The following is a 57,671-nucleotide window of genomic DNA, read 5'->3' on the forward strand; positions in this document are numbered from 1 at the left end:
TAATAAAATCAGAAAAGGTCGTTCCTCATCAGTGGGGAACGGCCTTTTCTGATTTTATTAGCTCTGACCTGCAATGGGAGATGCTGTTTTACAACAGCGTGCCACGCAGCACCATAGTAGCCACTGAGAAGTAGATAATCAGCCCCGTCACGTCCACGAGCGTAGCAACAAAGGGAGCCGAGGCCGTGGCCGGGTCGAGGCCTAAGCGCTTGAGCAGCATAGGCAGCATGGCGCCCGACAACGCACCCCACAGTACAATCCCCAATAGCGAGAAGCCTACCGTTATGGCAATCAGCTGCCAGTACTGCCCGAAATAACCCGGGTCAATGACGGTAGCCCACAGCACGATGCGCAACGAGCCAACCACCCCTAGGATAGTACCTAAGAGCAGCCCCGACAAAATTTCCCGACGCAGCACCATCCACCAGTCGCCAAGCGAAAACTCGCCCAAGCTCATGGCCCGGATAATGAGGGAAGTAGCCTGCGAGCCAGCATTGCCACCGGCCGAAATAATAAGCGGAATAAATAAGCCCAGCACCGCCGCCTTCTGCAAGTCGTCTTCGAAGTGGTGCATGGCCGAAGTGGTCAGCATTTCTCCTATTAGCAGGATAACGAGCCAACCGGCCCGCTTCTTGACCATACTCCAGATAGAGGTAGCCAGATAGGGTTCGTCGAGGGCTTCCGAACCGCCCAGCTTCTGGATGTCTTCGGTGTCTTCCTCTTCCCGAATGTCGAGGATGTCATCAATGGTAACGATGCCAAACAGCACCCCCTCGTCATTCACGACGGGCAACGCTATCCGGTCGTTGCGCCGGAACACGTCAATGGCTTCCTCTTGGTCCTGCATGGCCCTGAGCGACACGTAGCGGTGGTCCATAAGGTCGCGCACCTGCTTTTGCGGTTCTGCCAGCAGAAACTCCCGAATGCGAATGTCGTCGATAAGTACCCCCCGGTTGTCGGTCACGTAAAGCACGCTCAGCGTTTCCGACTGCCCGCCGTGGCGCCGGATGTAGTCGAGCACCTGCTGCACGGTCCAGTTCTCGCGAATGGCGATGTAGTCAGGCGTCATGAGGCGGCCCACTGAATATTCGGGGTAGCCTAGCAGCTCCAGCGTCACCTTGCGCTCCGGCTCCGACAGCGTCTGAATCAGCTCCTTCACGAAATCATCGGGCAGAAACTCGAGCAGCGCCGTCCGGTCGTCGGGCGACATTTCGTTGAGAATGTTGGTGATTTTCTCCTGCGTCAGGTTGGTCAGGAAGTGTTTTTGCACTTCCAGGTCCAGGTACTCAAATACCTGCGTGGCCAAACTGAGGGGCAACAGCCGGAAAATAATCAGCTGTTCCCGTTCTTCTTCTTCCTCAATCAGCTCCACCAGCTCGGCCGGTTCATAGTGTTTGAGGAGCTCTTTGAGTTTAAAAAACTCGCCCTCCTGAATCAGGGACGTGATGTGTTCGGTGGTCGGGTGCTGATTCATGAATGATAGAAGGGCAGTGTCTCGCTAGGCAGATAGGATTAGTGACCAAAAGGCGCGCAAAAATAGCCGGATTCCGCGGCTCAACAGCACTGTATCAGAAAAATAGTGGCATTGCGCGAAGCCACCGCTTCACGCACGAGCAAAGCAACTTCCTGCGCTGCAAGGCTGCCAGCACAGCATCTGCTGCTCTTCGCTACTCCCCATTCAAGCCGGTTATAGCGCCGAAAGCTACCGATAGGCAGACTTGTAGTTTTCGACGCTCACGCTGCCCGTCGGCAAGCCAGCTAACAGGCACCAGAATCGGTGGAAAAGAGCAGCTAGTTTTTCTTCTTGCAGGGGCATGTTGCGAGCTGTCGACTAGCCAACTTGCTCGTGCACGAAGCGTAAACCCCGATGTACAACGGATTTAGCAACCCAGATAGTTTCAGCGCTATCAGGCTGATAGAAAGCGGCCCGATTATTTATTCGTTACCAGATAATTCTGTTTCCAGCCAAAATTTCAAGCGGCCCGTACATTTGATCCGTCCACTTCGTGCTGCCCATGCCCCAATCGACGCCTGTTGCTATGCCACTCGGCACACTCGTTGCCCTCGGCGGTGGCGACGATGATGCCCTGCTTGCGCTGCTCTGCGACATGCTGCCCTCCCTCGATACGCCGGTTGAAATTCTAACCACGGCCTCACACGACCATGCCCGAACGGCCGCGGCCTACGAAAAAGCCTTTCAGGAGCTTGGCTGTACGGCGGCGCGCCACTTGCCCGTCAACGAGCGGCACCCCGCCGATGCCCCCTCCACCTTGCGTCGCCTTGCTCGCGCAGGCCTAATATTCTTCACCGGCGGCGACCAGGAACGCATTACCGATTTCATTCGTGGCACCGAGTTTTTGAACCAGCTAAAGCACCGCTTCCGCACCGAGCCCACCTTTATAGTGGCGGGTACTAGTGCCGGCGCCGCCGCGCTGCCCGACCATATGCTCGTGGAAGGTTATGGGTGGCGGGCCCTGCGCAAAGGCGGTATCCAAACCGTGCGCGGCCTTGGCCTTCTACCCAATCTATTTATCGACCAACATTTTGTGGAGCGGGGCCGCTTTGGCCGCCTCATGCACGCCTTGCTTACTCACCCGCTCTGTTTAGGCTTAGGCTTGTCGGAAGAAACTGGTATTATCGTCCGGGGAGGCACAGTAGCCGAAGTATTTGGCGACGGCGTGGTAATGACGATTGATGGCCGCCATTTGCGCGGCAACAACGTGGGGCGGGCCGGCCGGGGTGAGCCCGTAAGTGGGCAAGACCTGCGGGTGCACATGTTAGTAGCCGGCCAGCAGCTCGATCTGCGCACAAGGCAGGTTACCAACAACGTGCAAGACTGAACAATTGCAAAGAAGTCGGCGGCAATTCTCTCAGCAGTGCTAATATTGCCAATAAATAGCCTGCTGATGGTTTGGTGCGTGCTTGCTGAGCTTGTTATTCGTTTACGCAGAGTTTTCTGTGGCGCACCTCGTGTGTTTTTATTTATATAAACTCCACTTTAAAATTGTTAGGCAAGCCTACTATCCCTGATTTTTTTCAGCTACATTTAAAGCCATAATCCCAACTCCTCACCCACATTTCTTTTTGTATGAACTTCAAATTTTTACTCCTCGCAGGGGGGGCGCTGCTCTCGAGCACGGCGGCTTCGGCGGGCGGTTACCAAGTAACGCTAGCCGGGCAGAAAAATAACGGTATGGGCGGTGTTGGCGTGGGCTTGTCCCTCGACCAAGCTGCCATGTTCTACAATCCTGGGGCCTTGGCTATGGTGAAGGACAGAGGCGTGCAGCTTGGCGTGAATGCCACGCTGGCCCGCAATGCTTTCGTAGCCGAAGGTGGAAGCCAGCAGCGCCAACTCCGCAACAGCACCGTAACGCCATTCAACCTCTACGCAGGTTTTGGGCCCGCCGAAGGTAAGTTCCGGGCGGGCATTGCCGTTTATACGCCTTTTGGCAGCAAGCTGCAGTACGCCAATGGGTGGGAAGGCCGCACCTCCCTTACGGATATCACACTGGAGTCGATTTATGTTCAGCCAACGTTCAGCTACGCCATTACCGACCAGTTGAGCATCGGGGCGGGTCTGATGATTTTGGCCTATGGTTCCGTGAACCTGCAGCGCGACATTCCGCTGCCCGATTCTTTCGGCCACATCGAGCTAGATGGCAAAGCCGAAAACAAGATTGGTTTCAACGCTGGTGTGTTCTTCAAGCCTTCCGATAAGTTGAGCGTGGGCATTAGCTACCGTTCCAAGATTGATGCGCAAGTGAAAGACGGTGACGTAACTTTCACGAATGTGTCGCCAAGTTTCGCTTCGCGCTTTGAAGCCACCAAGTTTGGTGCTACGCTGCCGCTGCCTGCTACTACCAGCATCGGTATCGGCATAATGCCCAGCGAGAACCTGACCATTGGGTTGGACGTCAACTTTGTGGAGTGGAGCAAGTATCGTGTGTTACGCTTCGACTTCGACAAGCAAGTAAACGGTAACACCTTCAGCGAGTCAAAGCGCTTCTACGAAGATGCCCTCACCTTCCGTGTGGGCGGACAATACAAGCTTACCAGTGGCCTAACTGTGCGTGCCGGCGGCTCCTACGACATGACCCCGGTGAAGGATGGCTATGTAACGCCCGAAACGCCCGACAACGACCGGATCAGCGGTACTCTGGGGGCTTCGTACTCGTTCGGCAAATTTGGAGTCGACTTGTCTGCACAATACGTTGGCATTCAGAAGCGGACGCAAACCCAGCAAGACCTGCTCAACAACGGTACCACCGACCGAATTGCCGGTACTTACAAAACCAATATTGTTATTCCGGGCCTGGGCCTGAACTACAACTTCTAATTGCGCCTCGCTTCCCACCACATGACTACTTCTTTATTTCGCAAGTGCGCCCCGGTTGTGGCGCTGATGGGTTTGGGGCTCACCGCCTGCCAGCCCGACCTGGAAGACGATTTTACGCCTAGCGCCGGCACCGTTGATTTCTCCCGTTACATTGCCGTTGGTAATTCTCTCACAGCTGGCTACTCTGATGGGGGCTTGTATTTGGAAGGACAGCAAAGTTCCTACCCTAACCTACTAGCGGGTCAGTTTAGAGCCGTTGGCGGTGGTGACTTTGTGCAACCGCTATTTCAAACCGGTCAGGAGAATGGCTCAGGCTATTTGCGTTTGACGGGTATCGTCAACGGCTCTCCTGTTACGGCTCCCGTAACTACGAATTTGGCTTTGCGGGCGGGCGCTACCGCTGCTCGTCCACTGTACACGAAGTACACCGAGCCGGTAAATAACTTGGCTGTGCCCGGTATCCGCCTTTCGGATATTGAAACCGCAGGATTTGGCAACACGCAAACATCACCCTCAAATGCCACTACGTTCAACTCGTATTTTGAGCGTATTACACCCGATGGCAACAACCAAACGTATTTGGCCCGGGTAGCGGCTTCTAATCCTACCTTCTTTACCAACTGGCTTGGCAATAATGATGTGCTTGGTTTTGCTACAGCGGGCGGAGCAGCTAACTCTTTGACGCCTACCGCAACCTTCACGGACAAGAACAACAAGATTGTTGATGCTCTGACAGCCAATGGGGCGAAAGGCTTGGTAGCAACCATTCCTAATGTAACCAACATCCCTTTCTTCACAACTGTCGGCCCGGCATTTAAAACAACGTTGACAGCAGCCAACGTACCTGGTCTGGTAATTCAAACGGGTGCTGCATTAGGCGGACCGGCTTCGGGTAACCGGAAACAGATTACTACCGCCGATATTCGTGATGCTAGTGGTAATGGCCGGCAGCTGTTTACACTCATCTCTTCTCCATATTTAGCCTTGCTTAATCAGCGTTCAGGCCGGGCTTGGCGTTACGTGTACAGCCAGAGCGGGCAGCCAGCCGCTGGTTTTCCGTTATTTTTAGCTGCTTATGGCATCGACACTACTGCTACATTTGGCACCAGCGCAGGCAATCCAATACCTAGCTTGTTTGTGCTTGATGATGTAGAGCAGGGGCAAGTACTTGCGGCTACTACGGCTTTCAACGCTGCTATTACAGCTAAAGCCAACGAGAAAGGATTAGCTATTTTCGATGCTAACGCGTTCTTCTCACGCATTGCTGCACCGGGGAGCGCAGGCATCATTGCGAATGGGGTTTCTAATAATGCTAACTTCATCACTGGCAACTTATTCTCGCTCGATGGAGTGCATCCTACGCCTCGTGGTTACGCCTTCGTAGCCAATGAGATGATTAAAGCCATTAACACCACGTATGGCTCTAAGATCTCGCAAGTAAATCCAAACGACTACCGCGGAGTTAAATTCCCTCAGTAGCCTTCAACAACACAAGAAAAGCCCGCCTCCAGCATCTGGAGACGGGCTTTTTTATTTATGATTAGCAGTTAGATAGCTACGACTGAGGAGTGAGCTGCACGGGTTGTAATACCTCTGGCAAAGCTGGGGCAGGCTGGCCTGCCAGATGCGCTGCAATTACTTGAGCATGGTAGCGGCCATTCTCGATAAACCAGCGACTGGTATTAAGGCCGCCGCACACGGTGCCTGCTAGGTATACGCCGGTGCGGTTGGTTTCTAGAGTTTCGGCGTCGTGGGTGGGGGTTTGGGCGGCGTCGAGCTGGCAGGTGATGCCGAGGGCAGCCAGGAAGCTGAAATCAGGGTGGTAGCCGGTGAGGGCGTATACGTAGTGGGCTGGCACAGTGAGCGGACCTTCGGGCGTGTTAATCTTCACGGTATCGGTAAGAATACGCTCGATGGTAGCGTTGAAGTGCACCTTGATGCGGCCTTCCTTGATGCGGTTAAGCAGGTCGGGACGGATCCAGTATTTCACGGAGTTGCTGATTTCCGCGCCCCGCACGATCATCGTTACGCGGGCGCCGGCCCGCAGTAGCTGCAGCGCCGCTTTCGCCGATGAGTTTTTGGCACCAACCACCACCACGTCTTGGTGGGCGTGGGCGTACGGTTCCTTGTAGTAGTGGCTGACGTGGGGCAGGTCTTCGCCGGGCACGTTGAGGTAGTTGGGAACGTCGTAGAAGCCGGTGGCCACAATAACGTAGCGGCAGTTGATGCGCTCTTTCTCGGTCACGACTTCGTAGTTACCGGGCTCGCCTTCCAATCCCGTTACTCGCTCGTAAAGGCGCAGGTTCAGGTTTTCGGTTTGGGCTACGCGGCGGTAATAGTCGATGCCATCTTCTCGCAACGGCTTGTAGCTACTGACCGGGAACGGGTGGCCTCCTATTTCTAGGAGCTCAGGAGTCGAGAAGAACTCCATATTGGTAGGGTAGCCGATAATAGAATTTACCAGTGCGCCCTTATCAACCACTACGGCTGTGAGCCCAACCCGCTGTACTTCTAGCGCGCAAGCCAAGCCTACTGGGCCAGCCCCTATTACAACTACATCAATCATATTCAACCTTCCGTAAACAAATCCAGACGTCTGCTGGCGTCTTGCAAATCAAAGTAAAGCCAATCCTTACCTGAGTAAGGTTAGCATCAGGGGGTAGCCTGGTTGCCGAGTTGCTCTAAGGCAATGGCAGCACGCTAGCTCTTAGTAAACAGGCAAAGCATACCCCCGGGTTTCGCGGATAAGTGCGAACTTGCCACTTAGTTTGATTTCAAGACTATGCGCACTTGCGACTTATGCGGGCACACGGCGTTTCGGCCGCGCCCTTTCTTCTATATTTTGGAGGGCCAGCGCCTACAGGGCATGCAGTGCCAAAACTGTGAGTTGGTGTTTCTGGACCCGCAGCCAACCCCGGCTCAATTGGAACGGCTCTACGGGAAAGAGTACTTCACCGAGCGTCCCAACTACGACCGCACCGCTCAGGACCGCAAGTTTATTGAAGAAGGCGCCAAGCTCGACCTCAGCCAGCCCCGCGCCGACAAGTTTACCGATTATATGATGCGGCACTACCCCGGCCGGCGCTTCCGGTACTTGGAGGTAGGATGCGGACCGGGCTACACGCTCAAAAGCTTGCAGAGCTTGGGTTGGGAAACCCACGGCCTGGAAATATCAGCCCACGCCGCTGATTTTGCCCGTCGTGAGCTAGGGCTGCCCGTCGTGACGGGCAACATCGAAACCACGGAAGATTTCCAGGAAAACCAGTTCGACCTGGCGTACCTCGGCGACGTGCTCGAACACTTGCTGTCGCCGTCGGCGGCAGTAGCCAAGTTCGGTCGTATTCTGGCGCCGGGCGGCTTGTTGGTATTGGCGTTGCCAAGCGTACTCAACCTGCCTAGTATGCGGGCCGGCTTTGCGCTCTATAGCGCCCTAGGCCGCCAGCGCCGCATGGATATCCCGCCTTACCACCTCTACGAATTTACCCCTACCACTATTCGCAAGCTGCTGGACAAGCACAAGTTCGAGGTCGTTGACTTGCTGAACCCCGTGAAGAAACCGCAGCAAATTCGACTAGGGGGTAACCCAGTAGAGCAAGCGGGCAAGTTGCTCGGGCAGTATCCTACCTATTGGCTCAACCAACTCACTGGCCGTTTCGGCGACCGAATGTTTGTAGTAGCAAAAAATGGAAAATAGCTGCTGTTAGCCAACTCTTAAGGAGCAACAACAAGCGTACTGGCTAATCCTGCTTGATAGCTAATAGTGCGGGCTCGTTCTGTTGGGACAGTGCCTACTTTTTCTGAGTGATAATTAAGCAATTTGAAGTATGATTATACCTGATAGGAAATAAAACTGTATATCTATTTTGGCAGAAGAATACATTTATTATGCTGCTGACTAACAATAAGTTAAACAAAAGTTCTGTTTTAATATAGGTGCTTTGTAGGCTTGGTGTTGCTATAAACAAAACATACTTATTCTAATATAATTTACCTTTGTGCTATTGACTGTATTGTGCGAGGTTTCGCTCTGGATTCCTCCTTATTAGCAGTGATTTATTATCTACATTCTTACCGTATTATGAAACGAGTGTTACCGCTTACCTCGCTGGCTTTAGCCAGCGTTTTAGCTTCCTGCGCCAACGATAAAAAGGAAGACCCATCGCCTCGAACTGCTGCTCAAATGCTGACTTCCAAGACATGGAAGCAAACTGCCGAGACAGAAGCTATAGGCGACGCGGAGCCAGTTGCTAAGTATTTCCGATATGCTGCCAGCGCGAACAACACCGTAAAGTTCTTAGCGGACTACAGTCTCCGAATGGAGGATGGCGCCACAGAAGATAGCTACAACAGCCCACAGACCGTTTCGGGAGAATGGACGCTCAGTGGCAAAACACTGACGATAGTAGTGGCCCCTTTCACTCGTCAGTGCACCATTCAAGAACTCACTGGCAATAAGCTGGTGGTCAAAGTTGCCGAAGCACTAGACGGAGCCCAGAAAGTAACTCGTTATACGTACGAGGCGCAGTAAATAAGCATACGCCACAACCAAAAGGGCGGGTCGTATTATACGACCCGCCCTTTTGGTTGTGGCTTGGTAAACACTATCCGTTGCTATGCCATTAGTGTGCTTGGAGCCAGTTGCTGCCGGTGCCAACCTCCACTTCCAAGGGTACGCCGTGGGGGAGGAGAAGGGCAGTGGTCATCAGTTCTTTCACTTTGGGCGTGATGTAGTCGATTTCCTCTTTCACGGCATCGAAGACAAGTTCGTCGTGCACCTGTAGAATCATGCGGGTAGCCAGTTTCTCGTCGCGCAGCCAGTCGTGAATATTAATCATGGCCTTTTTAATAATATCGGCGGCGGTGCCTTGGATGGGGGCATTGATGGCGTTGCGCTCAGTATAGCCGCGTAGAGTGGCGTTGCGTGAGTTGATGTCGCGCAGGTAGCGGCGACGGCCGAGCAGGGTAGTAGCATATTCCAGCTCACGCGCCTTATTGATGCTCTCGTCCATGAACTTCTTCACGGCACTGAATTCCTCGAAATACGTTTCGATAATTTCGGTGGCTTCCTTGCGCGAGATGCCAATGCGCTGGGCCAAGCCAAACGACGATATACCGTAGATAATGCCGAAGTTGACGGTTTTGGCTTTGCGGCGCATTTCTCCATCCACTTGGTCCAAGGGTACGTGGAAAACCTTGCTGGCCGTGCTGGTATGAATGTCTTGGCCTAAGCGGAAAGCTTCAATCATGGTTTTGTCGCCCGAAAAGTCGGCCATGATGCGTAGTTCCACTTGGGAGTAGTCGGCGGCAAGCAGCACGTGGTTTTCGTCGCGGGGCACAAAGGCTTTGCGGATTTCCCGGCCCTTCTCGGTGCGAATTGGAATGTTCTGCAGGTTGGGGTTGGTGCTGCTCAGGCGACCGGTGGCCGTAACGGCTTGGTTGAAGCTGGTGTGTACCCGCCCATCTAAATCACACACCAGTTGAGGTAGGGCTTCTACGTAAGTGGAACGCAGCTTGGTGAGCTGACGGTGCTCCAGAATCAGGCCCGCCACGGGATTGTCGGCAGCTAATACGCTCAACACTTCCTCGCCGGTGGCGTACTGCCCGGTTTTGGTTTTCTTGATTTTGCCGCCACCCAAGCCAAGCTTATCGAACAGGATTTCACCTAGCTGCTTCGGCGAGCCAATATTGAACTCCTGGCCGGCGGCCGTGAAAATTTGCTGCTCTATTTCCTGAATGTAGCCCTGCAGCTCGGCCGAGTACTCGCCCATGGCGCTAGAATCAATCTTCACGCCTTCGTACTCAATAGCTGATAGCACCGGCACCAGCGGGTTTTCAACCTCGTTCAGCAAATCCAGCAAGCCCACTTCTTTGAGCATCGGCTCGAATACGTGCTTGAGTTGCAAGGTTACATCGGCATCCTCGCAAGCGTAGTCCGCTATTTCGGCCGGCGGGAGGTCGGCCATGGTTTTCTGGTTTTTGCCTTTGTTGCCGATGAGCGAGGTAATAGCTACCGGCGTGTAGTGCAGGTAGGTTTCGGCCAGCACGTCCATGTTGTGGCGCATATCCGGCTCCAGCAGGTAGTGCGCTAGCATGGTATCGAAGAGCGGCCCTTGAATCTCTACACCGTAGTGCCGCAGGATGGTGAGGTCGTACTTGATGTTTTGACCGATTTTGAGGATGCCTGTCGCGTCGAAGAACGGCCGGAACTCGTCTACCAGCGCCTGCGCGGCAGCGTGGTCGTCTTGGGGAACAGGCACGTAGTAAGCTTCGCCCGGCAGCCAGCAAAACGAGAGTCCCACAAGCCGGGCCGTCATCGTATCGAGGCCAGTGGTTTCGGTATCGAAGCTGACTTCACTTTGCTGAAGCAAGAAGCTGAGCAGCGACTGGCGCAGCTCCGGCGTGTCGATAAGATGGTACTGGTGCGGTACGTCGGCAAGCGTGAGGCGCGGGCCAGCAGGCGCCCCGAAGCTGCCTGTTTCACCTTCTTCAGCGCCAATAGCTACGGCCGCATCGGAACTGTTGCCAAACAAGCTGGCTTGCCCAGCAGGCACTTTCGGGCGCCGCGAGCTTGACCGGGGATTGGCGCGGTCGGCGGCAGTTGCTGGTGCAGCAGCCTTTTCACCGCCACCCAAAATACGAGCGGCTAGTTGGCGGAACTCCAACTCGTCGAACAAGGTGCGGAGTTGGGTTTCGTCGGGACTATCGAGCACCAGCTTCTCAGCCTCGAAGTCGATGGGGACATTGACGTGGATGGTGGCCAGTTCCTTGCTCATCAGGCCCTGCTCGGCGAAGTTGCGCACGTTTTCCTGCTGCTTGCCCTTGAGTTGGTCGGAGTTGGCAATCAAATTCTCCACCGAGCCGAACTGCTGAATCAGGCTTTTGGCGGTCTTCTCGCCGATGCCCGGAATACCAGGAATGTTGTCGGAGGCGTCGCCTTGCAAGCCTAGAATATCAATTACCTGCTCGACACGCTCAATCTCGAAACGTTGGAGTACGTGGGCCACATCGAGCACTTCGGCCGCATTCCCCATAAAGGCTGGCCGGTAAATCTTAATCTTATCGGTTACGAGTTGGCAGTAGTCCTTGTCGGGCGTCATCATGAACACCTCAAAGCCCTGCGCTTCGGCCCGCTGCGCCAGCGTGCCTATCACGTCGTCGGCCTCGAACCCGTCCACCATCAGGATAGGGATGTGAAAGGCCTGAATGATTTTCTTGATGTAGGGGATAGCCGTGCCAATGTCCTCGGGCATGGCCTGGCGTTGCGCCTTATAGTCGGCAAAACTATCGTGGCGGAACGTTTTTTTCTGCGCATCAAACGCCACCCCAATGTGGGTTGGCTTTTCCTTTTGCAGCACTTCCACCAGCGTATTGGTGAAGCCAAGAATAGCACCCGTGTTAAGGCCCTTGGAATTGACGCGCGGATTCTTGCTGAACGCAAAGTGGGCGCGGTAAATCAGGGCAAAGGCGTCGAGCAGAAAGAGCTTTTTGGCGGGTTGGGAAGAGTCAGTCATAGGAGGGCGAAGGTAAGAAACAGCTATTGCTACCTGGCACGGAAATACGGCTAGCTTTACTTGTCTATTCTTCTAAGCACAACAAACAGGCGCGGAAAAACATTGGTGGGCATAGCTTTATTTATGGTCGCAGCTAAGGTCAATAGGCAGCAATTCGGCAGGAAGTAACTACCAGAACAAATCTTTACGCAGGTAAACGGCAGCCCGGCCGTGGGGTTGACCTGCCTCAAGCTTACCAGCAGGCTACCCCGGCCTGTATGAATAGCTTCTTATAAAACCAGCAAGGGCCCCAAGAAGTACTTGAGGCCCTTGCTGGTTACGATCCATACACTATACGATTGTCAACAGTGTTTACACGGTTACAGCGCCTGCTTCACTTCAAGCGTGAAACTGCTGCTGCCTGCAGCTCCTTTAGGAGAGAGGCCTTGCACTACTACCAGGTAGCGCCCGGCTTGGTCGCCAGTGAAGAATTCCAGCTTGCTAGGTTCGGTGCTGGTAGTTGTAATGGCTGGATTCCAATACAGCAGGTTGCGCATGTCGGGCAGGCGGCCTTGCTTCTGCTCGGGCGTATCGTAGCGAGGTGAGTAGAACTCCCGCTGGCTTTGTACGCCTTCATACTGTTGGATTAGTGCCCGCGAACTGAGGTTAAAGCCTTCTAGGTCGCCTTTGTAGGTAGTGAAGCTTACTATCCCGCTGTATAAAGACACGCCCTGGAAATAGTGGCTATCAACCACTTCCAACTTCCGGATTTTCAGCGGGTCCATGGCCATTATCTTATTGATGTTGAAAATGGGCACTCCATCTAGCAACACCAAGGGGTTTTCGGTGAATACGGTTTTATTGACTTTATCAACTACTAGGAAGTGAAAGCCGTCTTTCCGAATTCTAACTATCACGCCCGGTACGTACTCGCGCATTACCTCTTCCAATACTTTGAAGCGGGTGTACTTGTCTAAGTAGTAGAGCTCGTCGGGCTTACCATAAAAGGCCGTGCTATCGGCGGGCGGTATGTTGTAGCGGTTCTCGTACTTTTTAGAGTAGATGGCTTGTACCTGCGTCTGGAAATGCCGCTTGGTGTAATCCTGCTGGAAACGAGTGAGCGGGACGAAGGGCGTGGTAGGCGTAGTGGCGTACTGCTGAGAGAACGGATTGAGAATTTCTATGCGGTGGGTGCTGTCTTGCTGCGGATCAATTTGAACGACAATCTCTTTGGGCCGATCAAAGTCGTTTATCTCGAAGTGTACCAAGCCATCGTCGTTGCTTTTGTCGTTGGCGAGCCGGGTAATGCGGCTTGGACTTGCCAGATAGGCTACAGCCCCTTTTACTGGTCGGTTGGTGCCGGCCTGCGTTATCCGTCCCTGGATGATGTGCCCCTGCAGTTCAGGCGAGTAAGAAAAAGTGGCAGGATTGGTAGCAAGGGCATCTTCCCACCGAAACCGGCTCCAGCCCTGGGTCAGCATCAGGTTGTCGGCGGCTTCAACGGTTTCGGGGCTGGCGTCGGTCACGTAATACTCGGGGTGCTCGACGCGGCCTTTCAGGTCCGAGGTCAGCCATAGGTAGCTATTGATATCGGCCGTGGGAGCGGTGGTGAGTGAGTCGAGGCGGTAAACGGCCATCGAGAGGTTGGCGCCCGTACGCTGCGCATCTTGCGTAGCGGTGGCCAACTCAACCGCTACTTTGTCGCGGATGGTGTACTGGTTTTTGTCGGGCCGAACCGTTATGGAAAGCTTTTTCTTGGGCTGCTGAAAGTACAGCCGCTCGCACAACGGTTTCTGCTGCGCATCGAACACCGTGAAATGCGAGATGCCGTCCAGTAACTGATCTTTGTTGATACTGAAAGTGGCTTGTCCGTTAACCAGTTGCCCTTGGGCTGCCACCGCAACTTTTTGGCGCGAATGAGCCAACAGAGAAATACTGCTCGGCTGCGAGCTGGTTGAGCGCACGGTCAAGGTTAGGGGGCCTGTGCCGTTGTTTTCCAGGTGCATCACATAGCCTTGCTCGAACACGCGCGGCAAGCTGCGCCGCATCACCTGCTTGCCTACGGTAATGAGGACAGTGTAAGAGGCACCTGCTTCTGGAGCAAACGTGAAATTCCCCATTCCGTAGCGCAGCGTTTTGAACGTGGCCACCACAGTGCCGCTCTGGTTGAGGAGCTTGCCTTGAGCAGCCACGCCAGTGCCCGTTTTAGCAGTGACTTTGAAGGCTACTTTGCTGCTGAGCCCTTGCACCAGGTTTCCGCCCTCAGGGAAGAACTGCACATCGTACGCTGCCGAATCCTTCGCTGCTGCTGAACCAGATGCCACCAACGGGTTGATTACCGTAACGGTATTTTGGAAGTAATATTCCGGCCCGAAATTCTTCATCCAGTTGGTGTACGCCCTGACGGTGTAAGTGCCGGAAGGCAACGAGGACGAGAGCGGTAAGGAGCCTTGGCCAGTAGCCTGCTTCAACGGAATCTTAGCTTGTGCTACCGGCCGCTTCTCTTTGTCGAGCACTTCAACATAGGCCACTGTGCTTAGCGGCAGCGGCCGCGAGTACGTACCCTCTACCGCATAAATCTTGAACCACAGCATCTCTCCGCTCAAGTACAGCGGACGGTCGAGGTGGAGGAAAAGCTTCTCGGGTAAAGCAGTCTGCTGATAACGGCTGAATCTGCTGGCTACACCATCAGCAGCTTCCCCTTGGCCATACGCCGTTCCAGTAGTGGCCAGTACTACCCCTAGCAACCCAACGTAGATGCCCTTTCCTACCGCCGCCCAGGCCTTACATATACTCATCTTATTGCAGCGCATGTGTTTCAACAGAGAATATTAAGGCCAGAAGCTAGGTTTAACTGCCGTGCCGCGCGTGCGACAATCAATACAATCCCGCGACTTTGCCAGATAGCCCGTTATGGTACCATTCTCAAAATATGGTTGAATAGGTAGATAATTAGGCGTGTTGAAATAAGTCTGCAGCGTTTGAGCGATAGGCGGTGGCGGGGCAGGTTTGAAAAGAAAAACGGTATCAGGAGGCAAGCAATTTTCGTATCCGGTTCGCACGAACCAAGTCCGGGGCAATTCCGTCCGACGGATGAAAATACGCTTTTCCGCCACGGAATGCACTCCTACAAACCCAAGCGCTAATTCGGTATCGTCGTTGAGGCAATGGACATTGCCCGTGAGCTGCGCAGGAAGCGGGTCAAACAGCGTACCGATATTCTCGGTGTTCTTCTTCAGCAACTCCCAATACATGTACTCGTCGGCAGTTTGGGCGTGTTGCCTCACCAGAATGCTGTAGGCGGTGTTGAATTGGGAGGCAGTAGTAGGAAAGGAGCGGAGCAAGAAGTTGGAAACCACATCCTGACTCAAGCGAGTCGTGCTGCTTATTTTGATATCGGTAGATTTTGCAATGCCCCAGCAGATTACCGGGTAGGGAACCGTAATATCCTGTATCCTGCCGTTCTTATATTCAATGCCAACAGAATAAGGTGGGGTTATCTCCCAGGTTTCTTCGTAATCCCATCGGTAATACTGCGTTGCATTCGTGTCATCGTGGCTATCAACATAAATATTCAACCCACTGTCAGCTGCTTTCCAAGCGACTTTGTCGATAGGAGGCGTAACTTTAACTGAGGCGAAATCAGAAGTGTACTCTTTGCCTGTCGCTGTATTTATGTGAAGCCGATATCTTTTGGTTGGATTAAGAACTAGATTATTTGAGGTATAAGTGCCTTGACTAGTTTCCCGGAGCGAGTTGCGTGCCCCGTTTTCCTCTTCTATAAATACCGTTGCTTTAATTTCCTTGGGTGGTGCCGTAGCAGCGCTAATGTCATAAGTGCGCGAGAGAGTAATTGTCGTAATACCATTGCTGTTTATAAATCCATCTACCACCAAATAATTAGTTTTAGAGCTAATAGCTTCAGGTATATAAGAGTCAATGCAACTAGATAATACTATGCTTATAAGGCTTATGAAGCCAATTCGAATACAGAGCAAGGCGTGCATCTAGAATTTGAAATTGTAGGTGATAGTAGGAATAGGCTGGCCGAAAATAGAAAGCTTGTAGCCTTTGATTTGGCCATTTTCTGATTTGAAATACACGGAGTAGGGGTTCCGACGGCCCGTCAGGTTGTACACGCCGAGCGTCCAGGAGCTATGCGCGAGTTTCTTCACTTTGTGGTTGCCTTCTATGTTCAAGGCAAAATCGGCGCGGTAGTAGTCGGGTACTCGGTAGGCGTTTCGGTCTGAGTAGTATACCCGTAACGAATTGGCCACGTAGTATTTCGCCAGCGGTAACGTGATGGGGCGACCGGTGCTGTAAGTGAAGTTGAGTGAGCTGCTGAAGCGCCGACTGAAACGGTAGTTGCCAATCATGGTGAAATCGTGCGGCTTGTCGAAGTTGCTGGGGTAGTAGCTGCCCCCGTTGATCATGTCGGAGGTGGTACCCGAGTTCACCCGCACCAAGGAGCGCGAGTAGGTGTAGCTTACCCACCCGTTGATTTTGCCGGTCAGCTTCTTCACCATTACTTCCACCCCGTAGGCCTTGCCCAGAGCATTTACAATGTCCGTCTCGATGTGGTGGTTCAGGATGAGCGTGGCACCACTCTTATAATCCACAAAGTCACGCAGCGACTTGTAGTAAGTCTCTATGGACGTTTCGATGGTGTTGGACTTGAAGTTGCGGTAGTAGCCCACCGATACTTGGTCGCCAACTTGCGGGCGGATGTTTGCGTCGCTGAGCTTCCAGATGTCGGCCGGCGACACGGAAGCGGTGTTGGAAAGCTGATGAATGTACTGGCGCGTGCGGTTGTAACTGAGCTTCACCGACGAGTTGTCGGACAATGAGTACCGCGCCGACAATCGGTACTCGGGACCGTGGTAGGTGGCGAGTACTTTGCCAGAGCCGTACGCAACGGTATCCACAATGGAGCTCTCTGTGCGAGATAATCCCGGCGCGTACTGATACACGTCGCGCGGGCCTAGTGCATTGAAGAGCGAGTACCGCAGCCCGATGGAAATAGAAAGCCGTTGGGTAAGATCAATTCGGTCGGAAACATAGAAGGCACTTTCCAGCGCTCGTTCCCGGGCCAACACGTCGGTTGCTATCAGGGAGCTGTCGCCGTTGGGGGTTAGACTACCCGGCGAGATATTGTAGAGCAACGAGCTGATGCCGAAATCTATGGTGTGCTTGGAGTTCGGGAAATAGCTGAAATCAAGCTGGGCGTTGGTTTGATTGATGCCATACTTGAGGCTCGACGCATTAACCGCGTTTTCCACGCTGGTGATGTCGTAGCCGTAGTGGCTGTAGGCACCCGTGACCACGCTGTAGAGCTTATTGTTGAAGTTGTGCTGCCACTTCACGCCAACATTCTGGTTGACGTATTGATACGACGTGTCGCTGGCCAAGCGAAACTTGTCGGCGCTGAGGTAGCCGGTAGCATACACCGAGTTCTTCTCGTCGAACTGGTAGTTGACGTGGGCGCTGATATCATAGAAAGAAGCGGAACTCTGCCGAAACGAACTGTTAGAGAGTCGCCGCAGAATCCAGTCGGAATAGCTGGTGCGGCCGCTGATGATAAAGGCGCTTTTGTCTTTCACGATGGGCCCTTCCAGCGTGAGGCGGCTGGTGAGCGGGCCGATACCGCCCGAACCCGAAAACTTCTTTTTGTTGCCTTCCCGGGTTTTGATTTCCAGCACCGAGGACAAGCGCCCGCCGTACTTCGCTGGAATGGCGCTTTTGTAGAGCTCCACCGTTTGCAGAATGTCGGGGTTGAAGGCCGAGAAAAAACCGAATAAGTGCGAAGGGTTGTAGATAGTCGTGCCATTGAACAGAATCAGGTTCTGGTCGGTGGCGCCGCCGCGCACATTTAGGCCCGTGTTGCCTTCGCCCACCGATTTCACGCCCGGCAGGGTAAGCACCACGCGCAGAATATCAGTTTCGCCGAAGGCCGTGGGTACTTGGCGCATGGTCTTGATGTCGAGCTTCTCCAGGCCCATCTGCATGCCCGAAACGTTCTTGTCTTTCTCGGCTTCAATCACCACTTCTTTCAGCGGTGTAATGTCTTCTTCCACTTCAATTTCCAGCTTGGCATTCCCGCGCAAAATCACTTGACGCTTGGTGTTTTTGATGCCAATGCCCCGGATTTTTATGTCGTAGCGCCCCACGGGGAGGGTGAGGGAGTAGTAGCCAAACTGGTCGGTGCTGGTACCCACGGCGGGGTTATCGGTGTAGATAGTTGCCCCAATGGTCGGCTCCCCGGACTTTAAATCCCGAATATGGCCGGCCAGCGTGGCCTTGCTGCCCGCGGCGCCGCCCGAACCTAAGTCATACACTTTGAACTCCGCCTCCCGCACATACCGCGACCGAACTGCGGCGCTCGGACGAGCATCGCTCTGGCTGACCCGCGCCGAAGCCGCCACCGTTCCCGTAGCTTCGGGCCGAAAGAAATCTTCCGACAAAGTAGATTCGATGGTAGCGCCCGAGGTTACAAAAACGCGGTTTTCATCGTCGATGGCGAACCGAAAAGGGGTGTTCTGCAGGGCCTGCTCCAGCACGGTGCGTACGGGCTGCTCTTGCACTTGCAGCGTAACGTAAAGACTATCGACGGCTGCCGGATCGAAGTAGAAATGAAAAGCGGTTTGCTGTTCTAGCTGCGTAACAAATTGCTCGAACGGCAGATGATTGAAATTGCCGCTAACCTTTTTTTCGGTTGGCTGCTGTCCGTAGGCTGTGAGACTGGTTAGGGTAAGTAGAAAAATAAATAGGCGGTAAAGGTGTTTCATGAGAAGCTTTAAATAACTCGAAAGGGAATAACGCGCTACGCAAGTAAGAAAATCACTGCGCTGCCAGACTGCTGTAATATTGTACCAATTGTACTATGGAAGATTCGCGGCTAGCTTTTTTAAATTTTAGCTTCTTAGAACTGCTGAATTTCTTTAATTCTTCGCCTCGGTCAGATAATATCTTCAGTACCGAGTTCTTTTTATAAATGCTGTGATAAACGTTGTCTTTTTTAATAAATAGTCTATCGGCAAGTATAAATTCTGCATTTATATTGTTGCCCTCTATTTTCTCCTGCATTTGTTTCGAGCGGTTCGCCAATAGCTGTACTTTGCCATCAACCAAAACTTCGTAAAAGCCCGTGCGAAGAACCTTGCTCGATAAACTATCAATTACAAGGCGCTTGAAGTGGTGGCCTCCAAGAGTGAAATAATTAACTCGCTCATTAAGAAGCCGGAGCTGGAGCGGGGTGGTAGGATGCAGTAATACAATCTGCTGGCGTACTACATCGTAAGTGAATTGCAAGCCAGTGAAGTATTGGTTGTTGTAATAAATACTTCCGTCTTGCTTTTCGGCAACGCTAAAAAATTGGTGCCCGGTAAGCTGGAAATAGCGTTTGGAATAGTCTACGTACTCGGGGCCGTTATACAGATGCGCGTGAATAGGATAGATAGCGCTATACTGCTTCTCGAATTGGGCAACCGCAGACGTTACAAGCGTTGTGTCATCGGGCGAGGATTGCGCGAAAGTAGATTGGCTGAACAGGAGTAGAAATAAGAAAAAGAAAGTACTGGTTGCTTTCATAGAGAGCAATAGAGAAGTGCTGTGACTGGCGTGTCAAGCACCTGCGGGTAAAAAGATAAGTAAGGGAGCTAGGAGTGCTAGAATCAGCCTAGCAGCAATGCTGTTAGTGATGCTCGCTAAATATAAGCATAGCAATCAGTAATATGACAGATCAGAGAAATTCGTGTTAGAAATATAAGAAGAAGCCAGTATGCTGCTAATAGGCAGACAAGAGCCTAGTATTGTGAAAGAGGGAAAGTAGCTTTGGCGAGTAATTGCCAACCGACGACACGAATTCTTTACTCTATGCGGCTTTTTATCTCTCAGTTTTTATTGGTCGTAATGGCCCTCTCTACTACAGGACGGGCCCAGACGGTGGCATCGGCTGTTGTGCCTTCGAAAGAAGAGCATGCAAAACGAGTGGCAACGTTTCAGGCAGAACTGAATGCCGAGTATAAAGATCCGGCCCGCTCACCATTGCCTGCGCCAGCGCGGAGCAGCTTCACTAGCTTGCCTTTCTTTCCAGTCAATTATGCGGCGTGCGTGGAAACCCGGTTTGTGCGGGATTCCTCGCAGGCTCCATTTGAAATGCAAACCAGCAATGGCCGCAAGCCGTTGTACCGCAAATACGGCGAGGTACATTTCCGCTACAACGGCCAGCCGCAACACCTGACCGTTTACCAAAGTCTGGACTTGCTGCGCACGAAGGAATACAAAGACTACCTCGTGGTACCCTTCACCGACCAAACCAACGGGCACAGCAGCTACGGCGGCGGCCGCTACATCGACCTACGCATAGGCCAAATCAAAAACGGCCAGTTAGTACTTGATTTCAATTGCGCCTACAACCCGTTTTGTGCGTACAGCTCGGCTTATTCGTGTCCTATACCGCCCGCCGAAAACCGCCTGCAAGTAGCTATTGAGGCAGGCGTAAAGAGTGACCATTAGGAAGCGGCAAATCAGTAGATCAGTAAGCCCGACGGGCGTCGTACGTAGTAGCGGAGGTTATGCGCTCCATCTAGCTACTCACGACCCCCGTCGGGCTTACTGATCTGTTTGTTTACTTTAAGGTTTCGGCAGCGTGGCGAATAGGTCGGGATAATCGGTGATGATGCCGTCTACTTGCAACTGTATAAGGCGCTGTATGCCCTCGGCGTCGTTTACCGTCCAAGGGATAATCTGGAGGCCTTCTTTATGGCAAGCCTGTACCAAGTCGGCGTTTACGAGCTGGGAATGGGGGCTGTAGATGGTAGGCCGGAAGCTAAGGCGCTTCAAGTTGGCCGCTAAGCCTTGCGTGTTCATGACCAATAAAGCAGTGTGCGGCGTTGGGTCGGCTTGGTGTACCAGCTCTAAGGTGCGCGGGTCGAACGATTGGATAGTAGCACGGCTTGCTATGCCCTTGGCTTTGACTACGGCCAGCAGCAATTTCACAAATTCGGCGGGCGCCGGGTGCAGCTTACCATCGCCTTCCGGCATGGACTTAGTTTCGATGTTGTAGCGTGGAGCGGGTAGCTTTTTCAAGCGGGCATATGTCTCCGCCGAGTCGATGACTTCGGCTAGCAGCGGCTTGTAGGTGCGCAGCTTCTGCTGCCGCGGAAACTTGGAGTTGCCTTGGCTGCCTACGTCGTAGCGGCGTATTTCGGCGTAGGGGAGGGCGTAGAGGCGGTGTTTCTGCTCGTCGGCTTTTTTGATGGGTTGCCCGTCGGGGGTTAGCACAAAGTCGGCGCTCATGTAGGGGTCGTGCGAGAGAAGCACTTGCTTGTCTTGGCTCACTAGCACGTCCATCTCCAGGGTAGTCATGCCGAGGTCTTGCGCTTTGCGCATGGCCGGGATAGTGTTTTCGGGCATAAGGCCGCGGCCGCCGCGGTGGCCCTGCCGGTCGAAGGTACTGTTTTGGGCCGTGGCGAAGTGAGCAGTGAGCAGCACGGTCGCCAGAAAAGAAATGAATTTCATCATCAAGAGAGAACAAGCCAACAGATAACTCCGCAGCCCAAGGTATATAAGTTATCAGTTGCCAAACCAGTGTGGAGCCATAGCAGAACCCCACCCCTCTAAGCAGATTGGGTTGGAAGTGGGGTACTACGATGGCCAGACAACAGCTAGGCCGACAGTGTATCGGTGTAGACTTGCCCGAACCGGTCGGTGACTTCAACGCGGATTTCCTTGGCCTGCGCCGACACGTTGGCGACGAACAGGTGGTCGGTGAGCGTGGGGTCCACAAATTTGTGCTTGGCAGGTAGATCCGGGCCCCCGTGCAGCCGCACCGACAGCGGGTCGAAGCCGGTGTGTTGCCTCATCTCGCCGCGGCGTGTGCCGTCTTCAAACCAAGCTACTTTCCAGCTGGGGTCCCAATTCCAAACGTTCACCACCAAATCGTCGGGGCGGTCGGGTAGGCTGCCCTTGGGGTAGATGCGGAACTGGTGGTTGCGCTCTTGTCCAATGGCTTTATAGTACCACTTTACTTCGCTGCCGCGTACCTCGTACACGCCGTAGCCGCCGGGTGTGCCGTCGGTGCAGATCGGGCCGGTCCACCATGCGCCGCACACGGTGCCGTGCACGTGCTCTACCACGTTTTCAGTGGTTTGCAATACTTCGTTGAAGTGCGTGTGGCCCGACATGATGTGCGTCTTGTACGGCTTCAGCAAACGGTACAGCTCTTTGCGGTTGGACACCACGCCGCCCATGGGCTCTTCTTTGTCTTTGTTGCGCACGTGCTGCTTGGTGTATGGCGGAATGTGCAAGCTCACCACCACAGTAGCGCCAGGCTTCACGTGAGCCAAATCCTGCTCCAGCCACGCCAACTGCCGCTCCGTCAGGTAGCCGATGTACTTTTTGGCCGACCCGATGAAGAACACGTCATCGAGCACCACATAGTGAATCTCGCCCCGGTTGAACGAGTAGTACGTAGGGCCAAACAGCTTCTTGAACGTATCGGCGGAATGGTCGTCGGTGCGAGCCGTAAGGTCCATGTCGTGGTTGCCGATGACCTGGAAGAACGGAATGCCGGTGCTCGCCACACCCTGCTGGTAGTCGTCGAACAACTCGAAATGGTCCCACACCAGGTCGCCGCAACCAATGCCATGAAACAGCGTGCCTGCTGCGTAGCTGGCTAGCAGCTTTTGAGTGTCGGGCACGGCCGTGGCTTTAAACTCGGCGGCATCGGCCTTGGATATCATCTGCGGATCGGCCCACACAATGAAGTTGTGTTGCGTGTCGTCTTGGGCGAGCTTGCGCAACTCGAAGTCGGCTTTGAAACGACCCTTTATTGGCTCTTTCTGGCGATAGAAGCGGGCCACGCCCTTTTCCTGCGGAAACTCGTAGCCGCGCGGCACCGAAATGTACACGAAGTCGGCGGCGCCGCTGCTTTCCAGTGTGTACTGGCCTTTGGCATCGGTGAGCGTGACGTTGATACCGTCGGTAACGGCTACACCGGCTATGCCTTGGCCTTGGGCGTGCACTTTACCGCTGAGGGTAGCTACGGCTACATCGGGGCTGGTGCGCGGCGCGGCTTTGGGTTGGGCCACGCCTAGGTTCACGTCAAGCGTTACCCCAAGGCCTGCCAGACCGATGGATTTCAGGAAAGTTCTGCGTTGTTGCGACATCGTATGCGGGTTAAATCAACAGGAAGTATGACGGCTCTTGGTGGGGCAGGCTATTTTTCCCACCACACTTTGGTGTTCACGTCGTCGGCACCCATAATTTCCACGGCGGCGCGGTAGTTGTCGCCGTTGTTGGTTTGCACAATAAGCGGGTACTTGAAGCGCGTGGGCATTACGCCGTTGTTCTGCAAATCTTTGCCGCGTGGTAGCACCGGCAAACCCGTGCGGCGGTATTCAAACCACTGCTGGTAGTCGTTGAAAAACAGCGCGTAATACTTCTGCAGCATGATGCGTTCCAGCGTGCCGTTGTACGCCACAGCGGGGTTTTGGAAATAAGTAGCAGGCACTACGGCGCCCCACTGCTCGATGGCAGCCTTCACGCCTCGCTCGTAGTGGGTGCGTGCGTCGGCGGAGGTGTAGCCCCGCTGCGCCGCTTCGGCCTTGATGAACTCCACCTCGGCATACGTCATCAGCACCGACGGCATGTTAGCCGACACGGAGGCGGTTACCAGCGCAATGTTGAAGTTGGAAGGCTGGTACTGAAACTGCGCGTCGCTGCCGCCGTAGGCGCTCGGAATACCCTTGTAGCCGATGTTGCTGCGGCCGTCCTTGGTTTTGGCTTGGGTATTAAACTTCGCTAGGCGTGGGTCGTTCCACGTGTTCAGGTTATCGATAAAGAACTCGGCGGCGGCACGGCTCGTGGTAAAGTCGATGGCCCGGCCCCAAGGCGACACATTGGGTGCCACCCCTGTAATTTTGAAAATGGCCGACTCACTGTTTTGCGTGAATACTGGGTACTTGGTCGGGTCGTTGATCATGGCGGCCAAGCGGGTAGCGGTATTCATTTCGGGCCGCTTTGAAAGGCGTAGCAATAGCCGCATCCGGAGCGAGTTGCAGAACCGGCGCCAGCTAGCCACATTGTTGTCGTAGAGAAGATCAGAGCCGTAGCTCATAGCCCGGGTGGTGCTGAACAGGCCATTGGCAACATCCAAATCGTCGAGCAGTTGGGTGTAGATCTGCTGTTGCGTGTCGAACTTGGGGTACAGCACGCCTGCCTCGCCCTGGCTAGCTTCCGTCATGGGCACATCCCCAAAGCAGTCGGTTAGGTTGGCGTAAACCCACGCATTGAGCGTCATGGCTACGGCCTCGTAGTTGGGGTCTTGGGCAGCTACGGCAGCGGCGCGCATCTCCCGAATATTGGCTAGCCAGCGGTAGTAGGTTGTCCAGGTGGAGTTGCCGGCGCTTTCGCTTACTATGTAGCGGTGCACCCCTCCCGACACGCTCGGAAACGGCAGTGCCACCTGCATAATATCGAAAGTAAACGCATCGGCTCGGCTGGTATTGAAGGCAGCCAATTCGTACATCGTAGGATTAAGCAGGGTGCCGGGGCTGATTGTCTCGATGCGGTTGGGGTCGGTGTTCAGTTCCTCGAACCCATCGGTGCACGAAACCAAGCTGCCGCCACAAGCCAGCAGCAGAAGAGCTATGTATTTTTTCATTGGAAAGTCGGAAACAGGAATGTTTAGCCGGAAGCTGTGTTAGCGCTAGATTTCAATTCCCCTTATTTTTAGAAAGGGGGCTAGCGTTCTAGAATTGCAGCGTGATGTTCACGCCCATAGTGCGGGTGGAGGGAAGCTGACCGATTTCCACGCCGGGCAGGATAGTGCCGCCGTTGAGGGCCGCCGTTTCCGGATCGAACATGGGGAACTTGGTCCACATGGCTAGGTCGCGGCCGTAGAGCCCGATGGTGGCCCCGGTCAGCGCCTTGGTGCGGGCCAGCAGCGCGGCAGGCAAATTGAACTCGATGCGGGCCTCACGCAGCTTCAGATACGAGGCATCAAACGAGTTGCTTTCGATGTTGGCGCGGCGGTAGTACTCGGCGTAGAAAGCCGCCGGAATTACCTGCGTGGTGTTGGGCGAGTAAGTGCCATCCGGGTTGGCCACCACCCCATCGCCGACAATGTAGCCTTCTTCGCGGCCCGGCAGCGTGGATTTCAGCTTGCCCTGCTCGCTCATTTTGTGGTGCGTTTGCGAATAGATGATACCCCCGTACTGCCCGTCAAACAACACGCTCAGCCGGAAATTCTTGTACGATACCTCGTTCAGGAACCCACCTTTCCAGTCAGCATAAGCCCGCCCGATGTACTTGATATTGGCGGGCTGTACGGGCAATCCGTCTTTGTTGTAGATGATTTTGCCGTCGGGCGAGTAGTCGAAGCCGTAGCCCCAAATGTCGCCGGTGGTACCGCCTACGGTAGCCAGGATGGTGGCCGTGCCGCCCGCGCCAATCACCTGCTGGTCTTCGATACCGCCCGCTAGGCTTAGTACCTTATTGCGGTTGCGGGACCACGTAATAGTGTTTCTCCACTTGAAGGCGTTGTTGTCGACGGGCCTGGTGTTGAGCACCACTTCTACGCCTCGGTTGCGCACAGCACCAGCGTTAAGCAGCGCGCGGCTGTAGCCCGTGGTAGGGTCAATAGGTACTTCCAGAATCTGGTTTTTCGTGGTGTTCTGGTACACCGTTAGGTCGGCGCCAAGGCGGCCCTGGAACATTAGGTACTCCAGGCCCGCTTCGTAGCTGACGGTTTGCTCGGGCTTCAGGTTTTTGTTGTAGAGCGTGGTAGCCACCGAGCCCGCTCCCGCAAAGTCGCTGCGGTTGTAGTACTTGTTGTTGCCGTACGGGTCGGTGTCGTTGCCAACTTTCGCGGCCGAAAGCCGAAGCTTCGCCAGCGAAATAGAAGTTGGCATAGGCAGCAACTCGTTCAGAATAAAGCTGGTGCTTACCGAAGGGTAGGAAAACGGCAGGTTTTCCACTGGCAATGAGCTCGACCAGTCGTTGCGCCCGGTCAGGTCCACGAAGATCTTGTCGTCGTAGGAGAAGGTAGCCAGGGCGTAGTTGCTGTTGATGTCTTTCTCGTAGGTGCTCAAGCCAAGCAGCGGGCTGCTTAGGCCGTTGGCCAGCTTATACACTCCCGGAATCACCAGGTCCCGCACCGAGGCATCGGTGCTGCGGTTGCGGCGGCGCATGGCGTTGCCGCCCACCGAGGCCCGCACATCAAAGTGCGTGTTGAACTGCCGGTGATACGTCAGCAGGAAGTCGGTGTTGACCTCGTAGTTGCTGATATCCTGCTGTTTGTAGTAGCCTTTCTGGAAGTTGGCCGTGCTGTAGGGCCGGCGCATCTCGCGTCGCTCCTGCGTCATGGCCAGGCCCGAGCGTATCAGCAGGCTTAGGTTCTTCGTGAAATCATAAGTCGCCGAGATGTTGCCTACGGTGGTGCGCGTAGTCGAAGAGTTAATCATCTCGTAGGCAATCAAATACGGATTGTCGATAAACGAGCTAAACGGGTGGACCTGGTCTATTTGGTCGTAGCCGTTTCTCCAGATGGTGCGGTACGCGTCGAGCGGCACGTTGGGGTTCTGGAAAATCATGAAGTACGACAACGACTGGTTGTTGTAGCCCGTGGCCGGCAGGTTGTCGCTCGTGCGGTTGGTGAAGTTTACCTTGCCGGCTAGTTTCAGCTTCGAGGCCACGGTATGGTTCACGCTCAATGCTCCCGTTATCCGCTCGTAGCCGGTATTGGGCATGATCCACTGGTTTTTGGAGTGCGTGATGGAGGCCCGCGCTGAGCTGGTTTCGTTGCCGCCTTCCAGCGCTACGCTGTTGGTGAACGTGGAGCCGGTGCGGTAGAAGCCCTTAATGTTGTCTTTATAGGGCACCCACGGCAGCCGCTCCGTCGACTGCGCCTGCGTCACGGGGTCGTACTGATAATACATCTGCCCGTTGAACTTCGGTCCGAAGGCGCTGCTGGTGCCGCCCGTACTGGGTCCATCGGCGGAAGCGCCGTAGGAGTAGTACATCTCGCCAGCTGCGTTGAACGCGCGGCCCGTGCCCTGGCCATACTCATACTGATAAGCAGGCCACTTCAGCACCGTGTTGATGCTGGAGTTGCTGTTCACCGTTACGCCCAAGCCTTTTTTCTTGCGGGCCCCGGCTTTAGTGGTGATAATAAGTGCGCCGTTGGCGGCGCGGCTGCCATAGAGGGCCGTGGCGCTGGCGCCTTTCAGTACCGTGATGCTGGCAATGTCGTCGGGGTTGATGTCGGCAATGCCATTGCCGAAGTCCACGGGCACGTCGTTGCCGGAGCCGGCCCCGTAGGCGCTGCCTACACCCGAGCTAGTCAGGCCGCTGTTCATGGGCACACCGTCGAGCACAACAAGAGCGTTGTTGCCGTTAGGGTTCAAGGAGTTGTCGCCCCGTAAGGAAATGCGCGTAGAGTTTACAGGTCCTGAGCCCGTCGAAACTAGGTTCAGTCCCGCCACTTTGCCCGATAGAGCTTGTGCAAAGTTGTTGGGGCGTGCTTCTACCAAGGCTTCCCCGCTCACCGTTTGGGTGGCGTACCCCAGAGCCTTCTGCTCCCGCTTGATACCAAGAGCAGTTACTACGACCTCATTCAGTTGCTTGGCGTCGGGCGCTAGGCGGAGATTTAGCTTGGTTTTGCCTTCCACCGGCACTTCCTGCGGAAGGTAGCCGATAAAAGTTACCAGCAGCACGGCGTTAGGCGGAGCGCTAACTGTGTAAGCCCCTTGTGCATCGGTGGAAGCGCCTACGGTAGTGCCTTTCACTACCACCGTCGCGCCGGGTAGGGGCAAGCCTTGGTCGTCGGTTACAGTACCCGAAATAGTTTGGGTTTGGGCTAGGACACTATGGCTTAAAAAAAGCACAGGGAGGCCCGTCGCACAGAGCCGACTGGCTCGAGCTAAGTAACTGTAAGGCATGTGGTTGGAAGGTTGTTTTCAACCGCAAAACTACCCGTGCCCCGTTACCGAAATGTTACTCTAAGAATATGAAATTATAAGCTGCTAAATAAAATGATAGAATATCTTCAACTTATAATAACCCTGAAAGGTGGCGTATGTCGTAGCTAAATGCCAAATATTAGCTATTGAATTTCAATAGGTTAAGCAGAAGCAAGTGGCAATGTTATGCTGCGCTGCCGTTCACTTATTGGCTATGTGCTTTACTGTAATGTTAACTAGGTGCTAAGTCTACTTACTCATCAATAGTAAGCACTACTGCTATTGAAGAAGCTTCTGCAGCGGTATCAAACCAGCCTGCCTTCAACGCCGCTTCTCGGAGGCCGTACAGCTTCTTCATGCGCTATATATCTCTCGACCTCGAAACCTCCGGCGGCCGGCCCCAACGTCATCAGATTCTGGAACTGGCTGCTGTGATAGAAGACACGAAGCATCTGCTGCCGCTGCCACAACTGCCTGCCTTTCGGCGCATAGTGCGCCACCCCGAATATGTGGGCACCGCGGGTGCTCTGGCCCTCAATGCTCGCCTGCTCCAAGAACTGGCCGATAAGCAGCCCAACCCCGAACTCTGCACGCCCGACGAGCTACTGCCGCAGCTACGTGAATTTCTGCTTGAACACAATTTCAAGCCCGATAAAAACGACTGCGTCAACGTGACCATGGCCGGCAAAAATATTGCCTCCTTCGACCTTGGCTTTTTGCGTGAATTGCCTGGCTACGGCACCTTGGTTCGGGCCGAACCTGCTATGCTCGACCCCGCCGCGTTCTACCTCAACTGGCGCAAAGACTCGCGCCTGCCCACCATGCAAATCTGCAAGGCCCGCGCCGGTTTTGAAGATGATACCGTGGCCCACGAAGCGCTGGCCGATGCCCTCGACGTGGTGCAACTACTGCGCCCGTTCTACGAGCTGCCCATATATAAAGTAACGGAGCAGCGGAGTAACTGAGTGAGTGGTTCGTAGTCGTTGAACACCTTACTCAATTACTCCGCTGCTCCGTTATGTAGGGCACCGCAGTTACCAGTCGCCGCTGGCGCCGCCACCGCCGGAGCTGCCGCCCCCGAAACCGCCGAAGCCGCCTCCGCCACCTCCTCCGAAGCCACCGCCGCCCCCGAATACGCCGCGGCCGCCCGAGAAGTCACCGAAGATAATGGGGGGCACCATCATGCCGCCACCGAAGCCGCCGCGTCCACCACGGCCGCCGCCACCGCCGCGCGAGCGAAGCAGCATAAACAGAATCAGCGCGCCGATTATCACCCAAAAGGTCCAGCCGGAGCCACTGTTGTCGTTGTTGCGCTGGCGGGTGCGGGTGGTTTGGTCGGCTTTGTACTCGCCTTTAGCCAGCGCAATCAGCTGGTCGGTGGCTCGGTCGAGGCCCTGGTAGTATTGTTCTTCCCGAAAAGCCGGAACTATTGTGTTGGAAATGATGCGCTTGGCTAGTGCGTCGGGTATGGCGCCTTCTAAGCCGTAGCCGGTTTGGATGCGTGCTTTCTGCTCTTGACGAGCAATAAGCAGCAGAACGCCGTTGTTGTTGCCTTTTTGCCCAATACCCCAAGTTTCATAGAGCTTCTGGGCATAATCAGCTATTTCGCTGTCGCCGAGCGTGGGCACCGTCACGATGGCAATCTGCGAGGACGTAGAGTCGTTGTAGTTGACGAGCTTCTGCTCTAGCGCCGCCACCTCGTCGGGCTGCATCATGCCCGCCAGGTCGTTTACGAGGCGCGGGGGAGAGGGGCGCGGGGGTACGTCCTGCGCCAAGGCCCCCAACTGCACGACCAGCAGCAAAAGTGCCAGCAGCAGCGGCCGGAACCACGCCCGATACAAAACAGGGAGAGGCTGCATCATACGCGGGGGGACTGGGGCGGGCCTCCGCCGAATGAAATAGAGTCGTCGAGTTCGTTTTTGTCGGTCACGGAGTTGTAGGGGAAATAGCGTTTCAGTTGCTCGCCCACCATCCGAATGCCATGCTCAAGACCCGCGGCATACTTTTCGGTGCGAAACTGACTTAGTACGGTTTCTTTGGTGGTTTCCCAAAAATCGTCGGGCACTGCCGAGTTGATGCCAGAATCGCCAATGACGGCGAACTGGCGGCTTTTCCAGGCCAAGTAAAACAGCACGCCATTGCGCTGCGCCGTGCGGTGCATGTTCAGCTCGGCAAATACTTGGGCGGCCCGGTCAAGCGGTTCCGGCGTTGGGCAGGTGTCTTCCAAATGCACCCGGATTTCGCCGGAAGTTGTGACTTCGGCCTGCCGGATAGCCGCAACCAAAGCGGCTTCCTGCTCGGGAGTAAGGGGGTTGGTCATAGGTGGTGAGAGTTAGGACTAGGGTGGGGTAGAAAAAACAGGAGGCGTGAAGGGCGCCAAAGCATCTTGGCAGAGCAGCGGGGGTATCGGCTACGCGAAGGCAGCAGGAGAATAACTCCAGCTCCGTTCAGCACGACAAACAACACTACTACGAAGCCGAAGAAATACTTGCGGGCGCCACATCAAGCAGGGCGTTTTTTCTGCTTATGCACATTCCCTAGTCCTAACCAACCAGATTAAAACTGAACCGTTGGGGCTTTCTGCGAAGCTGGGTCGGCTTCGAAATACGGTTTCTCGGCAAAGCCGAACATGCCCGCAAACAGGTTGTTCGGAAACGACTTCACAAAGCCGTTGTAGTCGTTGGTAGCAGTGTTGAACTTGTTGCGCTCCACGTTGATGCGGTTTTCGGTGCCTTCTATCTGGGCTTGCAGCTCCTGAAAGTTGGCATTGGCTTTTAGCTCCGGATAATTTTCCGATACCGCCAGCAACCTACCCAAGCCGCTGCTTAGTTGGCTTTGCGCGGCCTGAAACTTTTGCAGGTTTTCGGGGGTGAGCTGATCGGCCGAAATATTGACGCCCGTGGCGTTGGCGCGGGCCTGCACGACGGCTTCGAGCGTGCTTTTTTCGAAGTTGGCAGCGCCTTTTACGGTGTTTACAAGGTTGGGAATCAGGTCGGCACGGCGCTGATAAGCACTTTGCACGTTGGCCCATTGCGCTTTCACGGCTTGGTCGCGGCTAACCATGCCATTGTAGCCGCACGACGACTGCGAAAGAAGAATCACCAAACCGGCGAAGTAGAGAAGGAAACGTTTCATGAAGGAGAGAGTTGATGAAGTAGGAAATGGTGAAGTCGCGAAAATAGGAGAAAGTGAATTTAAGGTTCAACAGCGCGGCTACACAAGTAGCGCTGTGAATTGTTGAAAGCACCATCTGGCAATTTCACAACTTCACCTTTCTGTTGTGCCAAAGTACGAATTCACGCCGCAGCGGTTGTGTATGAAGCGGCTCCGGCCGCGATTCACTATTTTGCGGACTTACGCCACGCTTGTTGTTCATGAAAGCCATTATTCCCGTCGCGGGTATTGGGTCGCGCCTGCGCCCGCACACGCATACCCAGCCGAAATCACTCGTGCCGGTGGCCGGCAACACTATCTTGGGGCACATCATCGACCGGCTTAGCGCGGCAGGTGTCCAAGAGTTTGTATTCATTATTGGTTACCTAGGCGAAAAGATAGAGAGCTACGTACGGCGCAGCTATCCGCAGATTCGCAGCTCGTTTGTGGTGCAGGAGCCCCGCGAAGGTATTGCCCACGCCCTCTGGCTGGCCCGCGACACTTTCCGTGACCAAGCCGACGGCATCCTGATCCTGCTTGGCGATACCATAGTGGATGTAGACTTGCCGGCTATGATGCAGACGCCTGGCAACGTGCTGGCCGTGAAGGAGGTAAAAACGCCTTCGATGTTCGGCCTCGTGGAAACCGCCCTGAATGGCCGCGTCACGAAAGTGGTGGAGAAGCCGCGCATTCCGAAGTCCAACTACGCCCTCGTTGGCCTCTATAAGATTGCCGACCCCAGTTGGCTGGCCAAGGCCCTGGAGCAGCTCATCGACCGGGACCAGCGCACGCACGGGGAGTTTCAGCTTACCGATGCGCTGATGCTCATGATTCAGGAGGGCGCCGAAATGACGACCACCTCGGTTGACAACTGGTTTGACTGCGGCCGCAAAGATTCGTTGCTCGAAGCCAATGCCCGCCTGCTCAACCGCCCCGAGTTCCTGGACCGCCGCGACTACCCCGAGTTTCCCGACACCATCATCATTCCGCCTGTCAGCATCGGAAAAGATTGTGAAATCTGTAACTCCATCATCGGGCCCAACGTGGCCATCGGCGACCGGACTATCGTGAAAAACACCATCCTGAGCGAGTCCATTATCGGCTCGTACAGCGAATTGCGCTCGGCCGTCATGCACGACTGTATTGTGGGTTCGGATGCTTCCTTTAAAGGAATGCGCCACAGCCTCAATATCGGCGACAACACCGAAATCGACTACAGCTAGCGGTTTGGGGCCACAATGCCTCGCGCTTAGCGGCCCGCTGCTCTAGTGGCTTGTCTGGCAATTAAGGCTAGCGCATCACTAGGCTGTCTTTCGCGTATCAACCTTACTTCTGAAAACTACTTGCTTGCATATGATGCGTATTCTTCGTCGAACCACGGTTTTTTTTGCAGCCCTGCTGCTTACTGTTGCCGCTGGTAAGGCCCAAACGCCGCTTGGTCAGCCCTCGTTTGATGAGCAGAAAGTGCAGGTGTGGTGTGCTACGGCGAAGTTTGTGTACGAAGACAACGGCCGACCCAACCTGAAAAGTACGCTGCGCTGCGGCGGCTCCCTTAAGGAGTTTGAAAACAGCATCCGGGCCGATAGTCAACGGGTGTTTAGTGCGCTCTATCAGCCGCTGGAAGTGCGTGGCACCATCTACCGGGGGCTTGGGTCCAATCCGTCGCGCCTGCAAAAGCTGAAGACGGAAATCATCAGCCGCCTAAAATCTTCGCCGGCCCGCCGCGCCAATCCAGCCCGTATGCAACGTCTGGCCACGCTGGAAACTGCTCTTACCAACTACGTCGAGAACGGCACGCCCATTGGCGACCAGCCCGAAGAAGAAACCGCCGAAGCTCTCGACACCGCCGCCGATACCGACGAAGCTGCGGCTGTAGAGTCGGGTGATGCCGGACTAGATGAAGCCGGGGTTGCCCGTCCAACGGAAGCAACGCGTGCGACGGGGGAGAGCTGGATCAACAAGTTTTTTGGTCCGCTGGCCCTCATCATGGCGCTGTTGAGCTTGGTGCTGTACGTGCTGATGCGCCGCAACATGGCCGTGTTTCAAAAAGAGCTGATTGGCCGCATGACGCAGCGGCAAGACGAAATAATGGCCTCGCGCCCCGCACCGGTGGCTGCTGCCGCTCCGGCGGTAGCGCAGCAGCTAACCCCTGAGCTTCAGCGCCAAGTGGAAGAACTGGTATTGCAGCGCGTAGAAGCCGAACTAGCCAAGCGCGAAGTGCCTGCCCCGTCTGCCCCTGTGCCAGCGCCGCCAACACCGGAGCCACCACGCGTAACTGCGCTACCCGTTACGATAGTTGCCCCTGCTCCCCCACCGTTGTTGCAGGAACTCGAAGCTGCCGCGCCAGCGCCAGCTATTTCTTCTATTCAAGACACGCCCATCCCCATGACGGAGGTAGCTGGCCCGCCCGTGGTGATACCAGTAGGCTCACCGGCTACGGCTTTGCGCGAAGACTTTGAAAGTGTGGTGCCACCCGTGCACCTCCCCGACTCAGGCACCGTTGCCTCGCCCGAAACCATTATTCGCTTCGGTAAGGCCCCATTGAGTGGCGTGTTCCGGGACGAAGACTTCACGGATGAGCTGCAAGACGACACCGTCTACGAAATCTTTTTGGACCCGCAGTGGCCAGAACTAGCATCGTTTCAGGTTAGTCCCGAGCCAGCCGTTCAAACGTATCTGCTGCAAAGCGCACCGCCCGATTTGCTAGCCGCCGCCTGCGAGTATGAGCAGCCGACAGGACCCGTAGCCCAGATAATAACGCTAGAAGAAGGCATACTGCGCCGAGTAGAAGGCGTTTGGCAAGTCGAGCAGAAGGCCGTAGTGCAGTTCGAAGGGTAGCCTTACCGGTAGTTTTGGTAATGATATTTACCAGTGCCTAATTGATCGTCTTTGTTCAAATAGACGATCCAATAATCGCCACCGCTCTCGTATCGCCAAGGGCCGCGCTCCTTTATCATCTGTCCTTGCCGCACCTCGTAGTAGTTGTCAGGCTTCAATTCAAGCAGGCAGCTAGAACAGCCAGGATAGGCGCTGAGTTGATAAACGCCAACCTTGCCGGTTTCTGCGCTCTGCTGGTTACGATAATTATTGCCTGCAAAGCAAGTAAACAATATTGCGCCAATGCTGGATCTTATCAAACAGCCTCTTTTCGCTGCGAAAGTAGCCGCCTCAAAAAAGCGTGCTATCCAATAAAGCATATAGCTACCAAGCACTGCGTAGATAAAGTAAACAATAGCAATGCCAAGAGCAGCCATATAAGGAAGTGAGAATGCTTTGCAACACTAGTATATCTACTCTATTGCAGTTGTAGAGGAATCCTTGATTTATCTTCGGGCCTTCCTTGTTATATCTTCCATGCAAATACGGTTATTCCCGGCGCTGGCTCTCCTAGCGCTGGCAGGTTGCCGCTCGTCGCAAACTTATTCGCCGGGTGCCGAAACTTCCTCCATTCCTGCTTCTTCCCGCATTCCTGTGTTGTACCCCGAAACCCGCAAAGCCGACCAAGTCGACGACTACTTTGGTACGCCCGTACCCGACCCTTACCGCTGGCTCGAAGACCCCGACTCGCCGGAAACCAAGGCGTGGGTGACTGCCCAGAACAAGGTTTCGTTTGGCTATTTAGAGCAGATTCCGTTCCGCGCGAAAATCCGGGAGCGGCTCACTACCATCTGGAATTACGAGCGGTTTGGCGTGCCGCAAGAAGAAGGCGGCCAGCTCTACTACTCGAAAAACGACGGCCTGCAAAACCAAGCGGTGCTCTATACTCAGCAAGAGGGGCAGCAAGGCCAGCCCGAAGTACTGCTCGACCCCAATAAGTTTTCCGCAGATGGTACCACGGCCCTGGCCGGGACCTACTTCTCCAACGACCACCGCTACATGGCCTACGCCACGAGCGGCGGCGGCTCCGATTGGCAGCAGTACAAGGTAATGGACCTGAAAAGCCGGCTGCCGCTATCCGATGAACTGAACTGGGTGAAGGTATCGGGGGCGGCGTGGTACAAAGACGGCTTTTTCTACAGCCGCTACGATGCACCCAAGTCCGGCCAAAACAAGTTGGCTGGCAAAAACGAGTTCCACAAGGTGTACTACCACAAGCTAGGCACGCCCCAAACCAAAGACCAGCTTGTGTACGAGGACCCGAAGATGCCGCTGGGCTTCCGCATGGCAGGCACCACCGAAGACGAACGGTTTCTGGTGCTCTACCTCACCGACGGCAAAGCCGATGGCAACCGCCTCTCCGTCCGCGACCTAACCGACCCCAAGCAGGCCGACACATTCACGCCGCTCATCAGCAGCTACGAACACAACAACTCCGTAATCGGCAACATCGGAGGGCAATTGCTGGTGCTTACCGACTACAAAGCGCCCCGCTTCCGGGTGGTCCTTATCGACCCCAAAAAGCCGCAGGAAGCTAATTGGAAAGAGGTATTGCCCCAGACCGAGCAGAAGCTGGAAGGCGTTGATCAGGTGGGCGGCTACTTAGTGGCGTCGTATTTGAAAGATGCCAGCAGCAACATCAAGGTCTTCACCGAAACCGGCGAGTTCAAGCACGATGTAGCCCTGCCCGCCATTGGCACCGCCGCCGGGTTCGGGGGCAAGCGCGATTCGAAGTCGGTGTACTACGCCTTCACGTCGTTCACGTACCCAACCACCATCTATAAGTATGACCTGGCCAGCAACACCAGTACGGTGTTTCAAGCGCCCAAAGTCGACGTGAAGCCCCAGGACTACGTGACCTCGCAGGTGTTCTACGCCAGCAAGGACGGCACCAAGATTCCGATGTTTATCACGCACAAGAAGGGGGTGAAGCTCAATGGGCAGAATCCTACCTATCTGTACGCCTACGGTGGGTTCAACGTGTCGCTCACGCCCTCGTTCTCGGTGGCCCGCATGCTGTGGCTGGAAAACGGTGGGGTGCTAGCCATTCCCAACTTACGGGGCGGCGGCGAGTACGGCGAAGACTGGCACAAAGCCGGCATGACGCCCAACAAGCAAAACGTGTTCGACGATTTCATAGCCGCCGCCGAATACCTGAAGGTGCAAGGCTACACCAATACCAATCGGCTGGCCATTGCTGGCGGCTCGAACGGCGGCCTGCTGGTAGGCGCTACCATGACCCAGCGCCCCGATTTGTGCGGCGTGGCCTTCCCGGCCGTGGGCGTAATGGACATGCTGCGCTATCAGAAGTTCACCATCGGTTGGAACTGGGCGCCCGAATACGGCACTTCCGACACGTACGCCCAGTTTCAGAACCTGTACAAGTTCTCGCCGCTGCACAATCTGAAGCGTGCTGCTTACCCCGCCACCATGATAACCACCGCCGACCACGACGACCGGGTGGTGCCCGCGCACTCGTTTAAGTTTGCTGCGGCTCTGCAAGTTGCCAACACCGGCCCGCGGCCCCAGCTTATTCGGGTGGATGTAAATGCCGGCCACGGAGCAGGCAAAAGCACCAAGCTTCAAATAGAGGAATGGGCCGATATTTGGTCGTTTGCGTACTTCAACATGGGTGTTACTCCCTACAAGAAGTAAGTGCAAGCGCGCCTAAGGAAATGCTTTGTTGGCAGAGTGGCGCGCTAAAGGACAGCCTGAAGAGTATAAAACTCGTAGAAGGCATTCACGGCTTGGTTCGTATCTTCGCGGCCACATCGCGCGTTACTAGCTCTACTTTTGGTTTTCACATGAAAAAAACGTTTCTGCTCGGTCTGTTGGCCGCTTCGCTGATGCTGTCCGCTACGTCGTGCAGCAACCCCGATTTCACTAGAGGTGAGGAAATGGCTACCAAGCCGCTGCCCCCCATCCCGGCCGCTCCCGACACCAATGGCGGTCAAGCCGCTCCAAATCCGGCTACCCGCGAGCTTACCGCGCCAAACGCCACCGAAGACATCAAGAAGATGCAGCCGGTGATGTAAATAAAGAATAGCAAGAAAAAAGAATGAGCAATGGCCAATTGAGCGCCGTTGCTCATTCTTTTTTCCACTAAAGTCTCCTTACTTCCTGTCTTTACTTCCTTGTTGACTTATGAACATTCGTCGTGGCCGCGAGGCCGATTTGCCTCAGGTATTAGGCCTGATTCAGGAATTAGCGGTGTATGAGCGCGCTCCGCACGAAGTCACAAACACGCTGGCCGACATGCAGCGTGACGGATTCGGGCCGGACGCTATTTTCAAGTTTTTCGTGGCCGAGCAGCCCGACGGCAAAATCATTGGCATTTCGCTCTACTACACGGCGTATTCCACTTGGAAAGGCCGGATGCTGTTTCTGGAAGACTTGGTGGTAACCGAAGAGGCACGCGGCACAGGCATTGGCAAGCAGCTCTTTGATGCTGTAGTAGCAGAAGCGCGCCACACCGGGGCTAACCGCATGAAGTGGCAAGTGCTGGAGTGGAACGAGCCGGCCATTGGCTTCTACAAGCGCATCGGCGCCAACCTCGACCCCGAATGGCTGAACGGCAATCTGAATGCTGAACAGCTGCAAGCCTATACCTGCGCGCCCGGCGTGGAAGCAGTAGTAACATCCAGTAAGTAGCAGATACCAGCAAGCTTGCCTGACCACAGCGCAAGCACAAAAAGCAGAAAGCCACCTCGGCCGAGGTGGCTTTCTGTGTATAGAAGGAAGTCAGGTAGAGTGCCTCAGAAACGGCTAGCTTACCACCTCCAGCATAGTGCGGAACGAAGCGTAGCGTCCACCAAATTGTCGCTCGATGTCTTTGCGCAGGGCCGGGGCCGCCACGTTCTGGTATTCTTCCAGTTGATCTAGGCTCACACAATAGTATTGTGCGGCGTAAGTGATGCCATCATCTTCCTCGTTGAGCAAGCGGCAAAGCTGGCTTCTAACAAAGAAGCCAGTAGCCATTACCTCGGGCATGTGCGTGTCGCGCATGTAGGTTACCCACTGCTCGGCTATTTCGGGGTCGAGGCTGGTCGTGACGTTGTAAAGTATCATAGAAAAGTAGAGTCTTGGTTGGTAGAAAGCCTGCGGATGGCCAAACAAGAAACCGGAGCAGAGTGGTCTTGTGAAATCCACAGACTAACATAACGCAAAAGTCGGCCAAAAAATCCAAGCTTCGAGTTCTGCGGCTTCATGTAACCAAATCAAACCCGCATGTGGTCGAAATGGAAGTCTTGGATGCGGGCTTGAATGTCTTTTGAAGACAGCTTTTCGCGGATAGCGGCTTGCACTAGGTCAGGCAGTTCGGCATTGCCAGCGAACCGTAAGGCTAGTATCTGGCTGAGCTGCAACTGGCTTTCCAGGGGCCGCAAGCTTTGACCAGTGGCTTCAAAATATTGCTGGCGTACCTCCAGCCTGATTATCCGGTCCTGAAGCATGAGGGCGTAGTGCTGGCGCAGCATCAGTAGTACACCAAGGCTGACCACGGCCAGCGCCATGAGCGTAAACCACAGCCGCGAAATTTCGGTGTCGTCGCCGGCTACGGTGGTGTAGCGGCGGATGCTATAGAGCGTCACGATGAACAGGGCAGGCAGCAGCACGAAGTGGTGCCACACGTAGTACATGGGCTTGTTTTTGGTTGGTTGGGTAGCCATAAGGAACAGAGCTTGAAGAAAGAGGTAGACACAAAAAACTCCGGCAATAAGCCGGAGTTTTCACAGATAAATCAGGACGGAAAGCAAGCGGGTATTAGCTACGATTTAGCGGCTTTGGCTGCTTTCTTGGCTTCGCGGGCCCGGCGCTTTTCTTCGCTGGCCGTTTGCTTGGCTAGTTTCTCCTGACGCTTAGCTTCTTTGGCGGCATCTTTCTGGCGGTTTAGCTCCAGTTTTTGCTCTTTCATCTGCCGCTTCTGCTCGCGCAAAGCGTTCTTCTGATCTTTGAGCTGGTCTTCGGAGGCATCTACGCTTTTGCGCGATGAGGCCGTTTGTTGTTTTTGCGCGTCGAGAGTGGCTTTGGCATCGGCAGCGCGTTGCTTTTGCTGTTCCAGACGTATTTGAGCGGAATCTGCTGCGGTTGTGGTTTGAGCCTGGCCACTATGACTGCTCACGATACCAACTGCAAAGGCGAAAATGGCGAGGATCTTTTTCATGATAACTTGTGGTTAAGTTCGTTGATACGTCTCGCCGTTATCAAAGTTGAATATATCGTGTTATTCCTCTACATAGTCCAAGTCTTTGCCGTAGCTCTCGGGCAAGGTGCTGGCACTGAAAAAAGCCAGTAGCAACGTTACGACCCCGATAACAGTAGCTGCTCCGGTGATACCCAAGGAAGGCTTCAGGGCCGAGAAAGCCGGATTGATGAGCACAATGGCGCCCCGCGCGAAGTTGGGAGCTGTAGTAGCCACCGTAGAGCGCAGGTTGGTGCCAAACTGCTCGGCCGAAACCGTCACGAACAACGCCCAGAAGCCGCCCGCATAGCCGATCAAGAAGCAAACCAAATAGAACATGGTGGTGCTGGCGCCGTGCAGTCCATATAGATACACGCCCACCATGGTGGCGCATGCCGCAATAAACAGTTGCAAAGTGCGGTTCCGGCTCTTGAACAGCTGGCTAAGGGCACCGCTGGTGAAGTCGCCGAGGGTGAGGCCGAAGTAACACCAGAAGATGCTCAGGCCACCCGTCACGGCGCCCTGCACGCCAAACTCCTGGCCGAACTCCGGGGCCATAGTTATCAGAATCCCAACCAGAAACCAGAACGGCACGCCCAGGAACAAACACCGAATGTATTTGGCCAGCCGGGGCCCATTCGTGAAGAGGCTCGCAAAATTCCCCCGTTCGACCCCCTCGCGCTTAGCCTGCTCGAACATACCCGACTCGAATACGCCCGCCCGCAATGCCAATAGCGCCAAGCCCAAACCGCCCCCAATAAAGTAAGCATTACGCCAGCCGAAATACTGTCCCACTCCATACGCTACCATCGCCCCCGACACGCCCACCGATGCTACTATCATGGTACCATAGCCGCGCTTTTCTTTGGGTAAGCTCTCCGCTACCAGCGTGATGCCCGCGCCCAATTCGCCAGCAAGACCCACGCCGGCAATGAGGCGCAGCCAGGCATATTGGTCGATGGTCTGTACAAAGCCGTTGGCAATATTGGCCAGCGAGTACATCAGAATAGAGCCGAACAGCACCGACAACCGCCCGCGTTTGTCGCCCAAGATTCCCCACAGGATGCCGCCGAGCAGCATGCCACCCATTTGCATGCTCAGCAAATACTGCCCTTGCTCGGTAATGGCCGCTGCCTCCGTAATGCCTATTCCCTTGAGGCTATCCACCCGCACGATACTGAACAGTACCAAGTCGTAGATGTCGACGAAGTAACCCAGAGAAGCTACAATAACGACTGCGCTAAGCAGGGTAGCTGTCTTGGGCGCAGGCGAAGGAGACTTGGCGACGGACATGTGAGAGAGGATGGAAGGGTGGAAGGGTTTGTCAGCAGCACTTTACGCATAATCTGGAAAAGCGGCAAATAGAGAAACCACTTGTAGCAAAGTGAAGGCACACGAAGGCAGGAGCACTACAAGCTTACAGTATATCCATTGGGTGGATTAACCCCACGTTCGAGTCGGCAGGATGTACACACTATCAGATATAATTAGGGTAAAGATTTATTAGAAATAATATATACTAACGAGCTTGGATATATTGCCAAAAAAATTAGTTTTGCATCTCTGTTACCGTCATCATCCTTCCTTCTACCGCTATGAAAAAGGAGCCACAGTATACGGTTTGCTGCCAACTCACTATCGCAGAAGTTGAGCTTGGGCGCATAGTTGAAACCCGGCAAGTGAGTCACCACCTGTCGACTGAAACCAGCGAGCTAAACGAGTTATTTGCAGATCTTTACGAGCAATTTCGCAGTCCCTATCTACTAGGGCTCCAGATTACAGCTATCCACGGCCATGCGCCTTGCCCGGCTACAACGGATATAGTATAGTAGCATTAGGTCGGCTGCCACAAGCGGCCAAAAAAGCAAAGTAGTAGACTAAACGGAACCGAAGCTCGAACCAAATTCCGCTGCGTTGCAGCCGCAACCATCGGCTACCGAAGCAGCGCTAATACCCCGCTTCTCAACAAATAGCGGCTAAGCGATTCTCGCTGGCCATTCGATGCTACATACCCGTGAGCTAATAGCGCAGCGCATTATGCCTTATTGCTAAACGCGCTGTTTCAACTTTTGGGGTTGTGGTTCGTCGCAGCAGCCGTGGGCGCCCATAGCGGGTGCTATGTCTTCGAGCTGCACGGTGCAGTGGCTGATGTTGAACTCGTGTATTAAGTCGTGCTGAAGCTCGCCTAAAAATTGGTTGCTGTTGCCACCATTCGGACGGACCAAGTGTGCGGTAAGGGCCGTGTCCTGCGTGCTGAGCGGCCAAACGTGCAAATCGTGGACGCTTACCACGCCCGGACGGGTTAGCAGAAACTGGCGTACGGCCGCAATATCAATGCTTTCCGGGGCGGCTTGTAAGGCCATTTGCACGGTTTCGCGCAGCAAGCCCCACGAGCTATAGCCCACCACACCCAGAATCACGAAGCTGATAGCCGGGTCGAGCCACTGCCAGCCGGTAAAGTAGACCAGCGCCCCGCCTACCACTACGCCCACCGATACCAGCATGTCGGTGAGCATGTGCAGATAGGCGCCGCGCACGTTTACGTCCCCCTTTTGTCCGCTGCTAAACAGCCAAGCTGTAAAGCCGTTGACAAGTATGCCCAGGCCCGCCAGCGCCATTACTACGGTGCCATTGACCGGCGTAGGATGGCGCAGGTGGTCAAGCGTATCCCAAAGAATAAAGCCCAGGGCCAGATACAACAAGGCCGCATTGAGCAACGCTGCCTGAATAGTAGCGCCTTTGTAGCCGTAGGTATACCGCTCTGTGGCTTGGCGCTTGGCCAGCCACGTAGCACCCCAAGCCAGCGCCAAGCTTAGTACGTCGCTCAGGTTGTGGCCCGCATCAGAAAGCAGCGCCGACGAATTTGCCCACAGGCCCCCTGCGGTTTCGCCCGCCACAAACAGCAGATTCAGCGTAATTCCCCAACCAAATGCCCGGCTAAACTCAGCTGGTGGCGCATGATGGTGATGATGGTCGTGTCCGTGGTGGTCGTGGGCCATAGATAATCAGGGTATCACGTAGATCTTACAAGATGAAACCGCAGAAGGGCAGAGGGTCGTTCAATTGCCTAGTACGAACTATTGCTGGTTAGTAGCCTGAAAGCTACTTAAAACTCAACGGCACTACTAGCTTCACGCTTACATTGCGGCCTTGGTTGAACACGCCGCGCCGCCCGTTCGCCACATTATAGTCGGTGTATTTGAGGCGACTCAAGTGGCTTTGGTACCCCACATCGAAGAGGTTGTTTCCTGCCAGGTACAGCGAAAAGAGCGGCACGCCAGTTGAGCTCAGTACATCAGCCCCAAGGCCAGCATTTACCAGCGTGTAAGCGGGCGTTGCCGTTTCGGTGTTAAAGGCCGAAAAAATTCGGTCTTGCTTGAACGTGTGCTCTATTCCGGCCCGAGCATAGAATGCCCCTAGCCGTGCGCCTACTTTTGGCAGATTTACCACGAGGGTCGATTGTAATCGGTCGGCGGGAATGAACGGTAAATATTGCTGGTTGGCGGCCGATGCGTTTTGCTGCTCGGCACGCACCAGCGAAAACGAGTTTTCAAGATGTAGCCAGCTGATTGGGTGTATGTCCAAGGTAGCCTCGCCTCCGTAGAGGCGCGCATCGGTCTGTACGTACTTGAAAATCTGGTCTTGCGCCGCGTTGGTGGAATCGGCGGTGCCAGCCCGGTTTGCTAAGCGGCGGGCAAAAATGTAATTGTTGATAGTGTTTAGAAATGCATCAACCCCGACACTCACCACCGAGCCGGCGTAGCTCACGCCAGCATCGAGCTGAAGGTTGGTTTCCGCCTTCAGCGTGTTGTCGCCTAGCTCGTAGCGGGTGGTGCCTTCGTGGCGACCGTTCGAGGCCAGCTCGGCAATGTTCGGCGACCGGAAGCCGCGGGCTACGTTGGCTTTAAGTACTAGCTGCTCGGTCAGGTTGAAGGCGGCTCCTAAGCTCCCGGCTAGGTTGCCGTAGGAACTGCTGAAGCCGGCAAATCTTTGGTCGGTGTTGGCGCCAGCGGCGGTTGGCCGGGGCTTAGGCTGTCGGTCGAGGTACAGCGCGTCGCCGTTGATGTGGCGGCTATCCAGGCGCAGGCCGCCGCTGACGTCGAGCTTGCCCAAGGTTTTGCGCGTAACGGCGTACACGCCACCATCGAGTAGGCTGTACTCTGGAATCAGGAATTCCTCGCCTAAGTTGGTATTGTGCTGCTGCATGCCACTAACTCCCAACGTGGTATTCCAGCCGTTTTTCTCGGGCAAGTAGTAGCGAACGGTATAGTCGAGGGTGCGCAGGTGAAAATACAAGGCCGACTCTTCCAACTCGAATTCACCGGGTTTGCCTTCTTCGCTTTCCTCGAACTCGCGGCGCTGGTTTAGCTGCCAGCCTACATTTACGGCCAGTCGGCCCCCGTTGCCGAGCACAAAGCTGTTGTCGAGCCCGATGCGGTGGTGCTCTACGAGTTGGCTCGGAGCCGCAATGTTGTCGTAGCCGCGCAGATCAGCGTTGGTAGCCACACCCCGTACTAGCGACGGACCTTCACCGGATAACCGAGTCAAGAACTGCCCGGTGCGCGGGTCGCGTACGCCTTCTATTATGCCAAGCTGTTGGTTGAAAGAAGTAACGGTGAGATGCGAGTAGCCCCAGCTTTTGTTGAGCCCCACGTAGCCGTTCACGTTCACCTCGCGGTAGCCGGAGTTGAGCACCTTCCCATCGTAGCGGTTCTCGTAATTGCCAGCCACCTTGCCCGAGAGGCGCGACATCCAGTTGAAGCCATTGGCCCGGTTGCCGCCGTAGGTGAGCGAGGTCCCGATGAGGTGGTTGTTGGATTGATAATTAGTTGTTACCGAGCCTACCGTGCGGCCAACCGCTACGGGTGGTGGCGTCAGGAAATTGACCACGCCGCCTAGGCCGTCGGAGCCGTAGAGCAAACTGCTCGGGCCCTTCACAATCTCGGCTCGGCCCACCGAGTACTCGTCGGTTTCCACGCCTTGCAGGTCGTCCCACTTCTGGCCTTCCTGGCGGGCACCGTTGTTAAGCTGAATCACGCGGCTGCCGGTCAGCCCCCGGATAACCGCTTTGCTTATAGCAGGGCCCGCCGTAAGCTGTGCTACGCCCGGTACCCGAGCCAGCGCATCCACGGCATTGGTAGCGGCTTGCGTATTCAAATACCGACGCTCCACCACCGTGGTGGGCAGCGGCGAGCGGCGCGCCTCCGTAGACCCCGACACCCCCGTAACCACCACTTGCCCTAGCTCGGTGGCGGCGGTACCCAACGAAACTTCCACGGGCGCACTAGCTTCCGTATCGACGGAGCGGGTGGTGGTCCTGTACCCGAGGCTGCGAATTTCCAGCAGAAAACGACCTTTTGGCGGCAGGTTGGTTAGCTGGAAAGTGCCGTCCGGAGCTGTGGCCGTGGCCTGCTGCAAGTCGGGCAGCAACACCGTAGCGCCCGGAATAGGTTGTTGGGTGCTTTGGTCGAGTATGCGGCCAGTAAGCGTGGGTCCAGTTTGCGCAAAAGCGCCGGTCGCGCCGAGCCATACGCTCAGCGTGAGTAAAGTTCGAGACATAGAAAAGTGTGGTAGTGTGTTGGAGCGAGTAAGCGCTAAATATAAAAGCAAATGCCTACTAGCTCGACTAGTAGGCATTGCGGAAAAACTTATCTGACCGGTACGTCTTACTTGAAAGCCAGAGGTACTACCACCCGCACACTCACGTTGCGCCCTTGATTATACACGCCCGTACGGCCGTTGCTTGGGTTGTAGGCTGCATACTTCAGCCGGCTTAGGTGGCTCTGGTAGCCCACATCAAACAAGTTGGTAGCCGTTAGGTACACCGAAAACAAGGTTCTGTCTTTGCCGTCCGTTACATCAGACCCTAGGCCCATGTTCACCAGCGTGTAGCCGGGTGTAGACGTCTCCGTCTCGAAAGCCGAGAAAACCCGATTCTGCGCGAAAGTGTGTTCCACGCCCCCACGGGCATACAGGTTACGCAACCGCGTAGTACCTACCTTGCGAAAGTTCACCCGCAACTCCGACTGCAGCCGGTCGGCTGGAATGAAGGGTAGGTACTTCTGACCCGCCGGCTGATCGAACTGAATAGCGCGCACCATGGAAAATGAGTTTTCGAAGTGCAGCCAGTCGAGCGGGTGGGGGTGAAGGTCGAGGGTTACTTCGCCGCCAGCTAGGCGGGCGTTGCCTTGCCCGTAGCGAAACACCGGGTCGCCGGTGGTAGCCACTGAGTCGGCGCTGCCGCTGGCGTCAAGCAGCTTGGCGGGGAAGATGTAGTTGCTGATGCCGTTGCGGAACGCATCAATCGATAAGCCCACGTGGTCGGAGGTGTAGCTGATGCCACCGTCCACCTGAAAGCTGGTTTCGGCTTTGAGGTCAGGCTCGCCAATTTCGTAGCGAATGGTGCCCTCGTGCTGGCCGTTGGAACCTAGCTCGGCTATGTTCGGCGCCCGGAAGCCCCGCGCCATATTCGCCTTCACGACTAATTTATCCGTGGCGCTAAACGCCCCGCCCACACTGCCGCTCACGTTACGGAAAGTGGTCCGGAAACCCGGGAATTTCTCTTCACCACTGGTAGCGGGCCGCTCGTCTTGGTCGAGTAGCAGGCGGTCGGCCGTGATACGGCGTAGGTCGTAGCGCAGGCCGCCGCTCAGGTCTAGCTTGCCGAAGGTTTTCTTGGTGAGGCCAAACACGCCCCCATCTGTCAGCTGATAGGCTGGAATCAGGAACTCTATCCCTTTATTCTGGTTTTCCTGGCGCATGCCGCTCATGCCAACCGTCGTTTGCCAGCCGCTCTTCTCAGGCAGAAAATAGCGCACGGCATAATCGATAGTATGTAGCTGGAAGAACAGCGAGTTTTCTTCTCCATCGGCCGGATTGCCGAACTCGCGCCGCAGGTTCTGCTGCCATCCTACATTCAGCGTCAAGCGGCTTTGCCCCAGAATAAAGCTGTTATCGGTACCGATGCGCAGGTGGTTGATGCGCTGGCGCGGTATGTCAATGCCATAGCCTTTCAAATCTGCATCCGTCACGGGTACGCCCGCAATATTGTCCGGGTCGCCGCCGATAGCCACCTGTTTCAGAAACCGCCCCGACACCGAGTCCCGGTCGCCTTCCACCAACCCAAGTTGTTGGTTGAAGGAGTTGAAGGTAAGGTGCGAGTAGCCCCAGCTTTTGTTGACGCCCACGTAGCCGCTGCCGTCAAGCTCCCGAAACCCGGAGTTGTACACGCGCCCGTCGTAGCGGTTGCGGTAGTTGCCGGCCAGTTTGCCTGTGCCCCGCACCATCCAGTTCAGCCCGTGCAAGTTGCCGGCATTCATCAGGGAGTAGCCTTGCAGGTAGTTGTTGGTTTGGTAGTTAGCAGCCACCGAACCCAGAATGCGGCCCTCGTCTACCGGCTCGGGCGGCAGAAAGTTGATAACCCCAGCCAGCGCATCAGAACCGTACAGCAAACTGCCCGGCCCCTTGATAATTTCCACTCTGTCAACGCTGTACTCGTCGATTTCGATGCCGTGCTCGTCGCCCCACTGCTGGCCTTCCTGCTTGGCGCCGTTGTTGAGAGTCACCAGCCGGTTGGAGCCCAGCCCCCGGATAACCGGCTTGCTGATGGCGGCCCCGGTGGTAATCTGGCTGAGGCCGGGCGTGTGCGCAATGGCGTCCACGGCGTTGGTGGCAGCTGTTTGGCGCAGCCGCGTCTGGTCCACCACGCTCGTCGGCACCGGCGAGCGACGCAGTTCCGTGCTAGCCGACACGCCGGTTACCACCACCTGCCCAATTTCGGTGGCGGCCGGAGCCAGCGCTATGGTGAGCGGCTGGCCAGTACCCGTATCCACGGTGCGCACCACAGTGGTGTAGCCCACGAAGCGCACCTGCATCAAGAACCGCCCTTTGGGCAGTGCCGCCAGTTGAAAGCTGCCATCGGCAGTGGTGGCGGTGGCGCGTTTGAGGTCCGGGAAATAAATGGTAGCGCCCGGCAAAGCTTCACCGGAAGTAGCGTCGGTTACGCGGCCTGTAGTAGGCGGAACGGCTGCCGGGGCCACTCGGGCTGGCCGGGTAGGAGCGGCGGTTTGAGCCATAGCACTCCCGGCCCCTAGTAACAGGCCGGCAGAAAGCAAAGAATAACGAAGCATACAGCAAGGTAAGGGAGCTGAAATGAACGGGAAATGAGGTGTTAGGATGCACCTATTAAAATAAAGAAGGCTCCAACCAACGGCCAGAGCTTTCCCTTCGTTTCTCCAAAACCAAACCAGGAGAAAATGGCGCGGAGCCGTTTGCAGCCAGCCCCGCAATGTCGAGTAACTAAGTAATTGAGTGATTGAGCAATCTCACACCAGCAAGTAACCGTGTTATTCGCGGCTGAAGCTGCATCACTCCGTTACTCAGCTATGTAGTAGCTTGGCGAAGCCCTTACCGAACCGTGGTCGGGAAAAGCACCTCCACGTCGGTGTCGCCGGGGGTAGCAGTGCCATTCTTGGTCCCGGGCTGGTGGCGCAACGTGATTTTGAGCGTACCAGTAGCCGCAGAGCTTGTTACGAGTTGGGTTTTCAGGCCAATCGGAAAGTTGTTCTTGTCTTTATCCGTGAGAGTCACTTGCATCAGATTGGCAGGAGCGGGCGCAAAGACAAACAGGTGCTCATCGGCCTCGTTGAGTATCTCGGCAGAGGTATTTACCACCGGGTTTTTCGTTTCGTCTAGCAGTGTTAGTTCGCCGGTGTAGGTGGTGTTGGCGGCCAGCGTCAGGGAGCCAATCACGGGAGCCGCGCCGCCGTCACCATCCGCATCCTTATACGTTACCGAAACGGGCGCCCCGCCGTTGGTTGGCGTTAGCGTGTAGGTTACCGTCGTGATTTGCTCGTTGTCATCATCGGGCGTCGGATCGTCGTTATCGTCGCTGCAAGCGCTGAACAAAGGAGCTGCTGCCACAAAAGCCAGGAGCGTAGTGCGGAATAAGGAGGTCTTGAAAGGGGTGTGCATGAGTTGAGAAATGAAATGGAAAATGGTTTGGACAGATGCTTTTGGTAGATCGGAGTGTGATGTGGCGGTGAGGCGTCAGGGGTTAGTCGCCGTCTTCGGTGCTTGCATCGGCGCCTACAAAGGCTAGGCGCAGCGGCTCGCCGGGCACTACAAAAGTTTCTTGGTCGGCCAAGGTGCTTTTATCGAGCATGTGCACCTTGCCTTGCGGAGCATTGGTCACGTACACGTAGCCGCGGCTGGCAGCCAAATAGGGCGTAGCAGCTTTGGTATCGAGTAAGCCGTTGAGCGAGCGACTAGCTTTCTGAACTCCCGTCGCTGCATCATACACGGTCAGCGTGCCGGCGCCGTCGAGCAGCAGCAGATGCTCGCCTTCCTGGTCGAGAGCCACGCGTACAAAATCGGTGGCCGTACCTACCTGCGTAATGGTATTGGCCGTCAGGTCGATGCGGAAGACGCCGTAGCCAGCGCGCGAACCGAGGAAGGTGCGGGCCTTCGGAGCGTAGTAGATGGTTGACAGCCAGTTAGACCCCGCATTGGCAGGGTACGGAATCAGGCGTTGCTCTCCGGTTTGCTTCACCACCAATAGGCCGCTAGAAGAGCCAAATACAGCCTGTTGCCCGTCGCCAGCGTCGCCGTGGATGCCTTGCGTTGCTACGCTCGGTGCGGCCACCACGCTGCCTTGCGTGTTCACAATCTTCACTTGCTCGGGCAGCGAGCCGGCCACGGTGTTGTTTTTGTGCGTCACGGCATAGTTGCCGTTATCGAACAGAATCATGGCTCCGTGATGCGCTGTGCCCGTGGCAATGGTATTTGGCGCTGGCACGGTGTGCAACTGGCCCTCTTCTATGTAGTTGATAGACGCGTTGCCATCATTGAAAATGCTCACCTTGTTGTGCGAGGCATGCACGTGACTCGGCGTTGGCCCCGTCGATTTGGTAAGTCCCCATTTTGGCGTTCCCTTCACGTGCACATGGTCATCGTGCGCTTCAATGCCGGTGTCGAAAAACTCGACCATGCTATTGGTGGAGCTCACCACCGCTGCCCAGCGGCCCGTCGACGTGGCATATACCGCGCCACCCCCATGCGAGGCTTGGAAAGAGGTCTGCTCGTTTTTGGAGGGGTTCAGAAGGGTTACTGTATTGCTGGTTTTATCGGTGATGAGTAGCCGGGCATAGCTGCTTTCCGCTTTAGGCTGGTCGGGTTGCTCGTCGTTTTTGTCGCAGGAAGTGAAGGCAACAGCGGCCAAAACGGCCACAAAAGGGTAGAGAAGTTTAGATTTCATGGAAGTGCTTGTCGAAAGGCGAAGCCTAGAATTTGAGACCGAGGCGCAGGGTTACATTGCGCCCCATTTCATCGGTGAAGTAGCGGTACCGGTTGAGGTAGTCGCGGTAGCGCTGGTTGAGCAGGTTGGAGCCTGCCACACTTATTTCCAGGGGTAAGTGGCCCCAATGCACGGTAGTGCCGGCTTCCAGTCCCAGCAAAGCATAGCCTGCTGGCGGCAGCTTGTAGTCTTGCTCGGCGTAGTTGTCGGGCACGCGGGTCTGGCGGGCCACGGCGTAGCCACCGAGCTGTACATAGCGCTGGCTGAGGCGAGCCGCAGGGCGGTCAGCGAAATCGTAGCGCACCGAAGCCTCGGCCCGGTCGGCCGGCATGAAAATCTGCCACTGGTTTTGGCGCGTGTCGCGGGCTCGCACTAGAGAGCCTTTTGCGCCCAGCAGCCAGCGTGGCGCAAGCTGATAGGTGCCCGCCACGTCCACACCTCGGAACGTGGCATTGGTTTGCTGGTACTGCCAGCTAATGAGCGTCCCCCGAATGGTAATAACCGGCGGCAGAATCGGGACTTGGTAGATGAAGTCCGTGATGCGCGTCTGGTACACCGTTATTTCGCCGTTCAGGCGCGGGTTGTCGTGCCAGGTAGCCGTCAGCCCAACGTTGAGCGCCGTTTCCGGAGTTAACGCCCCATTGCCAGGCACCAAGTCGTAGCCCAACTCGTATTGCGCATTGTGCACTCCGTCGCTGTACCGCTCGTTTGCGGCCGGCGCGCGGCGTGTTAGACCGGTGGCCAAGTTGAGTGTCAGGTGCGCCGAAGGGTCGAAGGTGGCGCCGAAAGAGGCAGCCGGCGTTGTGTACTGAAAGCGGCTACGCTCTACGAAGTAGGCACCGGTCGTGTCCCGGTCGCCGCGCTTCACTTGTAAGTCGCGCCGGTCCAAACGAAGCCCAGCTTCCAGCAGCCACTTATTGCGCTGCCACTTCTCTATCCAGAAAGCGCCAACTGCGGTATTGGTGTAGAACGGGATGAACTGCCGGCTGCCATTGGCGTAGCGGTTGAACTGATAAGTGCCCGCCACGCCCACACTGCCCGTTAAGTTGTGCCAGCGCTTATGCTCCCATAGCAGTTCGGCGGTGCTGGTACGGTTGGTATAGCTGAGTTCGGGCTTGTTGCGCGCCGCCAAGTTGTCGTTGCGCGGCCGGTACTTGTCGTACTCGTCCCGGAAGTCGGTTTGCTGTGCTACGGTAGCGGTTAGTCGGCCGGCTTGGCCGGTCTGCACGAAGCCCGTGAGCTTAGCTACATCGTGCCGCACCTGCTGGTAGGCCCGGCTAATATCGTAGCTGAAACCAGAGGTTTCCAGTGGCCGGTCGCGGGCTATGGCCAGTTGCAAATCGGTGGGGCTTCCGACGTGCGCGGCCGGTAAAATACCAATCTGGGTGTTATACTGGCTGTAGAAAGCTTCCACGCCGTAGTTGTCTTTTCGCCAACCAGCTGCCGCGGAAAAGTCGTATTCCTGGAAGCCCGAGTTTTTGAGGTAATACCCCGGTGCGCGCATAGTACCTGCCCGTTTGGCGGTGCCTTGTACGCGCCAGCTCAAAGCGGGCAACTGGCGCAGCTTGCCGTCCACCGTACCCGAAGCTGCGCCCAGGCCGTTGTTGCTCATGCCCACCAGATTCAGCTCACCCCCTAGGCCCACCGAATCGCGCAGGGGTTTGGGCTCCACTAATATCACGCCCCCAATAGCATCGGAGCCGTAGCGCACACTGGCCGCCCCTTTCACCACCGTCAGGCGCGAAGCAATGAACGGGTCGATTTCCGGGCCGTGCTCCTGGCCCCATTGCTGCCCTTCCTGGCGCACCCCATTGTTAAGGATGGTCACGCGGTTGGAGTGCAGCCCATGAATCATAGGCTTGAAGATGCTAGGGCCCGTTTGGATAGCTGTCACCCCCGAAATTTTCTGTAGTGCCTCGCCTAAGGCCTGCCCGCGGGTTTGCTGCAGGGCCTGGCCGCTGAGCGTGGCGGTAGGCTGCGTAGGAGTAGCTACCCGCTCGCCGCGCACCGTGGCACCGCGCAACGCTACGGCGTTGGAGTGCAGCTGAAAGTTGCGCACCACTGCCCGCTCCAAGCGCAGTTCCACCGTCTCGGATTGATAGCCCAAGAAAGAGACTTGCACATGGTAAAGCCCCACGCAAAGATGAAAATGGAAGTTGCCAGCCGCATCGGTCTGCGTAGCCTGCTGCGTTTCGAGTACCACCACGGTAGCCCCCGGCAGGTCCGCCCGCGACTCATGATCGGCCACGCGCCCGCTCAGCGACAGGGTACACTGCGCGGGAGTCTGGGCACGGCCTAGGGTAGCGACACTCAGCAAGAGTAGTAGCCAAAAAGTCCGCCGCCCCGCCCCCGGTGTACCCGGAAATCGGAAAGACATAAAAAAGAAGGAGTGCCGGTGAACACTAAACCGGCCGCCGTATCCTCCAAGCCATGACGGGCAGGGGAGGGGGTATTCCGCACAAAAACAGAATACAGGCTTGCACCCTTTCCTTGAAAAGGCACAGTGGCACTACAAGCGGCCCTACAGGTTTAGCCTCGGCACGGAGGGCCGCGCAGGTCGGCCGTGGCGTGCATAGCCGACAACCATACCGAAGCGCTGGGCTCGGAACTGGTTGAGGCATACACTGCGAAAAGCAGCGGTAATTCCAGCGGCGGAGCCGGCTGGAAAGGCACATGGTAAAAATGGTCGACGTCGCAGTGCTGGTGCTTGGCACTCAGAACGGTTTTGCCTTTCAGGTCACCTGGCGCTTGCGCTGGCTCTTCGGTGGTGTGCCGGTGAGCGTGCAAATTCAGAATCCAAGCCTCTGGCAGCAGCACCCGCGTAAAGCAGAGCAGCAATAACAAAGCCAGCCGGGACCGAAGAGTTTGCATATGCAACAATGTGTCGAATAGGGGCAAAGGTACACGGTAAATTCAAACTTGGTTCAGTGCCAATCAAAAACAGTAGATAAAACTGACCTTATCATAATGAAAGCATAATTGCTAGGCAACGTGCTGGCAATAAGCACTGTCGATCTTTGCAGTGCAAATTTCCCCTTGCTAGTTCTGCCATGAAAACATTTGCTGCTCGTCTGCTTCGTCACGTTGCTTCTGCCTTACGCCCTGCGTCCAAGCGTTCAACAAGTCTCACTGAAACGCTATTCGTATGAGGAAGAAAGCTAAAGTAGATGCCTTCTTTTACAGGGCAGGCCGCTTCAACTATCGGCAGCCAGCCACCATCTTCCGAGTTGCCAAAGCCCAAACTAATGTTGAGCTGGATGCAGACACGCATCGCAATTCAACATCAGTATTACTGTTGAGCTTGAAGAATGTAAATTGTATGCAAGCAGCTTAAATATTCAGCGTTCGGGAAGCTGCGTTCATCGTTGAAAAATTCAATAACACCGAAAAAGTTATATAAAAATCTGTAGTGACATTAATTTCGTAACAACTAGTAGCGGGCATGTAGGCAGCTATTAGCTGCTTATGATCCGTATCCTCGATTCCCTTTGTATCCAATTCTATCCTAAGTTGCGTTTATTACGTTGGGCATGGCATGGCCCTATGTCATTATCAAAATTTCAGCTGGCTTTCGGGGAGTTGATGATCTTCTCTTTGCAGCAAGGAGCCAACCGTTGGCTGATTGATTCAGCAAGTCTGCCTCCAATAGGCCCTGATGAGCAAGCATGGCTCAGTGATTTATGGTTGCCTTGCGCCGAGCACTTGGGTTTGCGTCACTTGGCGCTGGTTTTGCCGGGCGATGTTCATAATCAGTTGATAATTGAAAGTGTAATTAGTGATGGTCAGCGCTATGTGAAGGCCAACCTTCAATTCTTTTCCGATGCTCTTTCTGCTCTCGACTGGCTAACCGGTTCACCTACGTTGGTAGGCGATATGGAACTGGAATGGAGTGCTGCACAAACGGTATGGCAACAGTCAGGGTCGCATCTGATTTATTGAGATTACGGCCGTTAGCACCATATTTAGCTTGTAACGCGCACAAGACAGTAAGCCGGCACGAGCAATGTATTCAGTTATAGTTGGCGATGAGATAAGTATAGGGCGCTGCCATTTTGGCAATTGTAGCGGGGTGGAATAGGTTTTGAAACGAGCGGCCAACGAGTCAGCTCACATGTGGGGCTGGCATATCGTCCGGATTCTAGAGTATAAACCTTACAGCCAACGTGCCATGCAAGAGAAAGGCAGTATCTCGATTCATACCGAGAATATTTTCCCCATCATCAAGAAGTTTCTTTACTCCGACCACGAAATCTTCCTTCGGGAATTGGTCAGTAATGCCGTAGATGCCACCCAAAAGCTGAAAAGCCTGGGTCAGCTAGGCGAGTTTAAGGGCGAGCTAGGTGAGCTGAAGGTGCGCGTAACCGTTGACAAAGAAGCGCGCAAAATCACGGTATCGGACCGCGGCCTGGGCATGACGGCCGAAGAGATTAAAAAGTATATCAACCAGATTGCTTTCTCTGGTGCCACCGAGTTTGTGGAGAAGTATAAGGAGAAAGATGCCGCTGCCAAAGACCAGATTATCGGGCAGTTTGGTCTTGGCTTCTACTCGGCTTTCATGGTAGCCAATGAAGTTGAAATTTGGTCGAAATCGTATAAGGAAGACACGCTAACGGCGCACTGGGTTTGTGACGGCAGCACTGAATTCACGCTCGACGAACCAACTGGCGAGCACGCTAAGGCCGAGCGCGGCACCGACGTAGTACTGCACGTTGCCGAAGATTCCGACGAATTTCTGGAGGAAGCCCGCCTGCGTGGCATCTTAACCAAGTACTGCAAATTCCTGCCCATCGAAATCGAGTTTGAAGGCCAGGTAATCAACCAGACGGCCCCCATTTGGACCAAGCAGCCCGCCGAGCTTACCGACGAAGACTACACCAAGTTCTACCAGGAACTGTATCCCTTCTCCGAGGCGCCGCTGTTCTGGATTCACCTCAACGTCGATTACCCATTCAACCTGACGGGTATCCTTTACTTCCCGAAGGTGAAAGACGAGTTGCAGTTCCAGCGCAACAAAATCCAGCTCTACTCGCGCCAGGTGTTCATTACCGACGAGGTGAAAGACGTGGTGCCCGAGTTCTTGATGCTGCTCCACGGTGTTATCGACTCGCCCGACATTCCGCTGAACGTGTCGCGCAGCTTCCTGCAAGCCGATAGCAACGTTCGCAAAATCAACAGCTACATCACCAAAAAGGTGGCCGACAAGCTGGCCGAGCTGTACCGCAAAGACCGCACGGGCTTCGAAGAGAAGTGGTCGGACATTGGGCTGTTCGTGAAGTACGGCATGCTGTCGGACGAAAAGTTCTATGAGAAGGCTAAGGACTTTGCGCTAGTACAAAACGTGGCTGGCAAATACTTCACGCTCTCCGAGTACCAGGAGTTTGTGCAAGCCAATCAGAAAGACAAGAACGACCAGACCGTCGTCCTCTATACTACCGACTCTGAGGCGCAGCACGGCTTCGTGCAAGCTGCCCAAGATCGTGGCTACGATGTGCTGAAATTGGAAACGGTACTGGACCCGCACTTCATTGGTCAGCTAGAGCAGAAGCTCGAGAAAGTCTCGTTCAAGCGCGTTGACGCCGATACCATCGGTAAGCTTATCGAGAAAGACGAGCAGAACGAAAGTGTGCTCAGCGACGACGAGAAAACCAAGCTGCAGGAAGTATTCAAAACGGCCATCAGCAACGAGCAGATGCAGGTGCAGGTAGCGGCTCTCTCACCACAAGATGCGCCAGTTATCATCACGCTGCCCGAGTTTATGCGCCGCATGAAGGATATGCAGCGCACTGGCGGTGGCGGCGGTATGCAGATGTTTGGTAGTCTACCCGATAGCTACACCGTGAGCGTGAATGCCAACCACCCGGTAGCACAACGTGTGCTAAAAGCAGAGGGAGAAGCAGGGCAGAAGTTGGCTCGTCAAGCTTTCGACTTAGCTTTGCTGGCGCAAAACATGCTGAAAGGCGAGGCGCTAACGGCCTTTGTGAAGCGTAGCGCCGACTTATTGGCCGTCGATTAGTCTAAAAAAGTAGTAGAAGTTTAAGATAGTATAAAACCCCGGCAGCTTTAGGTTGTCGGGGTTTGTTATTATTCGCTGTATACATTTGATGCTAGCGCCAAGCAAGTTGCAAGCAACTACTTGCTAAGAGCAAACAGCTTATAGCTGGGCACCAAATCCCTATATCTTTGCGTTTGATGCTGCGAAAACTGTTTGCACTTGCTCCAATGCGCCTGTCCTATCTGTACCTTTCACTGTTGCTGTTGAGTTGTTTGGGGGCTTGCTCCCCCAAAACAGTATCATTCAACAGCCGAGCAGAGGCGCCCACAATAGCCCTTGCTGACACGCTTACCACCTCTGGCGATACCACCAAAGCTCCTTCTTTAGATCCAAAGAAGGTAGCAGCGCTTACCAAAGCGCAAGAGAAAGCAGCAAAAGACAAAGAAAGAGCTGAGCAGCGCAAAACCAAAAAGAAGAAAAACATCTTCCTCGGCGAGCGGATCAAGAAGGCATACACCAAATCAGGACCGAAGGGCAAGAACCAAGTGGTAGAGATTTTCTACTACCTCAAGACGTTCAAGCAACCCAGCGCCTTTTCCACTACGGTCTACTATTTCAACCCGCGCAAACGGAAAATTTTCCGGGCCAACTCGGAGCTGAATGCCGCGACCGATAAAGTTTTGCACGGCCCTTACAAGAAGCTTCAAGGCGGCAAGGTGATTGAAACGGGCTTCTTCGCAGTCGGTACCAAGCACCTGCGTTGGGAGAGACTAACCCGTGACAATGTACTGGTTTCCAAATCTCACTTCGAAATGGGGTTCCCGCGTGATGCCAACGTCACGTACTACGACACCGAGCATAAGCAGGTGCAGGAAGTAGTGCCCTATGTGAACGGTAAGCTGGAAGGCGACTATGTCCGCTTCAATCAGTATGGCAAGCGCGACTGGGACGGGGCTTTCGAGAATGGCAAGCGAGTAGGGGAGTGGACCAATTACTGGGGTTTCCGCAACACCAAAGACCGCCGCCGGTTCGTGTATCAATACGGCGAGTCGGGCTACGACCCTGAAGTGACAGAGCCAGTTCTTATCAAAGAGTACAACCGCAACGGTGTGCTTGTGTACGAGAAAGACAAGTTCGACAATCGTGCGTCCGTGACGGACCGGCCGGGCAATACCAACCGCCGCAACAACTAGAGAGCCAGCCAGCTGTTTTTGGTTGTCTTTTCAGTAAAACGCATCCTCGAAGTGCTCTACCCGCAGGCCTTCAGCGGCGGGAGTAACAGCTAGAATGTCGAAGCGAATGTCGCCGAGCCAGTTTAGCTGTTCCTGTAAGTGTTCGGCCGCTAGTCGGAAGAGCTGTTTCTTCCGTTCCGTGACAAAGGTTTCGGGGTAGCCGAATTGGTTGGAGGAGCGCGCTTTCACTTCCACAAATATCAGTAGCTCCTCTCCGCGCCGTACCACCAAGTCCACTTCGGCCCGACCATGCCGGTAGCTTCTGTGTAGGAGCTCGTATCCTTGGCTTACTAAAAAAGCTGCCGCGGCTTCCTCACCAGCCTGCCCCAATTGATGGGCTTTTGTGCTCATGCAAAGACGAAGTTGTATGAAGAGAGGAAGTAAGTAGCACAGATTGAGTTTGGCGCTTAATCTAGTAACTTTGCGCCTTTTCCGCTCAGGCCGTGGAAACTAGATGGTGTTGATCCTGAGTTAAAAGCAATAAAGTTGCTTTCGACTGGCAACTTTCACTCAGTTCCTGGTTTGACGGGTATACTTAGTTGCTTTGCCATGCACACGTATAGTCATTGCGCGGAATCAGCGCCTGTTGCTGCCCCGGATGCTGCGTCCGTTGCTCTCCCTGGCCAAAACCGGAAGATTAATGTAGAGCGGCTCGGCTTGGTGCCTTATGAGGCAGCATGGGCTTACCAAGAGCAACTGCTAGCTGATACGTTGGCATACAAAACCCGCAACCGGCAAGCTGCTGAGGCTGGTACGGCTCCTGCTGCTACTCCCAATTACTTGCTGTTGGTCGAGCACCCGCATGTTTATACACTAGGTAAAAGCGGAAAACCAGAGCACCTGTTGCTAACCGAAAGTGAGTTGGAAGCTCACGGTGCCACCTTCCACCGCATCAACCGTGGCGGCGACATCACCTACCACGGCCCCGGCCAGTTGGTCGGCTACCCCATCCTCGACCTCGACAACTTCTTCACTGATATTCACCGCTACCTGCGCCTGCTGGAAGAGGCTGTTATTCTAACCCTGGCTGAGTATGGTGTGCAAGCCGGCCGCATTGCTGGGCTTACTGGGGTCTGGATAGATTTCGAAGAAGGTGCGCCCAACCCGCGTAAAATTTGCGCATTAGGCGTGAAATGCAGCCGATGGGTGACCATGC

43 protein-coding genes (1 of these 43 running past the window's edge) are annotated in these 57,671 nt (G+C 55.1%); 16 read left to right on the forward strand and 27 right to left on the reverse strand.

What is annotated here, in order from left to right; translation table 11 throughout:
* Positions 1 to 88: 88 nt before the first annotated feature.
* Complete coding sequence (mgtE, locus tag P1X16_RS23845; RefSeq protein ID WP_277234508.1) at positions 89 to 1,474, reverse strand: magnesium transporter; 1,386 nt, start codon at positions 1,472 to 1,474, stop codon at positions 89 to 91.
* 541 nt (positions 1,475 to 2,015) lie between these two features.
* On the opposite strand from mgtE, the gene P1X16_RS23850 reads away from it, so the two are divergent.
* The 3 genes from P1X16_RS23850 (at position 2,016) to P1X16_RS23860 (ending at position 5,815) form a co-directional block, all read left to right on the forward strand.
* Positions 2,016 to 2,840, forward strand: coding sequence for a cyanophycinase (locus P1X16_RS23850; protein WP_277234511.1), 825 nt, complete (start codon positions 2,016 to 2,018; stop codon positions 2,838 to 2,840).
* Between the two features lie 248 nt (positions 2,841 to 3,088).
* Entirely contained in the window at positions 3,089 to 4,336 is a 1,248-nt protein-coding gene (locus P1X16_RS23855; protein WP_277234512.1) for an outer membrane protein transport protein, read from the forward strand.
* 21 nt (positions 4,337 to 4,357) lie between these two features.
* A complete protein-coding gene (locus tag P1X16_RS23860) occupies positions 4,358 to 5,815 on the forward strand; it encodes an SGNH/GDSL hydrolase family protein (RefSeq protein WP_277234514.1) in 1,458 nt (485 codons plus the stop codon).
* A 76-nt stretch (positions 5,816 to 5,891) separates the two neighbouring features.
* Here P1X16_RS23860 and P1X16_RS23865 read toward each other — a convergent pair whose 3' ends face one another.
* Positions 5,892 to 6,902, reverse strand: coding sequence for a YpdA family putative bacillithiol disulfide reductase (locus P1X16_RS23865; protein ID WP_277234516.1), 1,011 nt, complete (start codon positions 6,900 to 6,902; stop codon positions 5,892 to 5,894).
* Between the two features lie 216 nt (positions 6,903 to 7,118).
* Here P1X16_RS23865 and P1X16_RS23870 point away from each other — a divergent pair, with 216 nt between their 5' ends.
* Positions 7,119 to 8,030, forward strand: a complete 912-nt coding sequence (locus tag P1X16_RS23870) for a class I SAM-dependent methyltransferase (RefSeq protein WP_277234518.1) — start codon at positions 7,119 to 7,121, stop codon at positions 8,028 to 8,030.
* Positions 8,031 to 8,414: 384 nt separating this feature from the next.
* A complete protein-coding gene (locus P1X16_RS23875) occupies positions 8,415 to 8,864 on the forward strand; it encodes a lipocalin family protein (protein WP_277234520.1) in 450 nt (149 codons plus the stop codon).
* 91 nt (positions 8,865 to 8,955) lie between these two features.
* Here the strand turns inward: P1X16_RS23875 and polA are convergent, their stop codons facing one another.
* From polA to P1X16_RS23900, 5 genes are all read right to left on the reverse strand, one after another.
* On the reverse strand, positions 8,956 to 11,847 hold the full coding sequence (gene polA / locus P1X16_RS23880) for a DNA polymerase I (protein WP_277234521.1): 2,892 nt from the start codon (positions 11,845 to 11,847) through the stop codon (positions 8,956 to 8,958).
* A gap of 359 nt (positions 11,848 to 12,206) precedes the next feature.
* Positions 12,207 to 14,624: a hypothetical protein gene (locus tag P1X16_RS23885; protein WP_277234523.1), complete on the reverse strand. Its 2,418-nt coding sequence runs from the start codon at positions 14,622 to 14,624 to the stop codon at positions 12,207 to 12,209.
* Positions 14,625 to 14,657: 33 nt separating this feature from the next.
* Positions 14,658 to 15,833, reverse strand: coding sequence for a DUF4249 domain-containing protein (locus P1X16_RS23890; protein WP_277234524.1), 1,176 nt, complete (start codon positions 15,831 to 15,833; stop codon positions 14,658 to 14,660).
* Positions 15,834 to 18,611, reverse strand: coding sequence for a carboxypeptidase-like regulatory domain-containing protein (locus P1X16_RS23895; protein WP_277234526.1), 2,778 nt, complete (start codon positions 18,609 to 18,611; stop codon positions 15,834 to 15,836).
* A gap of 52 nt (positions 18,612 to 18,663) precedes the next feature.
* On the reverse strand, positions 18,664 to 19,413 hold the full coding sequence (locus P1X16_RS23900; protein ID WP_277234527.1) for a hypothetical protein: 750 nt from the start codon (positions 19,411 to 19,413) through the stop codon (positions 18,664 to 18,666).
* Between the two features lie 321 nt (positions 19,414 to 19,734).
* Here P1X16_RS23900 and P1X16_RS23905 point away from each other — a divergent pair, with 321 nt between their 5' ends.
* Positions 19,735 to 20,340, forward strand: a complete 606-nt coding sequence (locus tag P1X16_RS23905) for a DUF1684 domain-containing protein (RefSeq protein WP_277234529.1) — start codon at positions 19,735 to 19,737, stop codon at positions 20,338 to 20,340.
* A gap of 117 nt (positions 20,341 to 20,457) precedes the next feature.
* Here P1X16_RS23905 and P1X16_RS23910 read toward each other — a convergent pair whose 3' ends face one another.
* The 4 genes from P1X16_RS23910 to P1X16_RS23925 form a co-directional block, all read right to left on the reverse strand.
* The gene (locus tag P1X16_RS23910; RefSeq protein WP_277234530.1) at positions 20,458 to 21,348 is read right to left on the reverse strand and encodes a glycerophosphodiester phosphodiesterase family protein; all 891 of its coding nucleotides are present in this window, start codon (positions 21,346 to 21,348) and stop codon (positions 20,458 to 20,460) included.
* A gap of 143 nt (positions 21,349 to 21,491) precedes the next feature.
* Positions 21,492 to 22,994 carry a calcineurin-like phosphoesterase family protein gene (locus P1X16_RS23915; protein WP_277234532.1) on the reverse strand — a complete coding sequence of 501 codons (1,503 nt, stop codon included), beginning with the start codon at positions 22,992 to 22,994 and terminating at the stop codon, positions 21,492 to 21,494.
* Positions 22,995 to 23,044: 50 nt separating this feature from the next.
* Positions 23,045 to 24,490: a SusD/RagB family nutrient-binding outer membrane lipoprotein gene (locus P1X16_RS23920; protein ID WP_277234534.1), complete on the reverse strand. Its 1,446-nt coding sequence runs from the start codon at positions 24,488 to 24,490 to the stop codon at positions 23,045 to 23,047.
* An 88-nt stretch (positions 24,491 to 24,578) separates the two neighbouring features.
* Complete coding sequence (locus tag P1X16_RS23925; RefSeq protein WP_277234536.1) at positions 24,579 to 27,713, reverse strand: SusC/RagA family TonB-linked outer membrane protein; 3,135 nt, start codon at positions 27,711 to 27,713, stop codon at positions 24,579 to 24,581.
* Between the two features lie 431 nt (positions 27,714 to 28,144).
* On the opposite strand from P1X16_RS23925, the gene P1X16_RS23930 reads away from it, so the two are divergent.
* A complete protein-coding gene (locus P1X16_RS23930) occupies positions 28,145 to 28,753 on the forward strand; it encodes an exonuclease domain-containing protein (protein ID WP_277234538.1) in 609 nt (202 codons plus the stop codon).
* A 69-nt stretch (positions 28,754 to 28,822) separates the two neighbouring features.
* Here the strand turns inward: P1X16_RS23930 and P1X16_RS23935 are convergent, their stop codons facing one another.
* The 3 genes from P1X16_RS23935 to P1X16_RS23945 all read right to left on the reverse strand — a co-directional run bounded on the left by P1X16_RS23935 (position 28,823) and on the right by P1X16_RS23945 (position 30,923).
* Positions 28,823 to 29,650 carry a TPM domain-containing protein gene (locus tag P1X16_RS23935; RefSeq protein WP_277234540.1) on the reverse strand — a complete coding sequence of 276 codons (828 nt, stop codon included), beginning with the start codon at positions 29,648 to 29,650 and terminating at the stop codon, positions 28,823 to 28,825.
* Complete coding sequence (locus P1X16_RS23940; RefSeq protein ID WP_277234542.1) at positions 29,647 to 30,108, reverse strand: TPM domain-containing protein; 462 nt, start codon at positions 30,106 to 30,108, stop codon at positions 29,647 to 29,649. Before P1X16_RS23940 ends, P1X16_RS23935 begins: the two co-directional genes overlap by 4 nt.
* A gap of 236 nt (positions 30,109 to 30,344) precedes the next feature.
* Positions 30,345 to 30,923, reverse strand: coding sequence for a LemA family protein (locus tag P1X16_RS23945; protein WP_277234543.1), 579 nt, complete (start codon positions 30,921 to 30,923; stop codon positions 30,345 to 30,347).
* Positions 30,924 to 31,162: 239 nt separating this feature from the next.
* Here P1X16_RS23945 and P1X16_RS23950 point away from each other — a divergent pair, with 239 nt between their 5' ends.
* Both P1X16_RS23950 and P1X16_RS23955 read left to right on the forward strand, forming a co-directional pair.
* Positions 31,163 to 32,164 carry a sugar phosphate nucleotidyltransferase gene (locus P1X16_RS23950; RefSeq protein ID WP_277234544.1) on the forward strand — a complete coding sequence of 334 codons (1,002 nt, stop codon included), beginning with the start codon at positions 31,163 to 31,165 and terminating at the stop codon, positions 32,162 to 32,164.
* Between the two features lie 130 nt (positions 32,165 to 32,294).
* Positions 32,295 to 33,779, forward strand: coding sequence for a hypothetical protein (locus P1X16_RS23955; RefSeq protein ID WP_277234545.1), 1,485 nt, complete (start codon positions 32,295 to 32,297; stop codon positions 33,777 to 33,779).
* A 2-nt stretch (positions 33,780 to 33,781) separates the two neighbouring features.
* On the opposite strand, the gene P1X16_RS23960 is transcribed toward P1X16_RS23955, so the two are convergent.
* Complete coding sequence (locus P1X16_RS23960; RefSeq protein WP_277234547.1) at positions 33,782 to 34,195, reverse strand: hypothetical protein; 414 nt, start codon at positions 34,193 to 34,195, stop codon at positions 33,782 to 33,784.
* Positions 34,196 to 34,295: 100 nt separating this feature from the next.
* Here P1X16_RS23960 and P1X16_RS23965 point away from each other — a divergent pair, with 100 nt between their 5' ends.
* From P1X16_RS23965 to P1X16_RS23975, 3 genes are all read left to right on the forward strand, one after another.
* Positions 34,296 to 36,473, forward strand: a complete 2,178-nt coding sequence (locus P1X16_RS23965) for a prolyl oligopeptidase family serine peptidase (protein WP_277234549.1) — start codon at positions 34,296 to 34,298, stop codon at positions 36,471 to 36,473.
* 149 nt (positions 36,474 to 36,622) lie between these two features.
* Positions 36,623 to 36,853, forward strand: coding sequence for a hypothetical protein (locus tag P1X16_RS23970; protein ID WP_277234551.1), 231 nt, complete (start codon positions 36,623 to 36,625; stop codon positions 36,851 to 36,853).
* Positions 36,854 to 36,962: 109 nt separating this feature from the next.
* Positions 36,963 to 37,469, forward strand: a complete 507-nt coding sequence (locus P1X16_RS23975) for a GNAT family N-acetyltransferase (RefSeq protein WP_277234553.1) — start codon at positions 36,963 to 36,965, stop codon at positions 37,467 to 37,469.
* 114 nt (positions 37,470 to 37,583) lie between these two features.
* Here P1X16_RS23975 and P1X16_RS23980 read toward each other — a convergent pair whose 3' ends face one another.
* The 11 genes from P1X16_RS23980 to P1X16_RS24030 form a co-directional block, all read right to left on the reverse strand.
* Complete coding sequence (locus P1X16_RS23980; RefSeq protein WP_277234555.1) at positions 37,584 to 37,886, reverse strand: DUF4286 family protein; 303 nt, start codon at positions 37,884 to 37,886, stop codon at positions 37,584 to 37,586.
* Positions 37,887 to 38,035: 149 nt separating this feature from the next.
* The gene (locus P1X16_RS23985; RefSeq protein WP_277234557.1) at positions 38,036 to 38,485 is read right to left on the reverse strand and encodes a DUF6526 family protein; all 450 of its coding nucleotides are present in this window, start codon (positions 38,483 to 38,485) and stop codon (positions 38,036 to 38,038) included.
* A 98-nt stretch (positions 38,486 to 38,583) separates the two neighbouring features.
* On the reverse strand, positions 38,584 to 38,979 hold the full coding sequence (locus P1X16_RS23990; protein WP_277234559.1) for a hypothetical protein: 396 nt from the start codon (positions 38,977 to 38,979) through the stop codon (positions 38,584 to 38,586).
* Positions 38,980 to 39,039: 60 nt separating this feature from the next.
* Complete coding sequence (locus P1X16_RS23995) at positions 39,040 to 40,290, reverse strand: MFS transporter (RefSeq protein WP_277234561.1); 1,251 nt, start codon at positions 40,288 to 40,290, stop codon at positions 39,040 to 39,042.
* Positions 40,291 to 41,045: 755 nt separating this feature from the next.
* Positions 41,046 to 41,996: a cation diffusion facilitator family transporter gene (locus tag P1X16_RS24000; RefSeq protein WP_277234563.1), complete on the reverse strand. Its 951-nt coding sequence runs from the start codon at positions 41,994 to 41,996 to the stop codon at positions 41,046 to 41,048.
* A 103-nt stretch (positions 41,997 to 42,099) separates the two neighbouring features.
* Entirely contained in the window at positions 42,100 to 44,556 is a 2,457-nt protein-coding gene (locus P1X16_RS24005) for a TonB-dependent receptor (protein ID WP_277234565.1), read from the reverse strand.
* Positions 44,557 to 44,663: 107 nt separating this feature from the next.
* Positions 44,664 to 47,126 (reverse strand): TonB-dependent receptor, encoded by a 2,463-nt coding sequence (locus P1X16_RS24010; protein ID WP_277234566.1) that lies wholly within the window; start codon positions 47,124 to 47,126, stop codon positions 44,664 to 44,666.
* A 277-nt stretch (positions 47,127 to 47,403) separates the two neighbouring features.
* Complete coding sequence (locus tag P1X16_RS24015; RefSeq protein WP_277234568.1) at positions 47,404 to 47,970, reverse strand: hypothetical protein; 567 nt, start codon at positions 47,968 to 47,970, stop codon at positions 47,404 to 47,406.
* An 82-nt stretch (positions 47,971 to 48,052) separates the two neighbouring features.
* A complete protein-coding gene (locus P1X16_RS24020; protein WP_277234569.1) occupies positions 48,053 to 49,252 on the reverse strand; it encodes a hypothetical protein in 1,200 nt (399 codons plus the stop codon).
* A 25-nt stretch (positions 49,253 to 49,277) separates the two neighbouring features.
* Entirely contained in the window at positions 49,278 to 51,668 is a 2,391-nt protein-coding gene (locus tag P1X16_RS24025) for a TonB-dependent receptor (RefSeq protein ID WP_277234571.1), read from the reverse strand.
* Between the two features lie 152 nt (positions 51,669 to 51,820).
* The gene (locus P1X16_RS24030; RefSeq protein ID WP_277234573.1) at positions 51,821 to 52,162 is read right to left on the reverse strand and encodes a hypothetical protein; all 342 of its coding nucleotides are present in this window, start codon (positions 52,160 to 52,162) and stop codon (positions 51,821 to 51,823) included.
* 594 nt (positions 52,163 to 52,756) lie between these two features.
* Here P1X16_RS24030 and P1X16_RS24035 point away from each other — a divergent pair.
* The 3 genes from P1X16_RS24035 (at position 52,757) to P1X16_RS24045 (ending at position 56,476) form a co-directional block, all read left to right on the forward strand.
* A complete protein-coding gene (locus tag P1X16_RS24035; RefSeq protein WP_277234575.1) occupies positions 52,757 to 53,230 on the forward strand; it encodes a hypothetical protein in 474 nt (157 codons plus the stop codon).
* 229 nt (positions 53,231 to 53,459) lie between these two features.
* Complete coding sequence (gene htpG, locus P1X16_RS24040; protein ID WP_277234898.1) at positions 53,460 to 55,304, forward strand: molecular chaperone HtpG; 1,845 nt, start codon at positions 53,460 to 53,462, stop codon at positions 55,302 to 55,304.
* Between the two features lie 206 nt (positions 55,305 to 55,510).
* Positions 55,511 to 56,476 carry a hypothetical protein gene (locus tag P1X16_RS24045; protein ID WP_277234577.1) on the forward strand — a complete coding sequence of 322 codons (966 nt, stop codon included), beginning with the start codon at positions 55,511 to 55,513 and terminating at the stop codon, positions 56,474 to 56,476.
* Positions 56,477 to 56,506: 30 nt separating this feature from the next.
* Here P1X16_RS24045 and P1X16_RS24050 read toward each other — a convergent pair whose 3' ends face one another.
* Positions 56,507 to 56,866: a YraN family protein gene (locus tag P1X16_RS24050; RefSeq protein WP_277234579.1), complete on the reverse strand. Its 360-nt coding sequence runs from the start codon at positions 56,864 to 56,866 to the stop codon at positions 56,507 to 56,509.
* Between the two features lie 198 nt (positions 56,867 to 57,064).
* On the opposite strand from P1X16_RS24050, the gene lipB reads away from it, so the two are divergent.
* Positions 57,065 to 57,671, forward strand: the 5' portion of a protein-coding gene (gene lipB / locus P1X16_RS24055; protein WP_277234581.1) for a lipoyl(octanoyl) transferase LipB. 206 nt of this gene lie beyond the right edge of the window; the window shows 607 of its 813 coding nt (coding positions 1–607); the start codon lies at positions 57,065 to 57,067; its stop codon lies beyond the right edge, outside the window.

Origin of the sequence: Hymenobacter sp. YC55 (assembly GCF_029433095.1) — a bacterium.
Classification (GTDB): Bacteria; Bacteroidota; Bacteroidia; order Cytophagales; family Hymenobacteraceae; genus Hymenobacter.

Excerpts from the sequence above, each read along its gene's own strand:
- P1X16_RS23945 (WP_277234543.1), bottom strand. The coding sequence starts at position 30,923 with ATGAAACGTTTCCTTCTCTACTTCGCCGGTTTGGTGATTCTTCTTTCG.
- P1X16_RS23895 (WP_277234526.1), bottom strand. The coding sequence starts at position 18,611 with ATGAAACACCTTTACCGCCTATTTATTTTTCTACTTACCCTAACCAGT.
- P1X16_RS24010 (WP_277234566.1), bottom strand. The coding sequence starts at position 47,126 with ATGCTTCGTTATTCTTTGCTTTCTGCCGGCCTGTTACTAGGGGCCGGG.
- P1X16_RS23855 (WP_277234512.1), top strand. The coding sequence starts at position 3,089 with ATGAACTTCAAATTTTTACTCCTCGCAGGGGGGGCGCTGCTCTCGAGC.
- P1X16_RS23920 (WP_277234534.1), bottom strand. The coding sequence starts at position 24,490 with ATGAAAAAATACATAGCTCTTCTGCTGCTGGCTTGTGGCGGCAGCTTG.
- P1X16_RS23955 (WP_277234545.1), top strand. The coding sequence starts at position 32,295 with ATGATGCGTATTCTTCGTCGAACCACGGTTTTTTTTGCAGCCCTGCTG.
- P1X16_RS23985 (WP_277234557.1), bottom strand. The coding sequence starts at position 38,485 with ATGGCTACCCAACCAACCAAAAACAAGCCCATGTACTACGTGTGGCAC.
- P1X16_RS23900 (WP_277234527.1), bottom strand. The coding sequence starts at position 19,413 with ATGAAAGCAACCAGTACTTTCTTTTTCTTATTTCTACTCCTGTTCAGC.
- P1X16_RS23940 (WP_277234542.1), bottom strand. The coding sequence starts at position 30,108 with ATGACCAACCCCCTTACTCCCGAGCAGGAAGCCGCTTTGGTTGCGGCT.
- P1X16_RS23865 (WP_277234516.1), bottom strand. The coding sequence starts at position 6,902 with ATGATTGATGTAGTTGTAATAGGGGCTGGCCCAGTAGGCTTGGCTTGC.
- P1X16_RS23960 (WP_277234547.1), bottom strand. The coding sequence starts at position 34,195 with ATGGCTGCTCTTGGCATTGCTATTGTTTACTTTATCTACGCAGTGCTT.
- P1X16_RS23890 (WP_277234524.1), bottom strand. The coding sequence starts at position 15,833 with ATGCACGCCTTGCTCTGTATTCGAATTGGCTTCATAAGCCTTATAAGC.
- P1X16_RS23965 (WP_277234549.1), top strand. The coding sequence starts at position 34,296 with ATGCAAATACGGTTATTCCCGGCGCTGGCTCTCCTAGCGCTGGCAGGT.
- P1X16_RS24025 (WP_277234571.1), bottom strand. The coding sequence starts at position 51,668 with ATGTCTTTCCGATTTCCGGGTACACCGGGGGCGGGGCGGCGGACTTTT.
- P1X16_RS23990 (WP_277234559.1), bottom strand. The coding sequence starts at position 38,979 with ATGAAAAAGATCCTCGCCATTTTCGCCTTTGCAGTTGGTATCGTGAGC.
- P1X16_RS23910 (WP_277234530.1), bottom strand. The coding sequence starts at position 21,348 with ATGATGAAATTCATTTCTTTTCTGGCGACCGTGCTGCTCACTGCTCAC.
- htpG (WP_277234898.1), top strand. The coding sequence starts at position 53,460 with ATGCAAGAGAAAGGCAGTATCTCGATTCATACCGAGAATATTTTCCCC.
- P1X16_RS23970 (WP_277234551.1), top strand. The coding sequence starts at position 36,623 with ATGAAAAAAACGTTTCTGCTCGGTCTGTTGGCCGCTTCGCTGATGCTG.
- polA (WP_277234521.1), bottom strand. The coding sequence starts at position 11,847 with ATGACTGACTCTTCCCAACCCGCCAAAAAGCTCTTTCTGCTCGACGCC.
- P1X16_RS23975 (WP_277234553.1), top strand. The coding sequence starts at position 36,963 with ATGAACATTCGTCGTGGCCGCGAGGCCGATTTGCCTCAGGTATTAGGC.
- P1X16_RS24035 (WP_277234575.1), top strand. The coding sequence starts at position 52,757 with ATGATCCGTATCCTCGATTCCCTTTGTATCCAATTCTATCCTAAGTTG.
- P1X16_RS24000 (WP_277234563.1), bottom strand. The coding sequence starts at position 41,996 with ATGGCCCACGACCACCACGGACACGACCATCATCACCATCATGCGCCA.
- P1X16_RS24050 (WP_277234579.1), bottom strand. The coding sequence starts at position 56,866 with ATGAGCACAAAAGCCCATCAATTGGGGCAGGCTGGTGAGGAAGCCGCG.
- P1X16_RS23930 (WP_277234538.1), top strand. The coding sequence starts at position 28,145 with ATGCGCTATATATCTCTCGACCTCGAAACCTCCGGCGGCCGGCCCCAA.
- P1X16_RS23905 (WP_277234529.1), top strand. The coding sequence starts at position 19,735 with ATGGCCCTCTCTACTACAGGACGGGCCCAGACGGTGGCATCGGCTGTT.
- P1X16_RS23885 (WP_277234523.1), bottom strand. The coding sequence starts at position 14,624 with ATGAGTATATGTAAGGCCTGGGCGGCGGTAGGAAAGGGCATCTACGTT.
- P1X16_RS23870 (WP_277234518.1), top strand. The coding sequence starts at position 7,119 with ATGCGCACTTGCGACTTATGCGGGCACACGGCGTTTCGGCCGCGCCCT.
- mgtE (WP_277234508.1), bottom strand. The coding sequence starts at position 1,474 with ATGAATCAGCACCCGACCACCGAACACATCACGTCCCTGATTCAGGAG.
- P1X16_RS23875 (WP_277234520.1), top strand. The coding sequence starts at position 8,415 with ATGAAACGAGTGTTACCGCTTACCTCGCTGGCTTTAGCCAGCGTTTTA.
- P1X16_RS24015 (WP_277234568.1), bottom strand. The coding sequence starts at position 47,970 with ATGCACACCCCTTTCAAGACCTCCTTATTCCGCACTACGCTCCTGGCT.
- P1X16_RS24020 (WP_277234569.1), bottom strand. The coding sequence starts at position 49,252 with ATGAAATCTAAACTTCTCTACCCTTTTGTGGCCGTTTTGGCCGCTGTT.
- P1X16_RS23860 (WP_277234514.1), top strand. The coding sequence starts at position 4,358 with ATGACTACTTCTTTATTTCGCAAGTGCGCCCCGGTTGTGGCGCTGATG.
- P1X16_RS24005 (WP_277234565.1), bottom strand. The coding sequence starts at position 44,556 with ATGTCTCGAACTTTACTCACGCTGAGCGTATGGCTCGGCGCGACCGGC.
- P1X16_RS24045 (WP_277234577.1), top strand. The coding sequence starts at position 55,511 with ATGCGCCTGTCCTATCTGTACCTTTCACTGTTGCTGTTGAGTTGTTTG.
- P1X16_RS23850 (WP_277234511.1), top strand. The coding sequence starts at position 2,016 with ATGCCCCAATCGACGCCTGTTGCTATGCCACTCGGCACACTCGTTGCC.
- P1X16_RS23980 (WP_277234555.1), bottom strand. The coding sequence starts at position 37,886 with ATGATACTTTACAACGTCACGACCAGCCTCGACCCCGAAATAGCCGAG.
- P1X16_RS23915 (WP_277234532.1), bottom strand. The coding sequence starts at position 22,994 with ATGTCGCAACAACGCAGAACTTTCCTGAAATCCATCGGTCTGGCAGGC.
- P1X16_RS23950 (WP_277234544.1), top strand. The coding sequence starts at position 31,163 with ATGAAAGCCATTATTCCCGTCGCGGGTATTGGGTCGCGCCTGCGCCCG.
- P1X16_RS24030 (WP_277234573.1), bottom strand. The coding sequence starts at position 52,162 with ATGCAAACTCTTCGGTCCCGGCTGGCTTTGTTATTGCTGCTCTGCTTT.
- P1X16_RS23995 (WP_277234561.1), bottom strand. The coding sequence starts at position 40,290 with ATGTCCGTCGCCAAGTCTCCTTCGCCTGCGCCCAAGACAGCTACCCTG.
- P1X16_RS23935 (WP_277234540.1), bottom strand. The coding sequence starts at position 29,650 with ATGATGCAGCCTCTCCCTGTTTTGTATCGGGCGTGGTTCCGGCCGCTG.